We start from the raw sequence: 57,671 nt of genomic DNA, 5'->3' as shown, positions 1-57,671 counted from the left end.
TGGAGATCCATTGGGGTTCGTGGACCGGCGACCCTACGGACGACGCCTTCACGAGGCCAGGAACTCCACCGGGCGCTTCGAGGCGGCCGTGTTCGGCACGGCGGCTCTCGGAGGACAACCGGTCGTACTGCTGGTACTGGACTTCGACTTCCTCGGCGGAACGATGGGGGTGGTCGTGGGGGAGAAATTCGTCCGTGCTGCCGACCTCGCGATCGGGAGGGGGCACCCACTGATTACCGTCTCGGCCTCCGGTGGAGGACGAGTGCAGGAAGGTGGATTCGCCCTCCTCCAGGGCGCGAAGACCGCTGCTACTGTAGCGCGGTTGCGTGAGGTGGGCGTTCCCTACATAAGTGTGCTCACAGATCCGGTCTTCGGCGGTGTGGCCGTCTCCTTCTCCAGTGCCGGAGACGTTGTGCTCGCCGAGCACGGCGCGCGGGCCGGCTTCACCGGCCGTCAGGTCATCGAGGGGACCGTCGGACAGCGACTTCCCGAGGATTTCCAGACAGCCGAGTTCCTACTCGATCACGGTCACGTGGACGCGACCAGCTCCCGCGAACGACTCGCGCCGACACTGCGGAAACTGGTCGCGATGACTTCGGCCGGCCCCCGCCCTCACGAGGAACACGACACGACGGTGGAGGACGGGACGGGGGCAGGGGTACACGAACGGCGGGACCCCTGGGAAGCGGTAGTCGCCGCGCGCAGCCCCCGACGGCCTCGCCCCTGGGATCACGTGGCCCGCATGACGGACGACTTCACCGAACTTCGTGGTGACCGCGTGTCCGGGGACGATTCCGCAGTTCTGACAGGAGTGGGCAGAATCGCCCAGCACCGTGTCGCGCTCATCGCCCACAGACGTGGTGAAAGCGCGCACGAACACAACCGGGGGATGGCTCGCCCTTCGGGATATCGGAAGGCGACTCGCGTCATGCGGCTGGCCGGCAGGTGGAACCTCCCCGTGGTCACGCTCGTGGATACGCCCGGCGCCTACCCCGGGGTGGAGTCCGAGGAGGAAAACCAGTCCGAGGCCATAGCCGAAACCATGATCACCGCCGCACGACTGCCGGTACCCGTGATATGCGTGATCACGGGCGAGGGAGGCAGCGGTGGAGGACTCGCTTTCTGCGTCGGTGACAGGCTGCTCATGCAAAGCAACTCGGTGTTCTCCGTGATCAGCCCGGAAGGTGCCGCGGCTCTGCTACACGGCGACGGCTCGCGCGCCTCCGAAGCCGCCCGCAACCTCGGATTGACGGCGGAAGAGCTAAGCGAGCACGGGCTCATCGACGAAGTGGTTCCGGAACCTCCGGAAGGAGCCGACTCCGCCCCGGAGAAAGCCACGAGGATGCTTCGCTCACGGATCGTGGCACAGCTGACCGCTCATGACTCGATGGCGACCTCCGAACTGGTGCGCGGGCGGACGAGCAGACTCCGAACTCTGGGGGCCGAATGGTGCTTCACCGCCTCCTCCACGGCAGACCGGCAGGAAGAGGCCTCCCGATGACGAACGGGAAACGGAACACCGAGCAAGAGTACGAGCTCAGCAACGACACGAATCACTCGGAGGTAGTAAGCCTGGTGAGGAGCGTGCTGACCACGTTCGAGAACTCCTCTTGCGACGAACTCCATTTGAGGACGGCTCTGTTCGAGTTGGAACTGCACAGAGGATCCGGGGCGGAGCACCCTCGAACGAATCCTGCTCAAATCCCACCCGCGGAGTCCGATCGCGTCGAGGTTCGTGCTCCGCTCGTGGGCGTTTTCCGCAGCCGCCCTTCTCCTGGTGAACGCCCCTTCGTCGAGTGTGAGGATCCGGTGAAGACCGACACCCGGGTCGGATTGATCGAGGCGATGAAAACGTTCACCCCTGTTACGGCGGGTTGCGAAGGACGGATCGACGAGGTTCACGCGACGGACGGGCAGGTGGTCGAGTACGAGGAAAAACTGATGACGGTCGTTCCGGAAGAACTCTCCGGAAAGGAGACCTAGCACATGTTCAGGCGCGTGCTCGTCTGTGATCGCGGAGAGATAGCGGTAAGGCTCGTCAGGGCCTGCCGCACATTGGGAACGCACAGCGTAGTGGCGCACTCGACCGCGGACGCGGGAACTCGGGCCACCCTGCTCGCCGACGACACCTTCTGTTTAGGCCCGCCCGACAGGGCACTGAGCTACGGATCCGTGCCCAACGTGCTGTACGCGTGCGCTCACAGCGGCGCGGACGCGGTCCATCCGGGGTACGGTTCACTCGCCGAGTCCCCGGAACTGGCACGGGCGTGCGAGCAAACCGAACTGACCTTCATCGGACCGAACAGCGAGGTGCTGGCACTGTGCGGGGACAAAATCGCCGCGCGCACGGCGATGGCGAACGCCGACGTCCCGACGTTGCCGGGAAGCGACCACGCCCTGCGGGACCCGGATGACGCCGCCGCGGAGGCGGAGAGGGTCGGCTATCCAGTGCTGCTCAAGGCAGCTGCCGGTGGAGGCGGCAGGGGAATCAGAAAAGTGGACGACAGGAGCCAGCTCGACGAAGCGTTCGACGAGGTCACGGCAACAGCGTGCACCGCCTTCGGCGACGAACGAGTATACCTCGAAAAACACGTTTCCGGGGTACGTCACGTCGAAATACAGTTGATCTCCGACCGATACGGGCACACCGTTCACCTCGGCGAACGCGACTGCTCGATCCAACGTGGGAATCGAAAGCTCATCGAGGAGGCTCCTGCTCCGGCGCTTTCGGAACGGACGCGCTCGGCCCTGAGAAACAGCGGACTACGTCTGGCCGAAACGGTCGGTCTGCGCAACGTCGCCACCGTCGAATTCCTCGTCGACAGGAACGGGACCTGCTACTGCACCGAGGTCAACCCGCGTATTCAGGTCGAACATCCTGTCACCGAAATGTGGACCGGCTACGACCTCGCGGTCTCGATGATCTCCGAAGCGGCCGGTTCGGCGCTACCGTTCGCGCAGCACGAGCTTTCTCCCAGCGGTCATGCCGTGGAAGCTCGAATAACGGCCGAGTCCCCTGAGGACGGGTGGCGTGCCAGTGCAGGTCATATCGAGGAACTCCGTCTCCCCTCCGGTCCCGGTGTGCGGGTTGATACCTGGTTGGAGACCGGAACGCGCGTGTCACCACACTACGATCCGTTGCTCGCGAAGATCATCGCCTGGGGCACCGACAGACTGATGGCCGTCTCCAGGTTGAGGACGGCTCTGGGGGAATTCTCCTGCTCCGGGGTACAGACCAATGTTTCCGCTCTCGAAGCCGTGCTCGACGACTCCTCCTTCCGCGAGGCCGCGCACGACCTGGACTGCCTGCCCCGAATCGAATCGGGAGACAACAACGGCCTGTAAGGAGTCTCCGTGGCGGACACGAACCCACGTGTGCGAACCGAGAACCAAGTTCCCGAATACCTCGCCAGGATCGGCGGAGAGGACCGTCGAGGACGGGAGTGGCGACGCGTCGCGGCGGCACGGCTGTGGATCGACGCTCCGGAAACGGCCACGAAACTCGAACGCGGCGAACTCACCGCGGAGGAAACGCCTTCGGCCGTGTCGGAACCGTTGCTCGGCAAATGCGCGGTCGTCGGCTACGAGGACATGCGTGCGGCGGCACGCTCCGCCGCCACCGCCGCACCATCCTGGGTACGTCGTGATCGGGAAACCTGTTTCCTCCTGGGGCCGACATTCCGCGCCAGGTTGATCCACGCCCGGCAACGACTGCGCAGGCTGCTGATCTCCGAAGGGTGTCCGGGCAGGATCGCGGATTGGCAGTTGAACACGCTCACACGCCTGTTCGACGCGGAATCGTGCTCCTTCTACCGGGAGCTCGGACGCACCGAGATCGCCCTGGAGTCGGGACATGGGTTTCTTCAGTATCAGCCGGACGGGGTCGTGTGCGTCGATCCCCCGGCGAACGCTCCCTGCTTCAGCACGACGATGGCGGTGCTCTACTCGCTCATGGCGGGCAACGGAGTCGTGGTCCGCATCCCTCGCAGCGCTCCACTGAGCACCACGTTACTGCTCAGGGAGATCGTCGTTCCCGCGCTACGCGAACTCGGTGGCCCCGACGAATTGGTCAACTTCTGCTGTGCCTCCCCGGGCGAGGCCCTGCGGGCTTGGCTGGACGAGCCGTGCGTCAACGACATCTTCTACCAGGGCGGCAGCGAAAAGGGGCTCCGTTTACAGGCGGAATGCCTGAAGCGCGGGAAAAAGGCTCTGCTGGAGCTGTCCGGTAACGACACCGTTCTCGTCTGGCACGACGCCGATGTCGAACGAGTCGCCGACACACTGTGCGAAGCCTTCTGGGCTTCAGGGCAACTGTGCATAGCCCCCAACAAAGCAGTGGTCCACCCCCGTGCACTGCCGAGTCTGACCCGCGCGCTCATTCCACGAATGCGTCGGATGCGCCCCGGCTATCCCGAGGACGAGGAAACCGTGTTGACTCCGGTTCCCGCAGAGCACTCGCGGACTGATCGCGCTGAAGCACCTGAAGAGGACGGCGAGGTACTCGTGGGGGGAGAGCGCCTCGACGTCACCGGTGCACCGGACCCGCACGGCACCTTCCTGGAGCCGACAATCACGCGTGTCAACGGGTTGGACCGCGCGAGCTGCTTATCCACGGTGCGCGAGGAGACCTTTCGGCCACTGCTCGTTCTCGCCATTCCCCACGACAACGACGAAGCGGAAATGCTGGAAGAAATGATCGGGTTCGTCAATGACAACAGCTACGGTCTGCGGAACTCGGTGTGGACACGCAGCCGCTCGGTCGCGGAGCGTTTCGTACGTGGGGTGCACAACGGCGCCCTAATAAAAGTGAACCGTTCACACATCAATTTCACCCCCTTCCTCCCCACCCACGGAGGTACCGGACTTTCCTGCGGTGTCTACGGTGAAGCGCACTACCTCGTTCTCAAAACCTGTCACCTTCAAGCGGTGGAGATGGACGAAGAGCTCCGCACCCACACGTGAACACCCACCCGCGACAGGAGTTCAGAACCGCAGGCCTCCGTCGATTCCGATGTTCTGCCCCGTGATGTAACGAGCTCGTTTCGAGACGAGGAACGCTACCAGCTCGGCGACCTCCTCGGGTTCCCCGAAGCGACGCAGTGGAACGCGGTCCCGCCACTGCTCTTCGTAGTCGGCGGTGCGAGCCGTCCGAACGAATCCGGGGGCCACCGAATTCACCCGAATCCGGTGACGTGCCAACTCCTTCGCCAACGAGCGAGTGAACCCCTCCAACCCCGCCTTCGAGGCCGCGTAGTTAGTCTGCCCCACATTGCCCAACGCGGCACAGAGCGAGGAGACGTTCACGATCGCCCCGACCCCCCTTGACACGAGATCGGGCACGAACGCCCTGCACACCCGGAAGACACCGTCCAGATTCGTGGCGAGCACACTCGTCCACTCCTCGTCCGTCATTCGTTCCAGTCGACGGTCCCGTAGGATTCCCGCGTTGTTGACCACCACGGTAACGGGGCCGAGCGCTCGGTGCACGGAATCGCGTAACCAGCCGACGTCCTCTTCCGAGGAGACATCGCAGCGCAGTGCCACCGCCTCCACGCCGTATTCCTCGACGACTCTGGTCGTGTCGACGGCGCACTCCTCGTTGCGGTTGTAGGTGAACGCGACGTCGCAGCCGTCCCGGGCGAGCGTGCCCGCGATCGCGCTCCCGATCCCACCGGAGCCCCCTGTCACCACCGCCAAGGGACGTTTCCCCGTGCCCACTCCTTTTACCGGGGTACCTTCGGAGCTTCCTCCATCGTCGTTCACCGATTCCACCACGACCTCGCAGACACACGGACACGTCCTTGTCTGGACTCCTGGGCACAGGATCGGCTTCCCGGTGCTCCCCAATCTCGCCTCGGGTACGCGCAGTATCCGACCGAACAGGTCCGCACGCAAACGAGCCCACACCGCTCCGTCCAGGCCACGCCCATCACGGACCCCAGCGCACGGACCACCACGACCACGAGGCCTGCGATCGAGACTGATCGGCGCAGCAGCGCGACACGGTGCTACTCGGTTCCCGCGGAGCTACCACGCGCCCGCAGGTCCTCGACGAGCTCGTCGATCAACCCTTCCGTCACGTGCGGAAGCACGTAGAGGTGAGTACGTCGCCGCTCGGAAACCCCGGTATCCGCGAATCCGGGAAGCGCGTACCTGTCCATGACACCACCGCCGGGCCGCCGGAACTGCACACTGAGCGACACCGGCGGCCGGGTGACCTCGAGTCCCCGCCCGTCCCGCAGGAGCATCTCCTCGTCGAGCTCCCGCAGACGACGTTCCGCGTAGTCGGCCACCTCCAGACAGCGCAGCGCCGAGGTCACTCTCTCCTCTTCGGAGGCCCTCGCGAGGGCGTACCAGAGGAAGACCGGGGCCAACGCGTTGCGGGATCCTCCGAGGGTGCTGTCCGGAGATCCCACTATGGTCGGTTCCGAAGCACCGGAACCCCCGTTCCGGGTCAGATAGACACCGCACGGCCAGGGCGCCCCCAGATACTTGTGCCCGCTGCACACGATCGAGGTGACCTCCTCGACGCGGAAGTCGAACAGCGGCCCGCAGCGCTCGGATCGTCCCTGCCGGTACCCCGTCTCCACATACGGCATGAATCCGGCCCCGAAGGCGCCGTCCACGTGGACCCAGTATCCGGCACCGCCGTTTTCGCCCACCGAGGTCGTGCTCCCGGACAACGAGGGGCGCAACGCACGACAAGCGGCCGCGACGTCGTCGTAGGCTCCGGTGGCCGTGGCGCCGTAGTTGAAAACGAGGATCACCGGGTGTCCGCGTTCGACGAAGAAGCCGACCAGTCGGACGAGCGCGTCGACGTCCACAGCGGAGTCCGGGCCGACCGGCACCGCATCGGGCCATCCCACCTCCGCGTCGTCGCCGCTCCACGGCAGGGGGCACTCTCCGGGATAGTCACGCCTACCCGACTCCGCGAAGGTGCTCAGCTTCAACATCCCCGCGACCTTGGGCAGCGAGTAATGAGCGGCCTCCGAGTAGAACAACACCGGTTCCGGCCCGGAACTGCTCGCACCGAGCCGCTCACGAGCGCTCCACAGCGCCTGGATCGTTCCCTCCGATCCACCCAGCGTGAGCACGTACCCCCAGTAGGAGTCCGCGCTCCACAGGCGGGCGAAGTAGTCGAGCACGGCCCGCTCCACCGGTTTCGTGTTGATGCCGTAGTCACCCTCCACGAACGGGTCCCCGGCGTTGTTGGCGTGAACCCCGAGAAACTCGTGCAGTACCCGTGAGCGGGGGAGGTCCTGGTTCGTCTGGAACCCGAGCATGTACCGCGCTCGCGCCTTCAGAGCCCCGGACAGGTCGCTCATGACCTCGTCCGGATCACCGACCGCGCCTCCGGTGAGGGAGAAGTCGGATGAACAGCTCCGACACTCCTTCGCGTCGTGGTCCTCCGAAACAGCGCGAGCGACTTTTCCGTCCGTCATAAGTCCACCAAACGAGCGATCGCGGGAAAGCGACTCCTCGGTCCCGTCCTCCTCCCGACGAACCGGAGCCCGGCGACGAGGTGTCACGTCCACCGGTGTCCTCCGGGGTAACCACTCGGGCTGACTCACTTCTTGCACCACGCTGACGCGCTCCCCGACCACGAGCTCCCGGGACCGTCGCCTCCGCGACGCCCCGAACCACCGCTCGACGCCAGCACGGCACACCGAACGACGAACCGACGGGTCGCCACAGGCCGCGAGGGCGTGTCAGCCAGCTATAAGCGATGCGTCAGCGCTCCGTGAAATCACGGTGCTGAAGGACCCGAGGAGGTCACGAGTCCGGGCAGGCGGCTTCCGACCGTGTCGTACCGCCGAACCGGCTCGACAGCGCCGCCATCGTGAACGAGGAGGCGAGGAGTTGACGATCGAAGCGTCGAGCACGCTCGAGAACCGTGTCGCGGAGTGGAACACGACCGCGACCGACTACCCGCGAGAAGCGCTGATTCACCACCTGTTCGAGGAACAGGCCCGCGCTCGTCCGCAGGCCACCGCCGTGGGCAGCGGGGAGGACGCGCTGACCTACGGCGGTCTGGACACCGCGGCGAACGCGCTCGCCGCGAAGCTGGTCTCCGCCGGGGTCCGCCCGGGCGACCTGGTCGGTGTGCTGATCAAGTCCTCCGCCGAGGCCGTCGCCGGCATCATGGCGGTCCTGAAGGCCGGTGCCGCGTACGTACCACTGGATCCGGACCACCCCGACGAGCGGCTGCGGAGCATGTGCGAGCAGGTCGGGATCCGTGTGGTGCTGACGACGCGGGCAACCCACCCCAGGATCGGTCCCGACCGGATCGCCGCACCGGTGCGGCTCGACGACACCGCTCCCGAACCTCCGGACACGCCCGAACGGTCGGCCACGGACCTCGCCTACGTGATCTTCACCTCCGGATCTTCGGGACAGCCCAAGGCCGTGGCGGTCCCCCACCGGGGAGCGGTACGGCTGGTACGCGGAACCGACCACGTCGGATTCGGGACCGAGGACACGGTGTTGTCGACCATCAACCTGTGCTTCGACATCTCGTGCTGGGAGATCTTCGGAGCCTTGCTCAACGGCTCCCGGCTGGTGTTCGTCAGCACCGAGACCCTGCTCTCCCCCGATGCCCTGGCCGCGCTCGTCGAGTCCGAACGCGCCACCGTGACGTTCCTGAGCACGGGGGTTTTCCACGAAGTGGCACCACGACGCCCCGGGATGTTCGGCCCGTTGCGTTACCTGCTCGTCGGGGGCGAGGCGATGAACCCGAACGTCGCTCGGAAAGTTCTCGATCAGGCCCCTCCGACGCACTTCATCAACGGGTACGGACCCACCGAGAACTCGGTCATCTCCACCTTGTACGAGCTGCGACGGCTCGACGAGGACGCCGAGACCGTGCCGATCGGCCGACCGGTCAGCAATTCGACGGCCTACGTGCTGCGTCCGGACCTCGGACTCGCCGACATCGGCGAGGAGGGGGAGCTGTGCGTCGGCGGTGACGGGGTGGCCACCGGGTACTACGGCGCCCCCGAACTCACCCGGGAGCGGTTCGTTCCCGACCCGTTCTCGGAAGACCCCGGGGCGCTGCTGTACCGCACCGGCGACCGGGCTCGGTGGCGCGCGGACGGCGTGCTCGAGTACCTCGGCCGGAACGACCGGCAGGTGAAGATCCGCGGTTTCCGCGTGGAACTGGGCGAGATCGAGTCCACCCTGGCCGTCCACCCCGCTGTGGACCAGGCCGTGGTCGAAGCACACCGGTCCGGTTCCGGGGACCGACACGTGGTCGCCTGGGTGGCTTCCGCGCGCAACGAGAACAGTGGGCAGGAGGACGAACTCGCCGAACGCGTACGCAGCTACGCGCGTGACCGCCTCCCGCTGTTCATGGTCCCGGACGCGGTGCGCGTGGTGGAGTCCTTCCCGCTCACTCCCAGCGGAAAGGTCGACCGGTCCCGGCTGCCCGACCCCGACCACCGGCACGTGGAGATCCGGACCCCACCCGAAACCGAGACCGAACGGGTCGTGGCCTCGATCTGGTGCGAACTGCTCGAGCTCCCCGCCGTCGACCGCGAGGACGACTTCTTCGCCCTCGGCGGTCGCTCACTGCACACCACCCGGATGGTGGTGCGGCTGGAGGAGCACTGGGACATCCCGGCGGCGCACGGACGCTTCCTGATCCGATGCCTGCTGTCCTCGCCGACTCTGCGCGAATTCGCGCGACACGTGGACGAGCTGCCCGCGGGCACCGCCCCCGTCGCGAACGAGACCGTCGACTTCTGGGCCGAAACGCGACTGGACCCGGCGCTGCGATTCGACGCTCCTCCCGTGGAGAACCGGAACGATCCCGGCACGGTGCTGCTCACCGGCGCGACCGGGTTCCTCGGGGCTTTTCTGGTCGACCGGCTCGTCCGCCACACCCGTGCGACGGTGTTCTGCCTGACGCGCGCCGAGGACGATCAGGACGCCCGCACCCGGATCGCGGCCAACATGCGCCGCTACGGGCTGTCCTTCGACAACGTCCGCCACAGGGTGGTTCCCGTGGTCGGCGACCTGGCCCGGCCCGCACTGGGGGTCGGCGAACGTTTCGACGAGCTCGCCGAGCGGATCGACCTCGTGGTGCACAACGGCTCGCACGTCAACTTCGTCTTCCCGTACTCGAACATGCGTGGCGCCAACGTCGGCGGAAGCCACGAGGTGATCCGGCTGGCCACCACCCGCAGGCTCAAACCGGTCCACTACGTCTCCTCGATCACCACCATCGTCGGCAACGGGGTGGCCGGGGTGCCTCACGTCTCCGAGGACGCGCCACCGGCCCACCCGGAAAAACTCTCCATGGGCTACCAGGAGACCAAGTGGGTCGCCGAGTGGCTGTTCCGGCGGGCCTCCGAACGCGGACTCCCCGTCAGCACGCACCGCCCGTACGAGATAACGGGAACGAGCCACGAGGGCATCTGGAACACGGAGACGATGATGTGCGCGCTGTTCCGGACGATCGCGGAAACCGGTGTGGCTCCGGACGTGGCGCTGCCGCTGGACTTCGTCCCCGTGGACGTCGCCGCGGAGGCGCTGGTGCACCTGATCACCCACGAACCACCGCGCGGACACGTCTACCACCTGACGAATCCGAACGACGCCCGGCTCGGGCTGCTCGTCGAGCGACTCCGGGCACGTGGCTACCCGGTGCGGAAGGTGCCCTACGACCACTGGGTCACCGAGATGGCCGAGCTGGCCGCCACCGAGCCGGACCACCCGCTGGCACCGTTCATCCCGGTGTTCGCGGATTCGGCCAACACCGGGGACATGTCGGTCAAGGAGATGTACTTCGCCGACACCTTCCCCACCTTCGGCCGCGAGAACCTCACACGAGCGCTGGCCGACTCCGAAGTAGCTTTCCCGCCGGTGGACGAACGTCTGCTCGATCTGTACCTCGACCAATTCGAAACCTCCGGTTTTCTCAACCCCGCTCTCAAGCAGCGGTGAAAGGAGAGCCCCGTGCGTGTGGGCATCATCGGTGGCGGCATCGCCGGTCTCACCACAGCGTGGCTGCTCGACGAGTCGGTCGGAGCGGGCATCGACGCGATCACCCTTCTCGAACGGGAGCACCGGCTCGGCGGCCACGCCGAGTCGGTCCCCGTCGACGACGGGTTCGCCGATCTGGGGGCGCAACACCTCGCCCCCGACGCCTTTCCCGTGCACACGCGGCTGCTGCGCCGCCTCGGCCTGGACGAGGGGCTGATCGAGTCCCCGTTGAGCGTCACCGTGACGTCGGGGACGGCCCCGGTGGTCACGACCCCGCATCCGAGGCTGCGACCCCAGCCCACGGGCGCGGCGGGCAACGCCGACCTGGGCCACCTGAACACCTTCCTCGCCAGGGCCGCCGAACTCGAGCAAGACCCCGACGCCTGGTACACCCCGGTGGGCGAGATCGTCGAACCACTCGACATCCCCGACCGGTTCAAGCGTGAGGCCGTCTACCCGCTGCTGGCGTCCTTCGTCGGCTGTTCGCTCGAGGCGACGCGCGATCTGTCCTTCCGGGCCGCGGTGGCGTTCCTGGTTCGCAACTCCCCCGAGTCCCCTGGACAGCCCCCACCGTGGCGCAATCTCGACGGCGGACTCGGCGGACTCGCCGATTCCCTGGCCGAACGGTTGCGGAACACGCGGATCCGGAAGGGAGCCTCCGTCACCCGGATGCGACGTACGGAGCACGGACACGAGATCACGGACAGCACCGGCGGAACCGAAACCGTCGACCACGTGGTGTTCGCCACCCCACCTGACACGGCACGACGACTGGCGGCGGACTCGGCCGACCCGGAACTCGACGGGGTACTGCGGCGTTTCGACTTCGTCCGTTCCGTGGTGGGAGTGCACCGTGACCCGACCTACGTGCCCTCCGAACCGGGACTCCGGTCGACGAACAACATCACGGTCTCCGAACGGCACCGCGGCACGAGGTGGGCGGAGACGTCGACGTGGTACGGGCCGATCACCGGCGCCCAAGTGTTCAAGAGCTGGCTCACCCACCGGGACCGGTTGCCCACGGAACTCGTCACCGCACGCGAGTACCATCACCCGGTTCCCACGGTCCGGAACATGCGGGCCCAGGCCGTTTTGGAAGAGATCCAGGGAAACGACGGCCTGCACTGCGCGGGTAGCTGGACCGTGGACGTGGACAGCCAGGAAAGCGCGGTGCGTTCCGCAGTCGCCACGGCCAGGCGAATTCTGCCGTCGGCGCAACGGATCAAGGCACTGGACGACGAACGATGACTCCCGGAAAGCCACACGCGCACGGCGCGCGCGGCAGGCACCCCGGCGAGAACGGGCCGGGACCACCTCCCGGAGCGCGCCGCTGCCGTCTCAGCCGGTCAGCACGATCTTTCCACCGGGCTGCCCCCACCCGGCACGATCGACCGCCCGGTCGACCTCGGCCAGGTCGAACCGTTCGGCCACATCCGGACGACAACGTGGATCGCACAGCAGCTCGACGGCGCGCTCGTTCAGCCGCTGCCGCTCCGATTCGGCCAGACCGCTCAGTCGAAGCGGCAACCAGAACCCCGTCAGCCGGACGTCGTCGAAGACCAGACTGCTCGGTTCGACTCGAAGCGGCCGGCCGGACAGCAGGCCGTACGAGACGAACACTCCTCCACCGCGCAGGGACTTCAGGACTTCTGTGCCCACATCGCCGCCAACGGCGTCCAGAGCCGCGTCGGCTCCCCCACCGGTGTGTTCGCGAACGGCCTCCTCGATGTGCTCCTCCGAACTGTCGACCACGGCGTCCGCCCCGAGCCGCAGGAGCTCGTCGACGTGCTCGCCTCCTCGGACCACACAAACGCAACGAATTCCGGACCGCCCGGCCAACGACAGCACCATCCTGCCCACCGCGGAGGCGGCGGCGGTGTGCACCAACCACTTTCCCGGCCCCAGCGCCAGCATGTCCGTCAGCAGCAGCGCGGTGGCCGGATTGACCGTGGCCTGGCAGGCCACGGTGTGCGGAAGGTGATCCGGAACTCTCATCAGGTCCTCGGGCCCGGCCAGCACGTACTCCCTCCACGTACCGTCGACGGCCACCGCGACCTTCGTCCCGGTGGCCACGGACAAGCCGTCACCGACGGAGTCGACCGTGCCGGAGGCCTCGAAACCGGCCGCTGCCGGGAACTGCCCGGCTCTCCGGCCGTAACGTCCCTCGACGTAGAGCAGATCGGACGGGTTGACGGGACGCGCGTGCAGCCGGACCCGCACCTGTCCCGGCCCCGGAAGGGGCGCGGGGACCTCGGAGACGGTCTCCAACACCTCTTCCGGAGCGCCGTGCTGGTGGAAAACAACGGCACGCAAGACGTTCACCTCGACGGGTTCTCTCGCTCGGCCGATCGTCCGAGCAGTTCGTGCAACGGCAGATCACCACGGTGCAGTGCCTTGTTCGCCAGCACGTAGTCGGCCGTGCCGGACTCCAGCGCCTCGACGAGATGGTCGACGCGGCCGCAGCCACCGGAGGCGATCACCGGTACCCCGGAGGCTCCTGCCACGGCACGGGTGAGCGCGTGATCGTATCCCAGCCCCGTGCCCTCGCGGTCCGCGCTGTTGGCCAGAATCAGCCTCGCTCCCAGCTCCGCCAACCTGCGCGCGAAAGCGGGCGCCTCCTCACCGGCCGCGGTGCGACCGCCGTGGACATACGCCGACCACGGACCGAGCGGCCCCTCTCCGGCGTTGACCGCTCCCATGATCCGCCCCTCCTCCACGGTCCGCGCGAGCCGCTCGACCACGGAGGGGTTCTCCACGGCATCGGTGCTGACCGACAGCGCCGAAACGCCCTCGTCCAGCAGCCGCTCCGCGGCGGAGACCGATCGCAACCTACCGTTCCCGACGGACATCAGCACCGAAACACCGGAGCCGCGCAGCGAGGAGACGAGGGGAGAAACCGTGTGGATACCGTCCCAGTCGTCGAGGACGTCGAAGAAGATCCGGCTGACGCCGTGGGCCGCGTACCAACGAGCGATCTCGGCGGGATCGTGCGGATCCCGGATTCCGGAGAACCGCACTGGATCGACCGCCCTCCCGTCCGTGACATCCACGCACGGGACCAAGACTTCCACCACGCTGCCGTCATCGGACATCGGCGGGTTCCTCCTCCGTGTCGAGCAGTGCGGTCACCCGCGGGCTTCGCGGAGCGAGCATCCGCGCGACCCGGGAGGCCGACTCCACCGTCGTCTCCTGCGAATCGATGCCGGCCGTGTAGTGCCCGGCGAAGTACAGCCCCCCGCATCCCTGGAACTCGGAGAGGCGCGCCTGCGCCCGGAAAACCTCCGGAGTGGGAATCAGCTGCTCGAAGGTTTCCCGCGCCAGCACTCGTCGCGGCCGCACCGTCCGCCTGGTCACCTGGCTCTTGAAGACGTCCATCCCGTGCACCGCCCCGTACCAGGTGGTGCTCTCGCTCCACCCCTGGCCGATGGTGACGTTGTTCGTCGACCAGTGTTCGAGCTTCTCGGGCATGTAGGAGGGATCCCGGTGCAGTGCGTAGGAGACCTCACGGTACGGAAAGGCCCCCAACGTTCGGCGCAGTTCGGAACTGTCGTCGAGCGCGGCCACGATCCCGGCCGCCACCGGGGGCGGGACGGCGAGGACGACGGCGTCGACCTCCGTGACCTCTCCGGCGGTGTCGACCAGTTCGTATCCGGAACCACGTGCGCGGACACCGATGATCCCTGTCCCCGGACGGATCTCGGCGAGACGCAGATCGGTGGCCAGTGCCCAGGCCAGGCTTTCCAATCCACCACGGAGGTTCTCCGTCGCGGGAGCCCGCTCGCGGTCGTCCCCACCCAGGAAGGGAGCCGTGGCCGCCCGGGCGGACAAGCGCCCGGCCTCCCTCAGGTCGCATCCGAACAGCGCGGCGGGCAGCGCGCACAGCAGGTCCCTCGGTTCTCCCTCCGGCACCTCGAGGGAGTCCATCATGTCGACGAGCGGAATCTCCCAGTCGAGCTCCTCCTCGTCCCATCGCCACGCGTGCCGGAGGAACGCGGCCAGTCGTTCCCAGTGCTCACCCAGCACTTCGCTTCTCGTCCATCCCGCGTTCGGCCCGTGAGGGCCGACCAGCAGCGGGTCCTCCCCGTCCTCGCGAAGCACGGTACGGGACCCGGGCACCTCCACCAGGTCCCGTTTCCGGAACCCGTGGAAGCGCATCAGACGCGAATTGAGCGGATACTCCTCTTCGGAGATCTCCTGGGTCCCCAGATCGAACCAGACCGGCTCACCCCCGAGGTGGACGGAAACCGAACGAGCGTTACCCCCGATTCGTTCCCGGGCCTCGAACACGACCGCTTCGTGGGTGCCGTCGATCAACCAGGCGGTCACCAGACCCGCCATTCCTCCACCCACTATTCCTATTCTCAACGGCGAACTCCTCACGGACGACACGAAAATTCCTGTTGCTCCGGACCCGCACGGGTCCGATTCGATTCATTCGGCGCGAGTGTTCGCGGCAGCGCGCCAGAACCCGCCTATGCTCTCCTCGAGGAGACGCGCGCGGAACACCGCTTCGTCCGGATCGTCCCCTCTGTTCAGGCCGTCCTGGACGGTTTCGAGGGCCTGACGCATGAGTTCGTCGGAGTGGCCCCCGTCGTAGTAGGTGAAGAACTCCTCGGGGACCGGTATCCCCTTCTGCCGCACACCGGCAGCGATGTCGGCGCACCCCGAGAAGTAGATCGTCATGTCGGTGTGCAGAGCCAGCGCACCACTCGCCTGACTCCCGGTGAGGGCGATCCACGACAACGTGCTGTTGAAGGCGTAGGTCTCCGCCTGCGGCGGCCAGCGGAGCATGTCTCCCTCGTCCATCCCCAGAGCGCCGGCGCACTCGAGCAGCTTCGGCTGCGCTCCGGCTATGAGTTCGCTCAGCTTCGCGTAGAAGTCCACCGCCGGCCGGTACGGGAAACGAGTCATGAACAACCCGTAAACCGCGAGTTCGGCGTGGTGGGCCTTCTCCTCCACCGCGACGAAGCGCTTGAGGTGCTCAACGGTGAGCGTGTCGTCGCGCAACCGGTCCAGCAGGGCGTTGCCCACCGGTTGTTCCGTCCTCAGCGTCCGCACGCGCTCCACGAGCCTCTCCGCGTCGGTTGTCGTGTTCCCGGCCATGGGATCCTCCCGGTCCGAACCGTGTCGAGACGTTCCTGCTAGGTTGACCACTTTCTCCCTCCGAACCGGCGCGGGGAATCGAACGAATCAAATCCGCCCTCTCGGAGGGAATTTCCACACCCTTTTGTCCCGCACGGCGCTGACACGGCGCTGACACGGCGCTGACCCGATCCGGTTTCGACCCGGAAAGCGCGGTTCTCCTCGGAAATCCTCTCCGGGAACATCCACGGGGACGATCCACACCGAAGTTCGCACCAAAATCAATAACACTCGTTCGGACTATTTATTCACCGCGAACCGGGAGCAACAATGCGCCCCTGTAACCATCACATCATGCCGACCGTCCGGAACGAGAGGTTCCGCGGCACGGCTCCGCACCTCTGATCACGACCGCGACACTCGTTTTCCGTTCTCACCGCAGCGGACCGCTGTCGCACACAGCTACGATCCACGGAATCTGGAGGACCCATGTCCACAGCGGAGGAAAAGATCGAACCCGTCGTCGTCCGGGGTTCGACGGAAGACCCTCAACAGGACGGACTCGTCGCCGCCTACGAGTACGACCTGCAAACGTGGCGCAAGGTGCTCGGGGAGTACCTCTTGTTCGAATGGGGGGTCTTCGACCATCCGGAGTCGCCGCGCCCGGTATCGCTGGACGAAGCGGGAACCCGCTTCTTCGACCGCCAGCTCGAACTGGCCGAATCGACCGCGTCGCATGTGGTGGCTCCACGACGGATTCTCGATCTCGGCTGTGGCTGGGGTTTCCTGCTGCAACGCCTGGCCCGGTGGTTCCCGGAGTGCCCCCGCCTCGACGGAGCGAACATCAGCCGCAGCCAGCTGGACCACTGTGGAACCTACCTGGGCGAACGAGGCCTGAAGGACCGCACGAACCTCTACCTGTGCAACGCGCGTGACGTGCGCCTGCTCCCGGATCCGGACGATCCCTACGACCTGGTGGTGATTCGCGGGGTCACCACCCACTTCTCCTACGAGCTCTACGAGGCCTCCGTCTCCGCTTTGGCCGATCGAGTGGCCCCCGGAGGGCTGCTCGTCATATCGGACACCCTCTACGAGAACGCCGACGCTTCCGCGGCAGCCATCACCGACGACACGAGCGATCCCTTCGAACTGAGGTACCAGAAGAGCCCCGAGTACTTCACCCGCGTGTTGAACGACAACGGATTCACCGTACGCGACCAGCGGATCCTACCGTCCAACACCGACGTCGCGCATTGGCTCCTGGAGCTGCGCTCCAACATAGAAACCCATTTCCCGGAAGGAGTCACGGGGACTCTGGAGGAACTCAGATCGGCCGCCGTCCACCTGTCGATCATGATGCTACGCGGCCAAGCGGCGGCTCACAGCATAGTCGCGGAGCGGAACGACTGAGTTCTCCCGCCCGTCACGCGGTATTGCCCTGCAAGCGCACCGTATCCTCACGGCCGTGGTGTGAGCACCGGGTGGCACCTCCTCGCTTCCGGCCCCCTCTCCGATTTCCCGCTCTCGCTCCGGTCGCCCCCGCTCGGCGAACGGAACCACCGTGACCGTTCGGACTCCGCGTTCGGAGATCGGTACTGACCGGACGGGGGCAACGGCTCATCAACCGCGCAAGCATCGCTCGTCGACGAGCGAACCACCGCGTCGCCTCAGGAGCTCGCCACCGCGTCGGCTCATCCCCAGCAACGCCTGTCTGGCGAGCACGTCCCTGAAACTCGACCGATCCGACACGAGCGACAACGCAGCGGCCGGAGACGCCGAGTCGCCCCAGACCGGTACGGCCGCAGAACGCACTGCCGGTGACGGTGACTCGCTGAAGGCGATCATCTCTCGCCGCACCTCGTCGAACTCCCGCAACAGGCGTACGGAGGAGATCCCCGAATCCGGTTCCGTCGCGTGAAAATACCCGGTCCTGATGTAGCGCTCGGACGTATCGCGGTCATGGGCCAACAGGACTTTTCCGGACGCGGTGGTGTGCGCGGGCGCCCGGTCGAAGCGAACCGGAACGCGCCAGACCCGGCCGGGCGCTCCGACACGGCACAGCACCACGTTCTCCGCACCGATCATCACCGAGAGCTCCGCCGTGTAGCCGGTTGTCTCGCACAGCCACGCGACGCACCGGGAAAGGTGTGCTCGTAAAACGTCTACGCGGCCGTCAGCTCCCCCGAATCCGACCACACCGTGATCGGCCTGGTAGGCGTCACCGATGCGCTGGACCAACGACTTGCCCACCAGTGCGTTGAGCAGCCTGTGCGTACTCGATTTGGGTATTCCGGAATAGTCGGAAAGCTCCTTGAGGGTCAACGGAAAACTCTCGCTGTTCAGGATGCGCAGAAGCTCGAAAGTCCTGTCGATGACACGCAACTCCGAGCACGCGGACGAATCGCTTGTCCGTTCACCCGTTTCACCGGTCATCTCCCACCCACTTCAATCCGCTGGAGGACACGCGGGGCGCACTCCGAAACCACGTTTCGAAACTCCCGGAGTTTCGCGGCCCAGGTGATCCGAGCACCTTTCCCGCACGGTCTCACCCCCGGCTGACACGACGCTGACATCGGATTGACACCCCCGGACTCCACGTCCGCGGTGCCTCCGGAGGTTCGAACCAGGCCCCAGCCGGATTTCGGCGGCTCCGCACCTGTTGCCCGCACCAGGTCGGCAGCCGGGGACGACAACACGACTTCGCCCCCGGCCTGTCCCACACCGCCCTACTCCGCGGGAGGTTCCACCGACGGGGGATCCCCCCAGGGGGTTTCCAGGGCGTCCCGCAACGCGTCGACGCTTCGGCGACCGATCCGCTCGGCGAGTCGCTCCTCCAGCTCCGCGAGGATCGAGCTCGCCCTGCGGTGCACGCGTTCCCCCTCCCGGGTACGGCGGATCAGCCGCTGCCGGGCTGAACTCGGGTGCGGGCACTGCTCCAGCAGCCCGGCGTCCACCAGCCCGTGCACCGCCTGGTGCGCCGTCTGCCTGGTAACCCCCGTCCGCTGTGCCAGTTCGGAGACCGTGGCGCCCTGCTCGTCGAGCACGGCGAAGAGCTGGACCTGGGGTGGCGAGACGGGCACCTCCCCGCTCTTCTCCAGAGCTCGCAGCAGCGCCTCCTCGAACCAGCGCCGGGCTTCGCCGAGCAGCCCGGGGAGATTGCGGCCGGTGGTGTGCATCCGTTCCTCACGACGAGCCGACGAAAGCGGTGTCCGGGTATTTGCCGGACCACCATGACTTATGTCAGGCTACCTGACAAATACCTTCGTTCCCGAGGAGGACCATGACCATCGAGTACGCCACCCGCCACCGGCATGCCTCGGGCATCCCACCCGAACCGGGCAAGCCCTACTTCCTGGAAAAGGGCGAAGGCGACCGCGCGCACCTGTTCGGCGACCTGTTCACCATCTACGCGGGCGGCGAGCAGACCGAGAACACCTTCAACTTCTTCACCTGCGAAGGTCCCAGAGGGGACATCATCCCGGCTCACGTGCACCCCGACACCTACGAGGTCTTCTACGTCACGGCGGGAGCCGTGCGCCTGTTCGTCGAGGACACCGAGGGCGACCAGCAGGAGAAACTGCTGACACCGGGCGACTTCGGGTTCGTTCCCAAGAACTGCCCGCACGCCTACCGCATGGAGCGGCACCACAGCCAGGTCGTCGGCGTCGCCGCGGGCCCCGCGGGAACCTTCGAGAGGTTCTTCGAGAACCTCGGCGCACCCACCGAACAGCGCGGGCTTCCCCACGACCCCGTCGTTCCCCCCGCGGAACGACTCGACGAGGTGGGCCACCGCTACGACGTGCGCTTCCTGCCCGACCACCGCTGGGACACGCGTTGAACGGGACCGAGCCGGCACCGCGGAACTCGATCGCCGCTCCGCACCCGGACGAGGCCGCCCTGCCCCCGCAGGCCTTCCCGGAGCCGGATGTACGCCTGCTGCGCGCCGTGCCCTACGCCGAGCCGGAAGGCACACGGCCACCGGAACTCGACCTGTGGCTGCCCCGCCGCCCGGACGAGCCACTGCCGCTGGTGTTGTTCGTCCACGGAGGCGGATGGCAGCGCGGACGGCGCGACGACATGGGAGTGCGCACGCGCGACTGGTCGCCCACGCCGTTCGCCCGCATCGCGGCGGCGGGGTTCGCCGTCGCCTGCGTGGATTACCGGCTCAGCGGCGAAGCCGTCTTCCCCGCCCAGCTGGACGACCTGCGTTCCGCGCTGCGGTGGCTCGGACTCCGCTCCGGGGAGCTCGGCATCGACACCGCGCGGACCGTGGCGTGGGGCGAGTCGGCCGGTGGGCACCTGGCCGCGCTGCTGACCCTCACACACGCTGATCCGCCGCTGACCGGAGCCGTCGTGTGGTACGGGCCCAGTGACCTGGGCGCTGCCCGCCCGGGCTACTCACCGCACGACCCGAACACCCCCGAAGCCCGGCTGCTCGGCTCCGCCCCCGCGTCCGCTCCCGCACGGGCCCGCGCGGCCAGCCCCGTCGCACACACCCACGCGAGCGCTCCACCTTTCCTGCTCGTCCACGGCGAGCAGGACACCGTGGTGGCGTGCTCACACAGCACGGACCTGGCCGCCTCCCTGGAGTCGACCGGGGCACGAGTCGAACTGTGGACGGTTCCGGAAACCGATCACGTCTGGCGCGGAGCGTCCGATTCGCTGGTGGAGAACATCTTCGAACACTCGCTGCGCTTCGCCGAACGTCTCGTGCCCCGCACGGACTCCCGGACGACGGCGCATCGTCCCCCCGGCTCGACGGCCGAACCGTGAACAACCCCTCCGGCCGGTCCGGAAAGCGCCTCCACAGCGGAGCGCGTCGTGAGCACCACGGGAGAAACGCCTCGGCCCCGGGGAAACCGCGGGAATTTTCCCGTTCATCCCAAAAACCCGGCTCCCCACGAAAGCGCGGCGAACTCCTCTCCACCGGAAATCACGCCGATCACCCCGGCACGAATCGTCCGGCCCCATCGGAAGAACAACGCCGGAATCGTCGACAACACCGCCGAACGGTTCACCGAATACGGGAAAACAGCGGAATGCTTGATCGGTCAGGTCGCCACCAGACTGGTCTGGACCCCTTCGGGTCGTACCCGACACACGGCCCCCAAAGGAGACACCGTGTTCAACAGGAGATCCTTCCTCGGAGGACTGTCGACCGCCGCGCTCGCCGTACCGGCTCTCGGGGCGGCCGCGTCCGCGACCCCCCGCTCCAGCGGCCTGCGCCCCGCCGCCGCGTCACTGCCGCTGACGGTGGTCAACAACACCGGCGACTTCGCCAACACGTCGATCACGCTCTACATCGTCGGAGTCAACTCGGCGAATCAGCAGTGCCACGTCACCGCGGACGGTGAGCTGGTCCCCGTCTCCATGTCCGACAACGGGTCGGACGGCTACGCCCACTACGGCATCCCGCTCAACAGCAACGGGAACACCAACCTCTCAATACCCCCCATGTCCGGCCGGATCTACTTCGCCCTGGACGGTGAGCTGAAGTTCAAGGTCGTCGAGAGCGGCACGGGAGAACCCGCGCTGCAGTACCCCGCGGGCTGGGTTCCCAGCGACGCGAGCAACGGGGTACTGCACGACACCTTCGAATTCACCCTCAACGACAGAGGCATGCACTGCAACACCACCATGGTGGACATGTTCAGCGTGCCCTCGGCCATCCACCTGGTCGGTGCGCGGGACCAGACGACGGGGACGATCCCCTCCGGCGGAAGGCAGCGAATCTTCTCCGAGATCACCTCCGTTCCCGGTTTCGAGAACCTGCAACAGGGCGACCGCCGCATAGTCGCCCCCGGACACGCGCTCGACCTGGGCAACTTCTCCGAGACCTACTTCGATTCCTACGTCGACCGGGTGTGGGAGCAGTACCGCTCGACGAGCATGAGCGTGGACATCGGAACCGGGGTCTACACCGGCAGCGTCTCCGGCGACAAGTTCGTCTTCGACGGGGACGTCGGGGAGTTCGGCCGTCCCAGCACCCGCGACGTGCTGTTCTGCGACGGCGCGCTGGCAGCCGGAGCCTCCCCCAGAGGACCGGTCGCCGCCATCCTCGGTGCGGGCCTCAACCGTTCCGCCCTGCACAACGTCACCGATCAGCCCGCGAGCAACGCGGGGGACTTCTACGGGACCGACATCACCAACCACTACGCGAAGGTGATGCACGCCAACACCGTCGACGGCAAGGCTTACGGCTTCGCGTTCGACGACGTCGCCGGTTTCGCCCCCTACGTCGAGGACACCGCTCCCACCTCGGTGACGCTCACCCTCACTCCCTGGTAACCCCTCGGCCGCCCCTCGGACGGGCCGCGTCGGGCCCCGTCCGAGGGGCGGTCCCCTGACGGGAAGATGGTGCGGAACCCGCCCATCACCCTTCGTGCCCGCAGACACCACGCCGACTCGGGCAGCACCCGTTCGACCGACGAGGCCCCCGCCAGGCCGAGCGCAGCAGCACAACCACCGAACCGGACGAACCCGGCACCGAAATCCGCGGCCCCCACCCACCGATACGGCATGAGACTCTCTTTCGGAATCAGGGCCGATCGGGAGGAGCAGCATGGCCGGGCTCGGGTGGAAACGATTCGTGGTGGCCTGTGCGGTCGTGACGACATCGGCGAGCGGGTGTGGTGTCGTCGGAGGAGCGCAGGCGGGCACGGCCGAGGGGGCACTGGGGGACCTGTCCACCTACGACCCGTGCGGCATGACCGACCCCGGAGCACTGTCCGAATCCGGAGAGCCGACGAAATCCCCCGAGAACCGAAGCTTTTTCTCGTTCGGGCAGTGCGCGATCGAACTCGAGCTCGACGAGGGCGCGGACCTGGGAGTCGACATCGGGCTGCTCGAACGGCTCGAGGACCGTCCCGAGACGAACTCACGCTGACCGTCAGCGTCGACTCCCGGGGTGAGCACACCGGAAAGACGGATCCGTGCACCGTGGCCGAGGCGGCCATGGAAACGGTCGTGCAAACGGTACGCGAAGGAGCCGTCGAACACCGGGAACCGGAAGCGAACTCACTGCAGTCGATGGAGACCTGCCCACTCGTCCCCCGGGAGGAGGTGACCGCGATCCCCGCGCTCGAGTCGAGCGGGAAAACGGAGTACCCCGACGGGCAACTGTGCCAGTGGAGCACACCTCCCGACGTGTGGGAGGGCGCGTACCTGTCGGTCCGAACCGGATTCGGCCCGGGTCCGGAGGCCGAGGGATACGGGAGACGGAAAACCACCATCGCGGGCAGGCAGTCGGCGATCCTGCCCGTCTTCCGGGTCGGGGGGACGACGGGCTCGCATACTGCACGGCCCGGACCTCCCACCTCGAGTTCGACGGGACCAGCACACCACGGCGAACGGTGGAGATCGCCGAAATACAGCTGGCCCTGCCCGAAACCGACGACGAGGACGTCGTCTGCGGATACGCCGAACGGCTCGCCGAAGTCGCCTGGCCGAAACCGCCCACCCCGTGAGCACCGCGAACACGCCCGAGCACCGTCGGGGACCGAGCGCCCCGCCGCCGGGGAAGCCCCGGAGCGCGGGGCGAGAACGGCACCGCTTCCGCGGGAACCGCGAACCGTGGGGCTCACTGACGTTCTCCGGTCGAGTCGTTCGTCGGTTCAGGGGTCTTCTTCGGCACGGCAGCGCCGCAACGCACCAACCACCGAGCAGCGCGCACCACCGCGGGCTCTCCCGTGGTGCTCTCGCGGCCACGGCCCCGACGTCGTGCAGGGCCCCGCTACCCGACGGCGGAGCACCCGCTCACGAGACCGCGAGGGGTCCGCCAGGCGTCCCCTGCGACGCGAGCGAGCGGAAAACCTCGATCAGCCGTGCAGCGCCCGATCGGCCGAACCGAAACGATCCACCGCCAGGCTGGCCTGGTGCCAGTGGGGGTAGATCAACCACGGCGCGCTGATCTCGTCGAGCCTGTCGAACTCCTCGTCCGAGAGGCTTATCTCGGCGGCACCCAGGTTGTCCCGCAGCTGCTCGTCCTTGCGCGCCCCGATGACCAGCGAGGACACGGCGGGCTTGCGCAGCAGGTAGGCCAGCGCGATCTGCGCGGGTGAGGCGCCGTGCGCCTGCGCGATGTCCACGACTTCCTCGATCGTGTCGTAGAGCTTGTTCTCGTCCCGCACGGGCGGTTCGCTCCACTCGGTGAGGTGCCTGCCCTCCGAGCTCCGCTGCCCGCGCCGGTACTTTCCGGAGAGCAGACCACCGGCCAGCGGGCTCCACACCAGGATCCCCAGCCCCTGGTCCACCGAGGCCGGGACCAGCTCGTACTCGGCGTCGCGGCTTTCCAGGGAGTAGTAGATCTGGTTGGCCACGAAACGCTGGTAACCGTGCCGGTCCGCGGTGGCCAACGCCTTCATCAGCTGCCAACCCGCGTAGTTCGACACCCCCAGGTACCGGACCTTGCCGGAACGCACCAGTGTGTCCAGCGCTTCGAGCGTCTCCTCCAGCGGTGTCTGCCCGTCCCACTCGTGCACGTGGTACAGGTCGATGTGATCGGTCCCCAGCCTGCGCAGGCTCGCCTCCGCCTGGCGGACGATGTGCTGCCGGGACAGCCCCGCGTCGTTCGGCCCGTCCCCCATCGCCATGCGCACCTTGGTCGAGATCAGCACGTCGTCCCTCCTGTCCCCGAGGGCTGCCCCGACGATCTCCTCGGCCGTTCCCGTGGAGTACATGTTCGCCGTGTCGATGAGGTTCACCCCGGCCTCCAGGCACATGTCGATCTGCCGCCTGGCCCCCGAGAGATCGGTGTCCCCCAGGTTGCCGAAGATGCCCTCCCCGCCGAAGGTCATGGTGCCCAGCGTCAACGTCGACACCCGAAGTCCGGAACGTCCCAGCTGACGGTATTCCACGTTCGGCTCCTCCTCCCGCTGCGTTCGGCGTGCTCGGCAGCGACCGAGCAACACACGGTCACGTTGCCACACTCCCCACCGCCCGGAGCACCTTCCCACGGGGATCGGCTTGGCGCTGTGGCGAACACTCGGCAAGGATGGAGAGGAACACCCTCGCCGGGAGTGATGCCGTGGCCGAGAAACGCACCCTGGGGGTGGAAGAGGAGTTCCATCTCGTCGATTCCACCACCGGAAAACCGTCCGACTCGGGACCGCAGATGGCCCACGAGCGGTCGGGAGTCACCGGTCCGGGGCAGGTGGACCCGGAACTGCTGTCCTCCCAGGTCGAGCTTTCCACCCCGGTCTGCTCCGATCTCGGAGAGCTGCGCGCGGCGCTGACCCGGCTGCGAAACGACCTCGTCGACACCGCGGACAGGCGCGGGGAACGCCTGGTGGCCAGCGGCACCTACCCCGATTCGTACCGCTCCCTGATCACCCCGAAACAACGTTACGAGGAAATGGTCGCCCGCTTCGGTGTGGTGGCCCGCGAACAGGTGGTGTGCGGCTGTCACATCCACGTGGGGGTGAACGATCCCGACCTCGCCGTGGCCGTGATGAACCGGGCGCGGCCGTGGATGGCGACGTTGCTGGCGCTCTCGGCGAACTCGCCGTTCTGGCGGGGCGAGGACACCAACTACGACAGCTACCGCGCACAGATCTGGTGGCAGTGGCCCAGCTCGGGAATGCCGGGGGTGTGCGGATCCTACGAGGAGTACGTGGAGTCGACGCAGCACCTGGTCGACGTCGGGGTGTTGCAGGACCGCGGGATGCTCTACTGGGACATCCGCCCCTCCGAGCACCTCTCCACCGTGGAGTTCCGGATATGTGACGTGGTTCCGCGGGCGGAGCAGACCGTGATGCTGGCGGGGCTGGCGCGGGCGTTGACCGCCCGCTGCGTGGCCGAGGAACGCGACGGGATCCCCTTGCCGCGGACCACGCCGGAGCTGGAGTGCGCCGCCCGCTGGCGAGCGGCCCGCTCCGGACTTTCCGGCGACCTGGTCGACCCGGTCGCGGCACGGGCGCACCCGGCCGCGAAGCAGGTGCACCGCATGCTGGACTACCTCGATCCGACGCTGCGCGAGCACGGCGACCGCGAAGCGGTGCGTGAGCAGGTCACGCACCTGCTTCACACGGGGACGAACGCGAGCATGCAACGCGCGGCCTTCCAAAGCCGGAACAGCCTGCGCGACGTGCTGGAGGCCGCCACGGTGACGACCACCGAGGGGTGAGCGCCAGCTCCCCGGAGCCCGGCGCTCCGGAGGCGGAGCACCCCGGCCACCACGCGTGGTCCACCGCTTCCCTCAGCACTCATCCCGACCGCGCCCGCCGGGCCACCGCCAGACGGAGCGCCCGCCCAACACGGTGCGCAGAACCCGTGTTCGCAGCAGCTCCTCCGGGTCCTCCGCGGTGCACGGGTTCCGATCGAGCACGACGAAGTCGGCCAGAAAACCCGAACGAAGGCGCCCCCGCTCGGTGTCCGCGTGGCAGGACCACGCGGCATCCGCCGTGGCGTGCTCGATGGCCCGCGCCACGGGCACGGCCAGATGCGGTTGCAGCGCGGGCAGCTCGGGGCTCATGGCGGAACGTCGGGTACTCGCGACGAACATGTTCGGCAACGGCGGGTGCGGCGCGGTGGGCGCGTCGGTGCCGAAGACGAGTCGAGCCCCGTTGCCGGTCATCGCTGGCCAGGCGAATCCGCGTTCGGCACGCACGTCACCGAGCACGGCGGCCCAGTTGCCCCTGATGGCCGGGTCGGAGTGGACCGGTTGCATCGAGGCGACAACCCCGAGTTCGGCCAACCTGGCGACGTCCTCCGGAGCCACGCATTCGAGGTGTTCGATCCTGTGACGCCGCGGACGTGCTCCGTTGACCCGCGCGGCGTGCTCGAAGGCGTCGAGGGCGATCCGTACCGCGGCGTCCCCGATCGCGTGCACGGCTACCTGGAGTCCGGCCGCGTCGGCTGCCGCCACCGCCGGAGCCAGCACTTCGAAGTCCCAGATGGGGTCGGCGTTTCCTCCGTCGGCGTACGGTTCGAGCATGGCGGCGGTACAACCGTCTATGACCCCGTCGACGAGGAACTTCACCCCGACCACGCGCAGTCTGCCCGAACAGTGGGTCTCGGCGAGCTCGGCGGCCCGCTCGATCTGGGAGAAGTGCTCCCGCGGATCATCACTGCGGCGCACGAGCCAATGCCCCGCGATCCGCAGCGGGAGACGGTTCGTTCGCTCGGCCCGGACCATGGCCGCGAGAGCGGGCTCGTCCACGGCCATGTCCACCACGCCGGTGACCCCGGCGGACAGGTACTCCCCAACGGCGGTGTCCAGCGCGCGGTCCCGGTCGGCGTCGGCGGTGACCCCGTCGAGGAAGGGACGCACGAGGTTGTGCAGCGCGGTCTCCTCGAGATGCCCCGTCGGCTCACCGGTCTCCGGATCACGAGCGATCCTGCCCCCGGTCGGATCGGGAGTGTCCCCGGTGATGCCGAGCTCGGCCAGCGCGGAGCTGTTGACCCACACCGAGTGGTTGTCGTTGGCCTCGAGGTAGACGGGACGATCCGGGACCACTTCGTCGAGCATCCACCGGGTGGGTTTGCCGTCGGGAACGGATCCGAACAACCAACCGTGCCCCAGCACGCGTTCCGCCTCGGGGTGCTCACCCACCCAACCGCTCACCCGCCGCCGGATCTCGTGCAGATCCGCCGCGTCGGTGAGCAGCACCCCCATCCGGGTCTCCCCGGTGGCCAGCACGTGGGTGTGCCCGTCCACGAATCCGGGCAGCACCGCACTGCCCTCCAGATCGACTTCGAGCGCCTCCGGACCCGCGTGGGCGCGCGCCTCGGCCTCGGTACCGACGTGCGCGAAGTGCTCGCCCCGAACGACCAGGGCACTCGCCCACGGTTGTTCGGGATCGGCGGTGAACAACTGTCCGTTCCTGTAGAGCACCGGGCGATCCACCATCGTCACTACCTCCTGTTCTTCGCCGGGAACGATCGGGACGAACCGACCGGCCCGATCTTCGGGGAACGAGCTCACCTCGGCGGGCGGACGAGAACTCCGGGGCCCGTGCGGTGAGAGCGATGCGTTCCCCGCGGAACCGTCGTTCCGAACTCGTCGCACGAAGGGCGCCCCCCGCTGTCAACCGCCCTCGCGGGATGCGACGGCCTGTCCGGCCTGTTGCCGCGCCGCACGGCGGGCGATCACGCACAACACGATCAGGACCGCAACGCAGCAGGCGCTCACGAAGCCGCCCAACGCGACGAACCCCAGCCGTTCGGCCAGGACGCGCCCGACCACGGGAGCCAGGGAGGTCCCGAGCATCCAACCGCTCGTCACCATCACGACCCACCTTCCGGCCACGTCCAGGCTCGCCCCCAGGGCGAAGACGTAGATCAGACCGACCGTGTAGGCGACGTTCCAGCACACCAAAGACACCGCGAACCACAGCGGCGAGCCGGTGGTGAACACCACCAGCTGCATCGCCGCGTCCACGAGGAACACCGCGACCAACGCGGGTACCCGCCGCACCCGACTACCGGCCAGGGCCGCGAGCACGATCCCGACGATCGAGGCCACCCGGGCGACGCTCAGCACGACCTCGAAGGTGTTGCCGCCGATGCCGGTCCGCCCGATCCCGATGTCCCCGGACAGCGACAGGAGCACGTCCTGCGTGACTCCCCAGAGAAAGGCACAGCAGGTCAGCACCACCCCGGATGCCCGCAACCCGCTCGAGGCGAGTCCGCCCCGCCGCACCGAAGTCCGCGCGCCGTCGTCCTCAGCCGTCCCCGGGGCGTCCGGCAACCACCACGTCAGCAGGGCACAGCACCCGTTGAAAACCGCCAACGCGCCGAAGACGGGCAGCAGACCGCTGTCGAGGAAGGTGAGCACCCCCAGCAGCACAGCGGCCAGCAGATTCGCTCCCGCCGAGACCACTCCGGCAGCGCGTTCACCGTCGTCGAACGCGGCCACAGCGGCCGAGCCCGCCGCGTTCGTCGCTCCGGCGCAGACAGCTGCCAGCACGGTCGCGATCACGACCGTGACGAAGTTCGGGGCGAACGCGGCGCTGCCGAAACCGACGCACGCGAGTGCCAGACCGCTCCCGGCCAGCCTGTAACGCCGCGGGCGGGCAGCGCGTCCGACGAACAGGGTGGGAGTCACCGCGCTGCACAGCAGCATCGCGGTCACCAGCGTGCTGGCGGCGACGGGCGAGACCCCCAGCTCCTCCCGCAGGGAGGACATGATCACCGGGCTCACGAACGGCACCAGCTGGACGGCAGCCGTGGCGACCAGCGAGACCGTCGTCAGCGAGGCGAAGCGCGCCGTGACCCGTCCTTTCTCGACGGCCGTGAACGACTCGGTGCGCGCGGTCACCGGAACCACTCCCCGAATCGTCGGAGGCGCAGGGACTCGCTGGGCCGGACCGTCGCGGGGGCGCGGGGAGCGCTCCGTCGTTCGGGCGGGAACACGGGATCGCCGAACCGGATCCCGACTCCGCGGGACGAGACGGAACGAGCACCCGGCGATCCGCTTCGGAGAGTTGCGCTGACATCGAGCCGCACCACGAGCCTCCGTTCGCCGCGTGCCGGGCACGCTTCGACTACGAGAACTCCGAGCAGTGTGGTCCAGAGCACTCCAGAGGATAATTGGCCGATCGCACCACGACAGCGACGACAGCGGTACGAACGCACAACGGGCACGGTGGAGGCCGGACGGCGGGGAGGAGGCGGAGAGTCCCGTCGGACGGGTTCCCGACGCGGCGGACAGCACACCACCGCGCGGATCCGTCAGGACCCGAGCATTCCCGGCTCCGAACCCCGACTCGTCCGACCGGGGAAGAGTCCCGTGCCGGTACGGTCCGTCCGGGGTGGAAACGTGCTCTCACTCCTCAAGCACGAGGAGCGGTGTCAGCGTCGGTGCGGGCTCGCGGTTTGCCCACTTTTCGACGCAGAAGTCCGAACATCCCGCAACGGAACGCACGACTCCCGCCCGGAACGGCCGGTTCGTGCGGTCGGCTGCGGCCGAGCGAGACGGTGAGCGCACTCCCGTTGGATCCGCGGAACCGAACGGCACGCCTAACGACCTTCCGCGTCTCCCCCGAGCTCTCGCTCGTAGCAGAGCATCCGCGTGCCGGGACGCCCCGGTTTCTCAAGGTCGGTGTACCCGAGGCTCTCGTAGAACCCGCGTGCCGCGGTGTCGCCGACCGCGGTGCCCAACTCCATCGTGCCCGCCCCGCGCTCACGTGCCAGCTCCAGGGCCGCCTCCAGCACCGCACGACCGAGGCCCAGTCCCCGGGACTCCGGGACCACGTAGAGCTCCTCCAACGTGCACAGCGGTTTCCCGGTGTACAAACCGGCACGGAAGCGCAGCTGAGCGACGCCGGTCCGCGGCGGACCGGTCAGCACGAAAACGCTGAGCCCACAGGTGATGTGCTCACGCGCCCGCTCGGCCAGCACCTCGGCTCCGGGAGTGTACTCGTCGAGCTCACGCCGAGAACGGTCCAGCAGTCCGGCCGTCTCCGCGGCGTCCGTGCTCGAGCAGACACGGCTCTTCACATGGGGAACGGACATACACGAGGACGGTACCCTCCGGCCCGGACGACAACCCGGTGAAGACCGGGGAACCACCGCCGTCCGGTGCCGCGGTGCCCGGTGTCGTGGACAGCGCGGGCTAGATATAGTGCTCCCGAAAGGTCCGGACAACTCGGGAGGCCGAATGCGCAGGCAACATGCCGACGAGCACGGCTCCTCCGTGTTCGTGTCCCGACTCCGCAGACTCTTCGACGAAGTCACCTATGTGGACGACTCGGGGCGTCGTCGTCGATTCTCGAACCTCTACGTCGGCGAGCGGACGGGGCTGTCCCGAAGCTACATCGACGGTCTGCGCAACGGACGCAACACCAACCCCGGACTGAACGTCCTGACCGCGCTGGCCGGTTTTTTCAACGATCACCGGGAGTCGGACACCGCGCCGGTCACCGTGAGCTTCCTGGCGGGAGACGACAGCGAGACCCACGGGACCGGCGACGAAACACTACGCGAAAGGCTCATCGACCAGGACGTTCGCGCGATCGCGCTGCGCGCGGGGGACGCCAGCCCCCTGACACGGCGTCAGATCCTGGCGATGCTCGACGTTCTGGAGGACAACGCCCCGACACGGGGTCAGCCCGACTCCACGACCTGACCCCTGCGCAGCGCAGTGGACAGCTCGGCCAACCACCTGATGTCGGCGTCCATCCCACCGCCGAGTCCGTTCCGGGGCGCGGGGGTGGTTATCGTCCCTCCCACGGGTTCACTGCCGTCCGCACCGGCTTCGGCACGAGCTCGCAGCGCCTCGCGCAGTCGTGCGGCGTACCGCTCGGTGGTGGCCGTTCCCTCCGCGTCCTCCCGCTCCTCCGCGGGATAGTACGGAGCGAGCATCACCAGACCGTCCCTGATCTCGCAGGCCCGTCGATACCTGCGGGCGTGGATGCTCCACGGGCGCACCGCTCCGATCGTCCGACGCAGCGTGAGCGCGGGGAAGGCCCGGTTCATCTCGAGCCACAGCGGACGCAGCGCACGGTGTTGCCTCCAGTGCCGCCACCACACGGGCGTGGCGGCGGCCATTCCCGCCACGATGGGATAAGCGAGTCCGAAGGCCACCCCCGGGATCCCGAAGAGGATCACGACCACGTACGCCAGCTGCGCGGCCGTCATGGCCGGGGCCTCCGGCGGCAGCACGAGCCCCATCAGCGTCATGGCCACCGACAGCAGGTTCGCCAGCAGAGCGCCCACCAGCCCGACCACCAGGACGGACAGTCCGATCCGCAGGTGCCTGCGCCGTGCTCGGCGAGCACGGCGCACTCCGTATCGAAGCGCGTGGAAGACGCTGTACAGCGTGGCCAGCGCGGCCAGCGCCTGGAACACCGTCGCGTACCCGAACCCCTCGTAGGAGGCGGCACGCGGATCGGCGCGAACGGCAGCGGGGGCCAGTGCCCACGTGAGCACGGCGAACGCGAGCAGCCCACCCACGATCGCGCGGTGGCGGAACATCTCCCCGGCCGCTTGCCGGTGCTGTTTCGTGCTGTAGACGAAGAACGCGAGCACGAGGTAGAAGGCCGCGGTCATTCCGAGGTTGCGCACGAGACTGGGAATACCCGGGTACAAGCCGTCGAGCCACGCCTCCACGGGATGCCGCCCGACGGTGAAGGCGATGGCCGCCGTCGCGAGACCACTCGCGACCGTGCGCAGCAACCGGTCGTCGGGTGCCCGCAGGAGCTGGACCCCCTTGAGCGCGGTGCCGGCCCATAACAGCAGGGTGAAGGTGAAAAGCACTAACGCCATCCCTGGTGGTGAGTCAAACTCCGGCTGATCCGCCGTTCCGCCGGGTCGTCTGCCGGCGCGGGATCCGCCGTGAGCACGGAACCCCATTCCTGGATGATCGTGGCACAGAGTTCCGCTTCGCGTTCGTATCGGTCGTCGTAACAGGTGCGCCGTCGCCGGCTCACACCGCCCTCGTCTCCTTCCTCCCAGTCCAGTTCGGTGGGAGGATCGTTACGGATCACCTCCGTGTTCGTGTCCAGCACCCCCGCATCGCTCGGATGCTCCCCGAGGAGGTGGCCGAGCTCGTGCAGAATGATGTGGTCCTGGTGCCAGCGCACACTTTCCCGCTGGTAGAAGATGGCGTCGCGGTCCCGCAGCCGGAACCAGAGCCCGAACGGGCCGGGAACCTTGATCGGGTACTCGTAGAGCTCGATGGGGCGTCCGCGCTGCTCCCCCAGCCTACGGCAGAGATCGCCGACGTCGAGCGGAACAGGAACGTCCAGATCGCGCAACAGAGCTCGGCATCTCCGCCGGAGCAACCATTCCCGCGGTCCTCCGATTCGTGGGAACATAACACCTCCGCGCGAAAGTCTAATGGCGTGATCATTCCGCGCAAGAACATCGTCCGGCGGACCGTTCCGACGGTATCGTGCCGTTGTGCAGCAAGTATTGAGCGCTCATCAGCTGTTGGCCGGACCGCGTGGACAGCGGTTCTCCCCCGGTGCCCTGCTGATCGACGACGACAGGATCACCGCGGTCGGAACAGTCGCCGAGATCGAGGAACGGGCCTCTCCCGACGCCCGCCGTCTGGACTATCCGCGGGGGACGGTATTTCCCGGTTTGGTCAATTGCCACGTGCATCTCGGATTCGACTCCGGCGAGGACCCCGTCACCGCGCTACGTGAATCCGCCGACGACGAACTGGTCGCGGCCATGGGGCAACGGGCGCGCCTGCACCTCGCTGCCGGAGTGACCACCATACGCGACCTGGGAGACCGGGACGGGCTGATCACCGAGCTCCGCCGCTCCGTCGAGCGCGGCGAGGCCTCCGGCCCGCGGATCCGGGCAGCCTGCGCTCCCCTGACCCCGCCCGGAGGGCACTGTTCCTTCCTCGGCGGCGAGGTCTCCGGCCCCGAACGGATCCGGGCCCGTATTCACGACAACGCGCGCCGCGGCGCCGACGTGATCAAGGTGATGGGCAACGGGGGACAGACGACTCCCGACGGACCACGAATGACCGACTCCCAGTTCGCACCGCACGAGTTCGCCCTGATCGTGGACGAGGCACACGCCCTGGGGCTCCCGGTCGCGGTGCACGCCTACACTTCCGAGGTCATCGCCGCGACGGTCGAGGCCGGGGTCGACACCGTGGAACACTGCACCTTCATGGCCCCCGACGGCGCGGTCGACCTGCGTGACTCCGTGGCCGAGACCATGGCCGCGCGCGACATCGCCGCGTCCCCGGCGCTGCCCTCCGAGTGGCGAACCATGTGGGACGCGCTCGGTCCCGAGCGCTCCCGGCGCATCGCCGAGCGGCTGCGGTGGTTGAGGGGCCACGGAGTCCCGTTGTTGTTCGGCAGCGATGCGGGGGTGCCGGTCTCCCGGCACGGGGATCCGGTCAGCACGCTGGAACTCTACGAGCACATCGGCGTTCCGCCCGAGGAGATCCTGGAACTGGCCACGACGACCAGTGCCCGGTACCTCGGGCTCTCCGCCGAAACCGGCGCGCTGCGGCCGGGGCTGGCCGCGGACGTGGTCGTCGTCGACGGCGATCCGCTGCTCGACCTCCAGAAGTTGCGCGATCCCGCGCTGGTGCTCAGCGCGGGGCGTGCGTTCCCGGACGGGCACACGAGTCACCCGTGACCCGAATGCGGGAGCGACTACAGGTTGTACAGCCTACTATGCTGATCATAGTATGACTTCGGCCTAGTATGATGACTTCAAAACACCGGTGACTTCAAAACACCTGGGAGCGCGAACCGACCATGCCGCACGGAAGGACGCACACCCCGCGCCGAGGAAGCGGGGAATCGAGCCGGGCGGTCAGCACCGCGAGGTGTTCGTCCCGCCCGGAACCACGTGGCCGCGGGCAGTTCGAGGCCCCGTTTCCTCCCGCCCGTACCGTCTCGGCACTCACGCCGGCAACGCGTTCCGGGAGGGCGACGTGAGAAACGTCCTCCCGGCCGCGGCGACGGCGGCGGTGCTCGGTTGCTGGCTCGTGGACCGCGTCCGGAGCGAACGCGCGCTGGTCCGTGAACGCAGAAGTCACCGCATCGCGCTCGCGGACCAGCGGGAACGCCACCGGCGCGAACTCGGCGAAGTCGAACAACGTCACCGCTCCGACATCGCCGAAGCGCTGACCGACCCCGTCACCGGACTCCCCACCCGGCGCGCGTGGGAACCGACGGTCTCCGCGCGGCTGCACGCGCCGTGCGAAATCGCTCTGCTCGACCTCGACGGCTTCAAGCGGATCAACGACACCCACGGGCACGCGGTCGGCGACCAGTTGCTGAACCTCGTCGCCAAACGACTGCGGCGAGCGCTGGGCCCCGACGCCGCACTGGGCAGAGTGGGCGGTGACGAGATCGTGATGGCAGTCCGCCCCGGCGTCGACTGGGAACGAGTGACCGCGGCGGTCACGACGGAGGCAGGGATCGCCGGTGCGGCCGCGGTGCGCGTAGGAGTTTCGATCGGGGTGTACCGCACCGACGGGAAGAACGGTCCGGGGTTGACACACGCCCTGCGCTCGGCGGACACAGCCATGTACCGGGCCAAACGACTCGGCGGGGGCTGGCAGCCCGCCGTCGAGCCGCGCTCCGAGATGGCCTCGCTCCCCCGAGTCGCCTGACTGAGGCCTTCTCGTCGTGCCGGCGACCGGTGCGGTGTTTCGGTGCCCCAGCCCCGCAGCGACCGCACGAGCGGCACCCGACCGACTACGCAAAAGTTCCGCTGTGAGTTCTTACCGGTCCGGGCCTCCCGTTCGTTCTGACCACCACAGCGCGGCCGCGGGTCACCGCTGCCGCGAGCCCGCCAGCACCGGCCTGTTGTCGGTGCCCTGGCCACGGCGGGAAACGCTGCTCTCGAACTCCACCTCCACCGAATCCTCCCCGAACCCGAGGGTCACGGTGTCGGCGTGCGGGGTTTCGACGAACCGCCAGACCATGCGCAGCGTGTCGGCTGACGGCCAAGCGGCGGATGCGGCGACGCGGGTCTCCGGAGGAGCCCGGTAGAGCTTCGCGACCGTCGAACCGGGCAGCAGCACCGAGGAGGCGGACAGGGTGCTCGTCGACTCGATCCAACGCCCCAGTCCACACACGACGGAGTGACTGCCCCGCGCGTCCACGATCTCCACCGTGCACCGGTCCCGGGTGATGTCGAGCGTGATCCTTTCGAGGCCGAGCTCGTTCGCGGCGAACACGTAGCTGCCGCAGTACTGCCCGCACGAGCGCGGTGAGGTGTCTCCCCTCGCCACCGGCAGCCGAAGCGCTGCGAGCTTCCTGTCCAACCGCCGCACCGGAACCGAGGGCGCGGCGCCCATGGCCGGAAGCAGGGTCCGCCAGGCCAGATCGAGCACCGTCCCGTGGCGCTCCGCCGTGGTCGCGAGCACGGCGTCCTGGTCCGGCATGACGATCGAGCACTGGTCCAGAGCTCCGTGGCCCCGAAAGGTGTTGTGCCTGCCGCGCCAGAACAAGTAGCCGTACCCCGCGGACTCGTCCGGGCCCCTCGCGGGAGTGTCGATCCGCTTGCCCGTGGCCTGCTCGGCCCAGAACCGCGGTACGACCTGTTCGCCGTTCCACACTCCCCGACGCAGGTACGTCTGACCGAACTTGGCGATGTCGCCCGTCCGCAGAGCCAGGCCGCTGCTGCCGACGCTGACTCCGTCCGGGAACTCCTCCCAGTAGCCGACGCGGATGCCGAGCGGGGCGAACAGCCTCGGTTCGAGGTAGTTCCGGGCGCTCCGCCCGACAGCCCGGTGCAACATCGCCGCGGCCAGGATCGCGGCACCGTTGCTGTAGGTGAAGTGCGTTCCGGGAGCGTGCTCGACCGGCACGCTCAGCAGGGCACGCACCCACTCCGTGCTCGGTTCCGAACGGGGCAGTCGCGTCTCCGCCATGGGATCCGCGGCGTGCCCGGCCGTCATGGTCAGCAGGTGTCTCAGCCGCATCGCGGCGAGATTCGCCGACACCCGCGCGGGAAGCAGGTCGTGCAACGCGTCGACGATCCGGTCCTCGAGCCGGATCCTGCCCTCGTCCACGGCGAACCCGACGGCAGTTCCCAGCACGCTCTTCGTCAACGAGTAGGTGAGCTGCTCGGCGTCGGGGGTGTAGGGCTCCCACCAGCCTTCCGCGGCGACCCTGCCGTGACGTAGCAGCACGAAACCGTGTCCGGCGAACCCCGCTCTCTCGAGCCCCTCCGCGAAATCCAGAATCCCACCGGGATCCACGCCCAGCTCTTCCGGGCTCCCGCGCACCAGACCGTCGTGCGAACGTGGTCGCGCCTCCGCCGCGGAAGCAGTACTCCCGCCCATCGTCATCCCCGCGATCCCGGTGCCGAGCCGGCCCAGGAACCCACGGCGCGTCAACGCACTCATCCCCTCGTCAGAACCTCCAGCAAAAGGCTTCGTCCGGCTCGGGTGCTTTCAGCCCACGCAGAGCACGCACCCCGGCGCGCGAGTCGGACGCACGGCGGGGCGGCAGGGCACGTGGCCACAGGCCGCTGCTCGAGGAGCACTCCAACGCTGTCGAGGCACCGACTCCCGTGACGGCCGACCGGCCAACCACGCAAAGCTCCGTTACGAGTTATTGGTACTCCAGCAGCCGGTGCGCCGGCCACCGGACACTCCGAGCGGACCCCGAGTCGCGGGGGCGAACACGCGCCGAACAACCGGAACCGCCCCGCCGAGTGATTTCCCGTCGCTGGGCGGGGTGAAGCTCCGTCCGGATAATGGAGCGCCGCACGATCACTATATTAATTTAAAGCTCGCCGCGCACCTGCCGCGACCGGTCGTGCGGCCACGAGAAGACACCGACGACGGGAGAAGGAGAGCTGTGAGCACTTCGGACGAGAACGGACCGGAACCCCCGCACGACGCGGACGGCACCGCACGCAGGGATTTCCTCAAGAAAGCGGCCACGGGGGCCGCGGCCGCAGCTGGCGGGCTCGCCTTCGTCGGTGGACAGGCCTCAGCGGCACAACCGCCCACGCCCCCGTCGGTGGGTGCCGAGATCCCGTGCAGCTGCCTGGCGCCGGGAGTGCCGCTGACCATCCAGGCGGCCACCGTCCAGATCGACTTCAGCGGCCAGATCAAGGTGCGCGTGGAGTCGGCGAACCCGCTCAACCCCTGGAGCCTGAAGCTCAAGGTCATCGGGCACGAGGTCACCGGCACTGACAACGGCGACTCCGGGGAGGAGGCGAAAAGCGCTCAACGCGAGGGGCTCGGCCGGGTCCACATCAAGCAGAGCGACGCGGAGGTCACCCCGGAGAGCCTGCTGGAGATGACCCAGCAGTCCCCGCCGAAGTTCGAACAGACCATGTTCCTGAACTTCACGATGACCATCGAGAACCCGCCCCAGCAGTTGATGGAGCGGTCTCTCGGCGTGTCGCTGACCAAGAGGCCGGAACCCCTCGTGCTGACCACCAAGAATCCCGGCAAGCTCGTCGGACATCTCAACAACTTCCCGCCCCAGGGCGAGGTCTACCAGTTGCAGAACCCCATCGAGCTGGTGGTTCCGAACCACGACGAAACGATCGCCACGATCGACAGGTTCCCCGTCCAGGTCGGCGGCCTCGACGACTCCTGACGGTTCCGCGAGCACTCCGGTTCGTGCGTTGCACGGGCCGGAGTGTCCCCGCCTGCGCGGAGGTCACGAGCCCGGGCTCAGCCCCAGAACGGTGGAACACCGCAGCACGGCCTCCGGAGCCCCGGACAACGACAGCTTGCCCGCTTCGACCGCCTCCAGCGGAGTGCAGCCTCCGGAACCGATACGCACGAACGTCGCCGCGTCGGTCGTGGCGACCAGAGCGGGGTCCGCACAGGCCCCGCGGGCCGCTTCCGTCACGCCGTGATCGACCCGCAGGTGGAACACCTCGTCGTCCACCCGGAACTCGTACTCCTCCCGAACGCTCGGACACCGCGTGGCATCGGCCATCGCCTCGACCGCGAGAAACCCCCAGTGCGGACGGACCACCGAGTCGTCGGGCACCTCGTCCAACAGGGCCATTCCCCAACGCGCCAGCCCCTTGACCGGTTCCCGCAGCGACTCCCCCATGCCGGTCAGCTCGTAGACGTACCCCCGGTCGGTGCTCTCCTCGTGCGACAGGACCCCGAGCGCACAGAGCTTCTTCAACCGCTCGGAGAGCAGGTTGGTTCCGATCCCCGGAAGGTCGGCGAGCAACTCCTTGTACCGGCGGGGCCCCAGCATGCACTCCCGCACGATCAGCAGAGTCCACCGCTCGCCCACCGCGTCCAGCGCCGCGGCCAACCCGCAGTACTGGCGGTAGTTGCGCTCACGTCGCTTCGGGGAAGCTCGGGTCACAACGACTCCTTACCCGCACCGCGACGAAGCCACTCAGGAGGCCCCCACTCTACCGTGCCGCGGCCGTCGCGCACCCATGACGATCCCGGCCACCACCGAACCACTGCCCACCAAAAGCGACACCACGAAGAACCCCGCGGGAGCCCCGACCAGGGTGGCCAGGGCCAACGGCCCCACCAGCCCCCCGAGCTTGCTCGCCCCGGCGATCCGGCCGAGCCCGCGCCCCCGGATGCTGCTCGCGTAGTGGATCGACGACATCGGCACCACGCTGGCCACCATCGCGTTGCTGAACAGCACCGTCGCGGTCAACGACACCGTGAGCGCCCAGCCCTGCTGGCCCGTCAGGATCACCAGACCGAACAGCACCAACGCGATCCCGCCTCCGAGGGCGAGCACACGCGCACAGTACTGCGGCGCGCTGTGCCGCAACGCCAGGGCCAGTACCACGGCCACCGGCAGGGCCACCCAGGACTGCCCGGCCAGCAAACCCTCCCAGGCCCCACCGGCGGCCCCGGAGGAGCGCAGCACGGTGGGGACCCAGGTCAACACCCCCAGCGCCATCAATCCGGCCATGAAACCGTAGAAGGTGTGCAGTCTGTGCTGCCGGTGACCGGCCAACGAGGACAGCGCCGTGTCCGGGGCGCCGCGTACGGCGGTGTCGCACGTGCCGGGGACCAGCGGAAGCACGAGCAGCAGCAATCCGCCGGTGAACGCTCCGACGAGCCAGAGTGAGCGCCAGCCGTGGTCGGGGGCGAGCAGCGCGGCGGACTGGCTGGCCAGCAGGTATCCGCCCGCTGTGGCGATCCCGGCGATGAGTGAGCCCACGGCCGGCACCTGGGATGGCCGCACCAGGGCGGTGAGCGCGCTGAAGACCACCGGCATCAACCCGCCCACGGCCAGCCCCATGAGCCAGCACATCACCAGGTTCCCCTCGAAGGTCGGCATGGATCCGCATATCGAGGTGGAGATGAAGCCGAGCGTGGACAGCAGCAGTGTGCGCCGCACACCGAGCCGATCCACCAGCGACCCCCACAGCAACGAACCGAGCACGGTTCCGGCCAGTCCGGCCACGGGCAGCATCCCCGCGTACTGGTTGCTCAGGCCGTACTCCTCCCGCATACCGGGCAGCACGAAACCGAGCGTGGCCGTTTTGGACACGTCGACCACCAGAGCCGAGGTCAGCACGACCAGCGCGACGACGGCCGCGGGCCGCGAGGGCGCGGGCGGACGGGGAGCGGAAGGCGCGCCGGGAAGCAGCAGCCCCGCCAGCGCGACCACCACGCCCACGGTAATGAGCACCATGTCCCTGTGGTGTCCCTGGTGCGGCCACACCTCGGTACCGACCCCACCGGTGAAGAACACGACGGCGTGACGCACGGAGACCGCCACGACCACCACGGTGCCCAACGTCGTGGCAACCGCCGTGAAGACACGCCGCCCGCGTCCACCGGTGTGGTGGCGTGGCGGGAGCACGGTCTCCGTTCGCATCACACGACCTTCTCGTAGGGCTCAAGCGCCGCGCGGAGCTCCTCCGGCACGGGCACCGTCCGCTGGTTCCCGGCGGACCGGCTCGTGCACCCGATGGTCTGCGTTCCGCGCGCCACCAGCTCGGCCGAACCGGCGAGGCGGTAGTAGTCGAACCCCATCGACACGGTGGTCTCGTCCATCCCCTCCAGAGTCATCCGCAGTTCCACGGTGTCGGCGGCGTAGAGCTCGCTGAAGAAGTCGCAGTGGCAGGAGAGCGTGACCATGGCCAGATCCGCGCGCAACGCGCGCAGCACACCGGGCGCGTGGTCGACGAGGAAGTGCTCCCGGCACTGCCCCTGCCAGCGCAGGTAGTTCACGAAGTACACGTTGCCGACGAGGTTGGTTTCCTCCAGAGTCACCAAATGGCGATAGTCGTAGCTGCGCGAGTTCCACATCACTGGTCCTCCGTCAGGATCGCTACGGCCACAGGGTCCGGGACGTCGAGCACGGGAACAACCACCGAAGTGATGACGAGCGGCCCGGCACGGAAGAGCACCACCCCGCCCTCGTAGACCCCGTCGAACTCCAGCGGAAAGGTTCGGTCCCGGCCCGCTTCGCCCAGGGTTCGCCGAACCGTGCGCACACGTGCCGCCAGCGAACCGAACGGCTCCGGACACGGCCGCCCCAGTCGCGCGGCCAAGGTCCGGTCCTCCTCGGGAAGCCCCGGCATCCCCTCGTCCGCGCCGACCGGTTCGGCGGCACATCCGACCCGCTCGGTTCCGGCCACCTCGAACACGAGCCCCGCGGCGCTGTCCCGGGACCGCGCGGAGTCCCGCGGAACCGCGTGCTCGGCCCTCCGGACGGAAACGCGAAGCCGCGGGTCCTTGCCCAGGGTCGTGCCCGTACGTTCCAGGTAGACGGCCAACAGGGACTCCGGCCACGGCCGGTCCCCGGACAACGGTCCGACGTCCCGCAGCGTCAGCCCGTACCAGGCGAGCACGAGCACGCCGTCGGGGTCGCGCACCACCACGTCCCAGAGGTAGCGCCCTCCCTCGGCACGACGTTCGGAACCGTGCACCCACAGCTCGGAGCTGTCGCTCGGCGCGACCACCAGACGCTCACAGCTGACCGGCAACAACCGGCGGTGGGGAACGCAGGCCTGCAACGCGTGCACGGTGGCGTCGTTGACCGCGGGCGAGCCCAGCAGCGGTTCCACGTCGAACCAGTCCGGCAGGTCCTTGGCCAACACCCGGGCCCGGCACCGGCGCGCCCCCTCGGGAACGAGCTCCCGCACACGCCGGAACTGTCCGCTGTGGAAGTAGAGGGACCCGTAGAGCTGCTCGGGTCCGAGCGGATCCGTTTCCCACCCGCCGGGTGGATGCGCACTCCGCGGGGCTTCTCCCCGGCAGGGCTCGCCCGTCGTCAGCGGGAAGGAAGCACGCGCGTGCTCCACCCGGAAGTCGGTCTCCGCGCTACGCAGCACGGCTTCGACGGCCCCGGCTCGTCGCAGCACGCACACCCTGATGTCCCGGGATCCCGTCTCGGGAAGGACCACCGGCCGGTCCAGCCGGAGATCGACGACCTCCCGCAACGTCCGCCCCGCCAGCTGGGAGGCCGCCTGTGTCATCGCCTCGACGAGCACCACCCCCGGCAACACCGCCGTACCGTCGAGGCGGTGTTCGGCCCCGTACGGGTCGCTGCTCAGGTCGAGGCTCGCCTCGGTGATCAGTTCGACTCCGGGACAGTGCAGTCGAATCCGCTCCAGGAACCTTCCCAGGGCCGTCCCCGCCGTGTGCTGCCCGGTTCCGGACAACGTGCCCAGACGTCCGTGCACGGCCACCGAGGACGGTGTCCGTTCGTCAGCCAGCAAACGCAGGAAGGTCTCCGTTCCCTCGGCCAGCGGGATCGCCGTGACCCCGGCGCGGGTGAGCGCGTCGAGCGCTCCCAGCCGCTCCCCCATGCCCGCACCGGACCACACCGACCAGTCCACATTGAGCACCCGGCAGCCGGGCAGCGCTCCCGCCAACCGCTGCGCCTCGGCACGCAGGGCCGCATTGGCCAGCGCGTAATGGCTTTCGCCCCGCAGGCCCCAGGTGGAGATCACCGAACCGAAGGTCACCAGCACGCGCAGCTTCCGCGAGTCCACCTCGTCCAGCAGGTGACGCAGCCCGGTGACCTTGGGAGCCACGTGATCGTGGACCTCTGCCGCGTCGAGCTGTGCGAAACGGACCGGTTCGTTGCCTCCGGAGGCGTGCAGCACACCGTCGATGCCACCGAGACGGTCCCGCAGACGTCGCACCGCGCGACGCACCTGCGCGGCATCGGTCACGTCGGCGGACTCGTAGTCGACCGCGAGGCCCTCCTCACGGAGCAACCGCAGGTTCTCGGCGAGTCGTTCGTCGTCCTCGGGAGCGGAACGCCCGAGCAGGGCGAGCCGTACCCCGCTCGCCCGCGCGAGGGCGGCGGCGCACTCGTGTCCGATCCCCTTTCCACCCCCGCTGACCAGCAGAACATCCGCGTCCCCCAGTGGAAGGTCCCCGGCCCGATCCAGCTCCAGCGGAGCTTCGACCGGCTCGGCGAAACCCTGCTCGGTGAGCACGTACTCGCACCAGCGCCCCGGTTCGGCGCGGACGTGTCGCCGAGCCGAGCGGAGTCCCTCCACCGTCGTCGGCACACGCAGCACGGTGATCCCGAGTTCGGTGTGCTCGTGGTGCAGACCGCGCAGGAAACCGGTCAGCTCCGCACCGTGGGTGACCGCGACGAGTCCGCCCGCCTCGACCCCGGCCCTGCCCGCCCGGAGCGCGGCCTCGACGTTCTCGGGAGAAGTCGGCTCGGGCGCGTACAGCACGGGAGTGTCCTGTCCGGACAGCAGGTCCGCGGCGACCGCGCTCAGACCGCGGCCGCCGGGGACGTGCGCCCGCCACCGCCCCGGCTCGGCCACCGGGAGCTCCGCGGGCCGACACGGGTGGTGTTGTTCGGTGAAACACCGCACCCACGGTTCCACCCCGGTGGGCACGGCCTCGTCCACGGTCTCCTCGACCTCCGGAAGGGCCTCGACCGTCTCCACCAGCTCCGCGATCGTGGCGTGTGCCGGACTCAACGGTTCCTCGGGGCGCTTCCTGCCGAGGGAGTCGGCGATCTCCGCCACGAGCTGGATCACCCGCAACGAGGTCAGGTGCAGATCCGCGAGCAGCCGGGTGTCCGACTCCATCGTCTCGGGACCGAGGTCCGTGGCCTCGGCGAGCACGTGCCGCGTCACCGCCGCGGCATCGCGGCTTCCCGCCTCCGGCTCCGACAACCGCTGTGGCGCCGGTGCGGAGCCGTCCCGCGGTGGCCCCTCCCCGTCGTTCTCGGGGCGAGGTCGGTCCCGCCCCGGGATGTCCGGGGCCGACGAGCAGGGGTTGGACACGAACACCGGATCGCGCCACAGGTCAAAGGGGCGCGCGGCACGCCCCTCGAAGACCGGTGCCAGGTCGGGCACGGCCCGGGCCGCGAACAGGGCCGCCGCCGTCTCGGCCAACGGCCGGTCCCGATCGCTGCCCGCGTCCACACTCGCCACCGGGATCGAGGTGCTGTCGGGCAGCAACGCGCTCAGGGTGTGACCGGGCCCCGTCTCGCAGAACAGATCGACCTCGTCGCGGACTCCCGCCACGGCACCGCGGAAACGTACCGGCTCGGTGAGCTGCCGGGCCAGCAGTTCGGCGACGTCGTCGTCCCCCGTGAGCACCTCGCCGGACACTGTGGACAGCACCCGACGCCGTGGAGGGGCGATCTTCGCCGCGTACGGCAGTGGAGCGAAACCGCGCGCGCTCTCGCTCATGGCCGTGGAGTGGAAGGCGTGCGAGACCCGCAGCATCCTGGCGGCGAGCCCGCGGGCCGCCGCGTGCTCGGCCACCGCGCGCACCTCCCCCAGCGGGCCCGCCAGAACGTGGGAACGGGGACCGTTGAACGCGGCCACGACCAGTCCGGTCCCGGTGCACAGCTCCCGTGCCTGTTCCTCGTCGGCACCGATGCTGATCATTCCCGTGCCCGGAGCACCGTCCCGGTGCATCACACGGCCGCGTTCCCGCACCAGTCCGACCGCCTCCTCCTCGGACAGACATCCGGCCCACACCAGGGAGGCGAATTCGCCGAGACTGTGCCCCACCGCCGCGACCGGGCGCACACCGAGCTCGTCCAGCCAGCGCAGCGCGTTCATCGAAGCGCGGTGAATGCGCTGCTGGGCTCCGGCCGTTCCCGGTTCCCGTTCACCGGAACGCGGCTGCGAGCACACCCCCGGCCAGTGTTCGGCCAGCGCACCACCCCCGTACGGAGCGGGAGCCCCCTGACCGGGAAACAGCAGACCGACCCGTCCCGCCACCCCGGCACCGACATACGCGCCGTCGCCGCCCCGCAGGCGGGGCTCGGAGGCGGCATCGTCGAGCAGCGCGCAGGCACTGTCCGCCCGTTTGCCCAGCTCCTCGGCCGTGGCAGCCACCAGGCCCGCCCGCACCGGCCCCTGGAACTCACGGCCGAACCGGCAGGCCAGATCGCGCAGTTCGGCCTCGGACAGCCTCGGGGCCAGCACGGAGATCCGCCGCAGGATCGCGCGCAGTCCCGGCGCGTCCTCGGCTCCCACCGCGACCACTTCGGCCTCCGGGGGCGGAGGGCGCCGCACCACCGGGGAAACGGCGCTTCCCGGGCTCTCCCCGCGCACCACGAGATGCGTGTTGATGCCGCCGAAACCCAGGGCGCTCACCCCGGCGACACGCGGCCCCCGCGGCCACGGCTCGGGCTGGTCCGGAGCACGCAGCACCCCACTCGCCTCCCGCAGGCGGCGGTGCGGGACCTCGCAACCGGTGATCGGGGGCAGCACTCCGGTCTCCACACTGCGCACCGCCTTGATCAGCGAAGCGACACCGGCGGCGGCCTTGGTGTGGCCGATGTTGGCCTTGATCGAGCCGAGCGCGGCGGCCGTGGGAGCCGACTCCCGCAGTCGCGCCAACGCGTCCAGTTCGACCTCGTCCCCGACCGCCGTGCCGGTGCCGTGCCCCTCGTGCAGCAGCACCTCGCCCGGGTCCGTTCCTGCCGCGGCATAGGCGCGCCGCAGCGCCGACAGCTGACCGCGCAGCTCCGGGCGAGTGATGCCACCGTGTCCGTCGGAGGAGACTCCCCACCCGGAGATCTCGGCCCGCACCGGCAGCCCGGCCCGGCGGGCGTCGGTCGCCCGCATCAACGTCACCATGCCGCAGCCCTCGCCCGGCCAGAACCCGCCGGAGTTCTCGTCGTAGACACGCATCCGGTCCGCGGCCAGGGCCCCCGCCTTGGCGAAACCGACCAGTTCGAACGGGTCCAGGCTCAGGTCCACACCCCCGGCCAGGGCGACGTCGGCACTGCCATCGCTCAACTGCCGGCACGCGTCGATCAGCGCCAGCAGCGAGGAGGAACACGCGCCGTCGACCGTGTACCCGCCTCCACCGAAGTCGAAGTGGTTGCAGATCCTGCCCGCGATCGTATTGGACAGCCCTCCGGCCAGGGTTTCGTCGTCGGACTCCGGGAACGGGCTCCGATAGAGCTCGGCGGCACGATCCAGCGCCACCCGCTGCTGCTCCGGGGGCACGCCCGCCTCGTCCAGCGCCGCGCTCAGCACCCGGCGGGTGTAGGGCCAGCGCAACCGCAGGGACCGTGCCCGGGTCACTTCGCCGGTGAGGGTGTTTCCCACCACCACGGCCACCCGCTGCCGGTCGATTCCGCCGCCTGCCGACAGCCCGGCGTCGTCGAGGGCCCGGGCCGCCGTTTCCAGTGCCAACCAGTGGGCGGGATCGGCGGCCCGGTACACCGACCGCGGAACGCGGAATCCCGACCGGTCGAACTCCCAACCGTCCAGCACGGCGGCGCGGGCGCTGTAGGTGCGGTCCACCGCAGCGGGGTCCGGGTCGAAGTAGTCGTCCACATCGAGTCTCTCCCGGGGCAGCGCGCGAAACGCGCGCCGCCGGTCGAGCACGTTCTCCCACAACTGCCCCGGATCGTCCGCGTCCGGATACCGGCAGGCCATTCCGACCAGAGCGACCGGTTCGACGATTGCTGAACCCGACTCGTTCACCGCGCGTTCCCCTCCGAAACAGTCGATGCCACCGGAACCGGGTCGGAAGTGACGAGCTCACGCCGAACGGCCGGACGCGCACGCCGCCGACCGAGCACGTCACCGACGACCAGGCACGCGGCACGCAGCACACAAGTGATCACCAGTGCGAAAAAGAGCCCGAAAACGATGTGCAGCTGCACCAGAACCCCGTAGACGGCCGCCGTGGAGGCCCCGAACACGAGCTGTCCGCGGCGTGCGGACGGCGTCGTCCCCGGATCGGTGATCATGTAGTTGGTGAACAGCAGGAACGCCACCCCGGTGACCGGGAGCAGCGCGCTGATCAGCGACACCTCGGTGAGCGCTCCCCGGATCACGGCCTGCGCCAGGAAACCGGCCACCCATCCCAGGATCAACGGCATCTTGCCGGTCAGCTTGGCGTTGAGCATCGTCCCCGCCGCCAACAGCAGCAGCGGCACCGCCGCGTCCAGCCATCCCGAGAACCACTCGGTGAACTGGTAGGGCGGGGCGATGCCCACCCACGGGAACATCAGCAGCACGACCACGATGCCCGCGTTGCTCGGGTTCAGGACGTGCCGTGAACGTCCCCCGACCGGTAGGCGCACGATGTACTTGCTGGCCACGGCGACAACGGCCGCGAACACGATCGGGAGGGCCCGTCCGTTCCCGTACAGCAGCATCGCGCACGCCAGACCGGCGATGTAGGCGGGCAGCAGAAAGTCGAGGGCCTGTCCCGGAGGGGACCGGTAACGAGGACGGCGCCCTCCGGTCAAGGCCTCCACCGACTCCAGCAGCAGCTCGGTGCCCACTGCCGCCAGCACGGCCACCACCGGAGTGCGGTAGGCCTGTTCGAACCCGAGCACCGTGTGCCCGAGCACGGTCAACGCCGTGATCGAGAGCCCGAAGCGGCGCAGGGCCGCGCTTCTGGGGTCGAACTGCTGCCGCTCCGGAGCCCGCGACCTCATCGTTCCTCCTCGGACGAGCCGTCGGCCCCCAGGACGATCTCGTGCCAGCCCGGCGACACCCGCACCGTCGTGGAGTGGCGCCGCCCGCACGAGTCCCTCCAGGAGAGCTCGACGGGGAGTTCCTCGGCCGTGCGCTCACCGAGCCCGAACAGCATCTCCGGCGCGTCGGTTCCGCCGTGGCCGTTGGCGGGGTAGAGCTGCCGGGACCGCTGCGTCCCGTCGGGGAGGCGCACCCGCGCCCGAGCCCCGATGGCCGGGCGGTCCGCTCCCGAGCCGTCCGGTCCGCACCGCGAGGTTCCCGGCTGCCTGAGCCGGAGCCCGAGGAACTCGCCCCGCTCGGACTCGTTGCGGTACAACGTGGAGCGATCCCACTGGTTGGCCACCGCGAAGTCCTGGCGTCCGTCCGAGTCCACATCGCCCACGGCCAGACTGCGACTGACGGCTTCGGTGCCCACCCCCACGTCCCCGGCCACGTCGACGTAACGGCCGCCGGGCTCCCTGGTGAAGAACGTGTTGGCATCGTTCCCGGACAGATCGTCGCCGGGGGTGAAATTCGGCCACAGCGCGGGATGGGACAGGATCAGGTCGTTGGACATGGCCGCTTCCTGCAGCTGGGCCCACCGGTCGGTCCTTCCCGCGACGAAGCCGGTGGCGTGCAGGACCTCGGCCGTGCCGTCGGCGTCGAAGTCGCCCGTGTCGACGTCCCAGCTCCACCCCGTCCGGGCCAGCCCGAGCCGTTCGCTGCGGTCGTCGTAGGGCGCGTGACCGTCGTGCAGCCCCTCGTCCCCTCCCTCACCGGTACTGAGATAGGCGAAGTTGCTCTCGTGCAGGGCGTAGGGTTCGGTGATGTTGCTGACCAGCACGTCCGAGGTTTCGTCGCGGTTGAGGTCCCGGAAGGCCACTCCCATGCCCTTGAAGGAGTCGTTTCCGACCACACGGGACTTGGGCGTGTTCACGTGCCGGGTCCCGGTCGCCTCACCGAATCGGACACGTCCCGGCACGGACTCGTTGACCAGCATGTGGTCGGGCCCGAAGTCGTTGGCCACGTACAGATCGGCCCGCCCGTCCCGGTCCAGGTCCTGGGTCCCCAGCGCCAGGGTCCACTGCCGTGCCCGGCGGGAGGAGAACGCCTCCGGGTCCTCCTCGAAACGCACGTCGGGGCGGTCTCCGGCCTCGGCCCCCGCGAAGCGGAACAGGTGGTTGCGCCCGCCGTTGTGCGCGTTGGACAGCGAGGAGTTCATCACCAGGTCGTCGTGGCCCGCCGCCGGATCCAGCACCCGGGACCCGTCGGGGAAGTAGTTCCCGACGACCAGATCCAGATGGCCGTCCCCGTCGTAGTCGCCGACCGTGGCCGTGTTGGTGTTCCACACCCGGGAGGGGGTGACGAGCTCGCGCGCCCGGAAGGCTCCCTCCGCGGGAGAGCTGCCCGGCTCGCGCAGGAAGATCACCGGGGACCTGCCCCAGTAGTACACCAGCACGTCCTGCCGACCGTCCTCGTTGTAGTCGGCGGGCACGCATCCCATCGGCGCGGCGGGGGCCGGCGGCGGTGTGTCCGGTTCCAGGGCGAACGGTCGGTACCGCTCCCCCGTTCCCGGAGCCGGGCGGATGCTCACGGTGTCGGTACGCGGATCGACCAGGCAGAGATCACGCGCTTCGGCCTCCCCGTCGAGGGAGAACATGCCGACGTCGGCGCCCACGGAGGATATCCAGGACCGAATGTCCCGGTAGGCCGGAGCCACGGTCCGCAGGTCACGGGAGCCCGGACCGTCCGCGGCGTTGATCGGCTGCGCGGTGAACCGGAACGGAGCGGCCAGCCGGGCGTGCTCCTCGGACGAGGCCGCGGGCAGTCGAGCCGCGTCCCACACCAGCACGCAGCACAGCAGAGCCGTGATCGCGGCCAGATGCCTGCGCAGGAAAAGTATCATCGGAGAGCTTTCTCCTCGTCGGAACGGGGAGCACCACGTGACTCGCTCCGCTTGGCTCGGTGGTGCCGGCTCCAGAGCGCACGGATCTCCGCACGCCACCGCTCGTAGTGCTGAACGCTGTGTGGCTCGTCCCCCAGAGCGGCCAGGGCCAGCTCCGCCCACCCGGCGGCCTCGGCCGCGGAGACACCGGTGAGAGCGGTGGCGGCCTGTTCGGTGTGTTCGACACCGATGCCGCAGGCCCACCGTGCCGCGCAGGCGAAAACGCTGCCCTGCGCCAGATCCGCCGCGTACCTGCCCGCGGACCCGGCCAGGCGTTCGAGTTCCGCGCTGCCCGCTCCGCCCGCGTAAGTCGCGGCCAGCCCGACTCCGCTCCACAGGTCGGCGCGCCGGTGGACCGGGAAGTGCGCGACGCGCCGGGCGACACCGTCCGGGTCGGCGCACTCGTGAAACCACAAGGCCCGTCCGAGCCCCTGGTCCCGGACCGCTCTGTGCCCGGCGGACAGACCGCGTTCGAGGCGGCACGCGCCGATGACCGCATCGGAGCGGAAGAACCCCTGGTGGAAGCCGAAACCGTCCCAGCCGAGCCAGCGCAGCAGCGGATCGCCGACCGGAAGCCCCCACCAGGGACGCAACCGCAGCCGCGCGTGCGCCCACCCCATCCCCGTGTGCACCAGGTGGGGATAGGAGTTTCCGACCCCTTCCAGCAGTGCGGCGCTACGCCGCCCCCGGGACAACGTCACCAGGTCGAGAAGCGCGCATCCCATGCCCGCGCCCTCGTAGGCGAAACCGCGCCATTGGGGTTCGAACCGCTCGATGCTGTCGACGGTCGCTTCGACTCCCGGGTTCTCGACGACCGCGTTCACACCCTCCAGGAATGCCCGTGCGGAGTCCTCCAGGCGTTGCCGTGCCTGTCCGGTGCCGAGACGGAATCGGCGCAGCCCGAAGTCGACCTGCCCGTGACTCTGCCGCAGCAACGACTTCGCCAAAGTGTTCTTCGGGGCGGTTCCGCCACCCGTTGTGCGCAAGTTTCCTCCTGAGTGTGCCGGAAGTGCTTCGTGGAACGCGCTGTCCGCGGGAACGGACGCGATTCAGACCGGATCCGGGGCGAGGGCCCGGTGCATCAGTGCCTTGGTCAGGAACGGCTTCGCCTCGTGCTGGAAGTCCACTTCGGGGTGCAGTTCGCGCACCGCTCCTTCCAGGACGAGCAGGGACAGGATCGGGAAGACGAACTGCGGGTCCGCGGCCAGCCCGTAGCGCCGTTGCAGGTCGAAAAGGCGCGTCGCGAAAGTCACCAGGTCGAAATCGGCCGCGCGCAGCCCGCTGTTCTCCTCGACCAGCCCGGCCAGTTCACCGCGGAAACCGTGGGTGTCGGCTCCCGGCCGGGCCACGGCGGTCGACAGCACCACATCGGCGCAGGCGGGCCCGTCCCCGAGGCTCATGCAGTAGAAGAAGGCGGTGAATTTCGTGCGGGCGTGCTCGCTCAGGCGGACGGTGAATCCGGCGTCGACCATCACCGCCGAGCCGTCCCTCCGGAAGTAGAGGTTCCCCGGGTGCAGGTCACAGTGCACGAATCCGTCCACGAAAAGCATCCGGTAGACCGAACGCAGCACCGCCAGCACCGCGCTTTCGCACTCCTCGCCATCGGCCCGCCGGAGCCGCCGGTCGTTCAGCCCGGCGACGTAGTCCATCACCAGCACGCTGCTCGTGGACAGCTCGGCGATCGCCCGGGGAACGTGGACCCGCTCCTCGGGGGAACTGCTCGTTCGCAGCTGCTCCAGTCCGGCCGCCTCCCGCTCGAAGTCCAGTTGCGACTCCGCCGATTCGGCCAGTTGATCCACGATCCCGCGCACGGGCACGCCGCGACACATCGGCGTTCGTTCCAGCACCCGCGCCACGGTCCGCATGAGTTCCAGGTCCCGACGCAGCACGTGTCCGACACCGGGACGCCGCACCTTGACGGCGACTTCCCGCCCGTCCGGCGCCGTGGACCGGTAGACGCAGGCGATGCTGCCGGAACCGGCCAGAACCGCGTTCCGAGCGAGCGCTCTCCCGGCCTCGCCGAGCGAGCTCCCGAGCAGACCGGGCAAACCGGTGATCGGCGGCGTCACCACATCGTCGTGCAACCGCCCCAGGGCTCGGCACACGTGTGGCGGCAGCAGGTCCACCCGCGAGCTGAGCAGTTGCGCGGCCTTGACGAATGCCGGACCGAGTTCGGAAACCGTCCGGACGAGCCATTCGTGTCCGCTGCCACTCCCACGCACGTTCACCGGCCGCCGACCGAGCAGCCGGGAGACGGCGACGCCGCACCCCGCGACGGCGCCACGCCGCACGACGACGAGCAGCACCCGAACGAGCCGGTGCAGGAGCGCCACGGTGCTCGTCCCGGAAGCCGGGTGCCGCGAAGGAACTCGCTCGTCTCCGCCCTCTTCCGAACACGTTTCGTGGGAATTCGCCTGTGCTCGATCACCGTGCGCCATCAACCGGGCACTCTAAGGCACGGAACCGCCGATCGTTAAGCAAGATCACCACAATCAGTGACGAACGGCGTCGACGGATCATCCCGTGTCGAACACCGCGGACGTCCTCCTGCCCTCCGCAACAGCACCTCCCCCGGATCGGACGATCCGGCACGTCCCCGAAACGCTCGGTGCGGTCACGCAGAACGGGCACCCCGGCCCGCGGGCACCGGGAGTCGAGCGCCGAGCGAAGGACCTTCCGGCCACACGCACCACCCATCGGGAACAGCACTCCCGGCGCTGCGGGCCCACACCGAGCTCTCGACCGGTGGGCGCCCCGGCGAACCGGGTCGTCTCCGGAGCTCGTCCACGAACGGTGGTTCCTCGGGGAGCGAGGAAGTCGAACGCGGCGGCTCACGCCGCGAGCATCTCGGCCGTCACCTCGCGCAGCAGGCCAACGTCGTGAACGGCCCTTCCCAGCGCCGCCCCGTCCCACACACCGCGCTCGCGCAGGGCCGTGTAGGTTCCGGCCACGACGGCGCCGCCGTACAGAAAACGCGCTCTCGCCCGGGTTTCGACCCGGTGCAGCTCCTCCAGGACCTCCGCGGCGTGCTCGGGTGAGGCTCCCCGCTCCGCTCCGATCGCCCAGCCCGGCTCGTAGAGAACCAGCACCGGCGCGTCCTCGGCGAAGTTCTCCAGAGCCGCCCGCGCCTGCCGGGCGGTGTGCCGCGCGGCCGCCGAGGTGCTCACGCGCTGCTGCTCCCCCACGCACACCACGGGAACCAGTCCCGCCTCGGACGCGGCGGCCGCCTTGCGGGCCACCAGAGAGTCGTCCTCACCGAACAGATTCCGACGTTCCGCGTGACCCACCATCACGTGTCCGCAACCGAGCTCCGCGAGCAGGCACGGCGAGACCTCACCCGTGACGTTTCCACCTCCGGTCCAGGTGTTCTGCGCACCGACGCCGACGCCACTGCCCGAGAGGAGCTCGCGCGCCGTGCTCAGCAGGGGGTACGGCAGGCACACGAAGAACGACAGACGAGCCAGCCGCGGAGCGCAGGGCAGAATCACCCGCTCCATCCATTCGACCGTCCCGGCGCGTCCCAGGTTCATCTTGGTGCTGGTAAAGCTCAGCGGAGCCGCGAGCTCGGTCATGCCTCCTCCGGTCATTCCAAGTTGGTGTGACGGGCGAACATCTCCTCGGAAGCGACCCCCAGGGTCTGTTCGAGGACCAGGACCAGACAGTCGAAGAAGACCAGGCACGCCTGTTCGAAGAGCGTTCCGACGAACTGCTCCGAATCGGTGTCGCCACCACCGCAGTCCAGCCGAACCAGGTGATGAGCGCGCTGCCCCAGACGCGACCGCGGCTCCGCCGTCACGACCGCCACCCGGGTTCCCGCGGACACCGCCTCGTCGGTCAGAGTCACCACCACCGGTGTTTCCCCGGAACCGCTGCAGGCGACGAGCAGGTCGCCTTTCCCCGTGGAGGGCGTCGTCATGTCGGCCGCCACATGAGCGTTCAGTCCGAGGTGGACGAGCCGCATGGCGAACGCGTCAGCGACCAGCTTCGATCTCCCCATGCCGAGCAGGAAGACGCGGTCGGCCCGCAGTATCTCCTCCTGAAGACCGACCGCCTCCCGCTCGCGCACCCGCCCGGCGACCATGTTGATCTCTCCGAGCACCACTCCCCTCGCCGCGCCGAACGGAGTGTCCCGCTCGGGCGCGGCAGGGGGCCCGGAAGCCACGACAGCACTGTTCTTGTCGACCATGAGCTTTCCCGATCGATCACGGCGCCACCTCGCGCGGCGACGCCTCGACGTTCGAGGGGCCCTGACGAACACGCGGTCGACCGGGGAGGGGACCAAGCGCGCGGAGACGTCGAGCCCGCCCCCTCCTCCGACCTCCGTGCTCCGTTCGGACCTGTGGCAGCCAACCAACCGATGCTGACGCGACACTGACACGAGGCTGACGGCCTCCGGCCACGCTCCGGCGCTTCCGGAACGTTCCCCTTCGAACCAGCGGCGGGGGCCTCCCGCACCCATGCCGCCGGACCGGTCGTCGCGGACCGCTACGACCACAGAAGCGAATCAAATTCATATGATCGGACTTCGATCCGCTCGCACGCGCCCGCACCGACGGGCTCCACGGCAACACCGCGGACCACGCCGTGCCGGCAGCCGCGGACGGGAACGGGTCCACCCCTCCGACGTCGCCGTGCACCACCCGCGTTCCGGTGGTGTGCTGGGCACCGGCGTGCTTTCCCCTACTGCCTACCTCGGGAGGCCGGGATGCCGGGCGAAGAAGTCGATGCCGTGGTGGTCGGGATGGGCCCGGGTGGCGAGGACGTGGCGGGACGACTCGCCACGGCGGGTCTGAACGTGGTCGGCGTGGACAACCTCCTCCTCGGCGGGGAGTGCCCCTACTACGCCTGCATCCCCACCAAGATGATGGTCCGCGGGGCGGAGGTCCTCGCCGAGGCGCGCCGGGTTCCCCGGCTGGCCGGGGACGCGCGGGTCAGCCCGGACTGGACCCCGGTGGCGGACCGCATCCGCGACGAGGCCACCACCGACTGGGACGACCGGGCCGCCGTGGAGCGTTTCGAGGGCACCGGGGGCCGTTTCGTCCGCGGCTTCGGGCGCGTCACCTCCCCGGGCGAGGTGACCGTCTCCACTTCCGCGGGCGAGCATGTCTTCCGCGCTCGCCGCGCTCTCGTGCTCAACCCCGGCACCGAACCGGCCGTCCCACCGATCGAGGGGCTGTCGGGCACGCCGTTCTGGACCAACCGCGAAGCCGTGCGGACCCGGACGCTGCCCTCCTCGCTGGTGGTGCTCGGCTGCGGCCCGGTCGGGATGGAGTTCGCCCAGGTCTTCGCGCGCTTCGGTGTCGCAACCACCGCGGTGGAGTCCTCTCCGCGGCTGCTGCCCGGCGCCGAGCCCGAGGCCTCGGCGAGCATCACCGAGGTGTTCACCGGAGAGGGGATCACCGTGCGCACCGGAACCTCGGCCACCCGGGTTCATCACGACGGGAACCGCTTCACCCTGGAGCTCGACTCGGGGGAAACGCTGACCGCCGAGCAACTGCTGGTCACCACGGGGCGCCACGCGGACCTCGCCGCGCTGGGGGTGGGGAACCTCGGGCTCCGGGAGGACGCGGAGACCATCGACGTCGACGGACGTATGCGCGCCGCCGAGGGGACGTGGGCCGTCGGGGACGTCACCGGCCACGGCGCGTTCACCCACACCTCGATCTACCAGGCACGGATAGCCGCCGCCGACGTTCTCGGGAGCGGTGAGGAAACCGCCGACTACCGCGCCGAACCCGCGGTCACCTTCACCGACCCCGAGGTGGCCTCGGTGGGGATGAGCGAGTCCCGGGCACGCGCGCAGGGACTGCCCGTCCGGACGGCGGTGGCCGCCATCCCGTCCTCACCTCGCGGCTGGATCCACAAGGCGGGCAACGACGGGTTGATCAAAGTGGTGGCCGACACCGAGCGCGACATCCCGGTCGGGGCCACCGTGGTCGCCCCGCTCGGCGGGGAGGTCCTGGGCGCGCTCGCGGTCGCCGTGCACACCCAGGTGCATCTCGCCCAGCTGCGTCGGATGATCCTGGCCTACCCCACTTTCCACCGCACCATCGAAACCGTGCTGGACCAGCTGGCCGAGTAGTTCTCGCGGTTCAGGTTCGCGCGGGTGTCCGGAGCTCGGTCCGTGAGCACGTCGCGGTGCACCGCTCTCAGCGGAACATCCTCGGTCAACGGTGCACCACGAGCCGTCTACCCGAAAATCTCCATTAACGTAAGTGTTATTTTCGCCTGCGGGGAATCGCGCTACGCAGGAAGCCGAACCGCGGCATTCCGGCCTTCCGGAGCACCGTGTCGTCCTCCGGTGCCCGTGACGCGAGACCATTTCTCCGTGAGCGCCGGACGTGATCACGACACGCTCCGGACCCGACCCCGCCAGCTTCCCGCACCGGGAGAGAAGATGAGTCAGACACGGCAACTTCCCGAAACCGACCGAGTCGCCGATCCGGTCAAGGAGGCCGGGCGCCGGCGCACGTTCGCGGTGATCAGCCATCCCGATGCGGGCAAGTCCACGCTCACCGAGGCGCTGGCGCTGCACGCCAAGGTGATTTCCGAAGCAGGAGCGGTCCACGGCAAGGCTGGCAGACGGGGCGTGGTTTCGGACTGGCTGTCCATGGAACGCAGCCGCGGGATCTCCATCACCTCGGCGGCCCTGCAGTTCGAGTACCGCGAGCACGTGATCAACCTGCTGGACACCCCGGGCCACGCGGACTTCTCCGAGGACACCTACCGGGTCCTTTCCGCAGTGGACTGCGCCGTGATGCTGCTGGACTCCGCCAAGGGACTGGAACCCCAGACGGTGAAGCTGTTCGACGTGTGCCGCCACCGGGGGATACCGGTGATCACTTTCGTCAACAAGTGGGACCGCCCCGGCCGGGAGGCCCTCGAGCTGTGCGACGAGCTGCGCGACCGCATCGGACTGCGCCCGATGCCGCTTACCTGGCCGGTCGGCATCGCCGGGGACTTCCGCGGGGTGCTCGACCGCCGTGACGGCGAGTTCGTGGGCTTCGAGCGCACCTCGGGCGGGGCCACCATCGCCCCCGAGCACCACATGTCGGCGGACGAGGCCGTCGAGCGGGTCGGTGACGAGTGGCAGCGTGCCGCCGAGGAGTCCGAACTGCTGACGGAGTCAGGGGACGACATGGACCCGGACGCGTTCGCACGCGCCGAGGCCAGCCCCGTGCTGTTCGGCTCCGCCGTGCAGAACTTCGGTGTCCGGCACCTGCTCGACGTGCTGCTCGAGCACGCCCCGGCCCCCTCCGCCCGGCCCGACGAGCGCGGAGAGCCCCGGCAGCTGGACGAGCCGTTCTCCGCGTTCGTGTTCAAGGTCCAGACCGGCATGGACCCGGCCCACCGGGACCGGGTGGCCTTCGCACGGGTGTGCTCGGGCGAGTTCGAACGCGGCATCGTCGCCACCCACGCCGACACCCAGCGCTCCTTCTCCACCAAGTACGCCCAGCAGATGTTCGGGCAACAACGCGACACGGTCGAACGGGCCTACCCCGGAGACGTCATCGGGCTGGTCAACGCCTCCGCGCTCGGGGTCGGTGACACCCTCCACACCGGCAAACCCGCCGTGCGGTTCCCCGGCATGCCCCAGTTCACCCCGGAGCACTTCGCCGTCGCCCGCACCACCGATCCCGGACGGTCCAAGCAGTTCCGCCGGGGACTGGAACAACTCGTCCAGGAGGGCGTGATCCAGCTGCTGCACTCCGAAACGCGCGGAGAGGGAGCTCCCGTGCTCGCCGCCGTCGGACCGATGCAGTTCGACGTGGTCAACCAGCGCATGGAATCGGAGTTCCGCTCCCCCCTGAAGCTGGAGCAGCTCCCCTACACCGTGGTGCGGCTGGTCGGCGATCCCGGCCAACGCTCCATGCTGCACACCCACAGCAGCGAGGTGCTCGACCGTGCCGACGGAACCACGCTGGCCGTGTTCACCGACGACATCTCGATGCGGTCCCTGCAACGCCTCAAACCCGAACTGGACCTACGACACGTCGTCGCCGACACGGAGTGAGTACCGCCCCCGCCGCAACACGACACATCGAGAGGGATCCCGTTCGTGTCCATCCCCTCCGGCACCCGATCCCCGGCCCGACAACACCGGCACACCATCCGACGACCGGGTGTCCACCTGGGACGCGTGATCACCGCCGCCTCGGCGGCACTGGCGCTGACGGCTCCCGGGCAGACCGCCGCGATGTCGGTCTTCGTCGATCCGCTGATCGACTCGCTCGGGCTGTCCCGCACCGCGGTGTCCACGGCTTACATGTTCGGTTCGCTGTCCGGGGCACTGCTCATGCCGTTCCTGGGCCGCCTGATCGACCGCTTCGGACCGCGGCGGATCATGGCAGGCATCGGCGTGTGCTTCGGACTCGTGCTGCTCGCCGCCAGCGCCGTCACCGGGATC

The 57,671-nt window shown here is 68.8% G+C and carries 43 protein-coding genes and 1 pseudogene (2 of these 44 cut by a window edge); 19 read left to right on the top strand and 25 right to left on the bottom strand.

Going from position 1 to position 57,671, the window contains the following annotated elements:
• The 4 genes in view from FHR84_RS04955 to FHR84_RS04940 are tightly spaced (at most 9 nt apart) and all read left to right on the top strand, a layout consistent with a single transcriptional unit that may run on beyond the window.
• Positions 1-1,501: the 3' portion of an acetyl-CoA carboxylase carboxyltransferase subunit alpha/beta gene (locus tag FHR84_RS04955; protein ID WP_179534195.1), read on the top strand. Its footprint begins 50 nt before the window's first position; the window shows 1,501 of its 1,551 coding nt (coding positions 51-1,551); its start codon lies off the left edge, out of view; the stop codon is at positions 1,499-1,501.
• Complete coding sequence (locus FHR84_RS04950) at positions 1,498-1,983, top strand: acetyl-CoA carboxylase biotin carboxyl carrier protein (RefSeq protein ID WP_179534194.1); 486 nt, start codon at positions 1,498-1,500, stop codon at positions 1,981-1,983. Before FHR84_RS04955 ends, FHR84_RS04950 begins: the two co-directional genes overlap by 4 nt.
• Before the next feature lie 3 nt (positions 1,984-1,986).
• Positions 1,987-3,345 (top strand): acetyl-CoA carboxylase biotin carboxylase subunit, encoded by a 1,359-nt coding sequence (locus tag FHR84_RS04945; RefSeq protein WP_179534193.1) that lies wholly within the window; start codon positions 1,987-1,989, stop codon positions 3,343-3,345.
• 9 nt (positions 3,346-3,354) lie between these two features.
• Positions 3,355-4,962, top strand: a complete 1,608-nt coding sequence (locus FHR84_RS04940) for an aldehyde dehydrogenase family protein (protein ID WP_179534192.1) — start codon at positions 3,355-3,357, stop codon at positions 4,960-4,962.
• Between the two features lie 21 nt (positions 4,963-4,983).
• Here the strand turns inward: FHR84_RS04940 and fabG are convergent, their stop codons facing one another.
• Complete coding sequence (gene fabG, locus FHR84_RS04935; RefSeq protein ID WP_343075166.1) at positions 4,984-5,691, bottom strand: 3-oxoacyl-ACP reductase FabG; 708 nt, start codon at positions 5,689-5,691, stop codon at positions 4,984-4,986.
• A gap of 317 nt (positions 5,692-6,008) precedes the next feature.
• The gene (locus FHR84_RS04930) at positions 6,009-7,325 is read right to left on the bottom strand and encodes a pyridoxal-dependent decarboxylase (RefSeq protein WP_179534191.1); all 1,317 of its coding nucleotides are present in this window, start codon (positions 7,323-7,325) and stop codon (positions 6,009-6,011) included.
• 535 nt (positions 7,326-7,860) lie between these two features.
• Here FHR84_RS04930 and FHR84_RS04925 point away from each other — a divergent pair.
• Together FHR84_RS04925 and FHR84_RS04920 are read left to right on the top strand one after the other, a co-directional pair.
• Positions 7,861-10,944 (top strand): non-ribosomal peptide synthetase family protein, encoded by a 3,084-nt coding sequence (locus tag FHR84_RS04925; RefSeq protein ID WP_179534190.1) that lies wholly within the window; start codon positions 7,861-7,863, stop codon positions 10,942-10,944.
• Between the two features lie 12 nt (positions 10,945-10,956).
• Positions 10,957-12,231: an FAD-dependent oxidoreductase gene (locus FHR84_RS04920; protein ID WP_179534189.1), complete on the top strand. Its 1,275-nt coding sequence runs from the start codon at positions 10,957-10,959 to the stop codon at positions 12,229-12,231.
• A 90-nt stretch (positions 12,232-12,321) separates the two neighbouring features.
• On the opposite strand, the gene FHR84_RS04915 is transcribed toward FHR84_RS04920, so the two are convergent.
• From FHR84_RS04915 to FHR84_RS04900, 4 genes are all read right to left on the bottom strand, one after another.
• Entirely contained in the window at positions 12,322-13,296 is a 975-nt protein-coding gene (locus FHR84_RS04915) for a zinc-dependent alcohol dehydrogenase family protein (protein WP_179534188.1), read from the bottom strand.
• Between the two features lie 5 nt (positions 13,297-13,301).
• A complete protein-coding gene (locus FHR84_RS04910) occupies positions 13,302-14,075 on the bottom strand; it encodes a HisA/HisF-related TIM barrel protein (protein ID WP_179534187.1) in 774 nt (257 codons plus the stop codon).
• On the bottom strand, positions 14,065-15,348 hold the full coding sequence (locus FHR84_RS04905) for an FAD-dependent oxidoreductase (protein ID WP_179534186.1): 1,284 nt from the start codon (positions 15,346-15,348) through the stop codon (positions 14,065-14,067). Before FHR84_RS04905 ends, FHR84_RS04910 begins: the two co-directional genes overlap by 11 nt.
• 66 nt (positions 15,349-15,414) lie before the next feature.
• A complete protein-coding gene (locus tag FHR84_RS04900; protein ID WP_179534185.1) occupies positions 15,415-16,086 on the bottom strand; it encodes a hypothetical protein in 672 nt (223 codons plus the stop codon).
• A 468-nt stretch (positions 16,087-16,554) separates the two neighbouring features.
• On the opposite strand from FHR84_RS04900, the gene FHR84_RS04895 reads away from it, so the two are divergent.
• Positions 16,555-17,475: an SAM-dependent methyltransferase gene (locus tag FHR84_RS04895; protein ID WP_179534184.1), complete on the top strand. Its 921-nt coding sequence runs from the start codon at positions 16,555-16,557 to the stop codon at positions 17,473-17,475.
• A 210-nt stretch (positions 17,476-17,685) separates the two neighbouring features.
• On the opposite strand, the gene FHR84_RS04890 is transcribed toward FHR84_RS04895, so the two are convergent.
• Complete coding sequence (locus FHR84_RS04890; RefSeq protein ID WP_179534183.1) at positions 17,686-18,498, bottom strand: IclR family transcriptional regulator; 813 nt, start codon at positions 18,496-18,498, stop codon at positions 17,686-17,688.
• Positions 18,499-18,791: 293 nt separating this feature from the next.
• A complete protein-coding gene (locus FHR84_RS04885) occupies positions 18,792-19,241 on the bottom strand; it encodes a MarR family winged helix-turn-helix transcriptional regulator (RefSeq protein WP_179534182.1) in 450 nt (149 codons plus the stop codon).
• 104 nt (positions 19,242-19,345) lie between these two features.
• Here FHR84_RS04885 and FHR84_RS04880 point away from each other — a divergent pair, with 104 nt between their 5' ends.
• From FHR84_RS04880 to FHR84_RS04865, 4 genes are all read left to right on the top strand, one after another.
• Entirely contained in the window at positions 19,346-19,903 is a 558-nt protein-coding gene (locus FHR84_RS04880; RefSeq protein WP_179534181.1) for a quercetin 2,3-dioxygenase, read from the top strand.
• Positions 19,900-20,838 (top strand): alpha/beta hydrolase, encoded by a 939-nt coding sequence (locus FHR84_RS04875; protein ID WP_179534180.1) that lies wholly within the window; start codon positions 19,900-19,902, stop codon positions 20,836-20,838. Before FHR84_RS04880 ends, FHR84_RS04875 begins: the two co-directional genes overlap by 4 nt.
• Positions 20,839-21,186: 348 nt before the next feature.
• On the top strand, positions 21,187-22,353 hold the full coding sequence (locus FHR84_RS04870; protein ID WP_179534179.1) for a beta-1,3-glucanase family protein: 1,167 nt from the start codon (positions 21,187-21,189) through the stop codon (positions 22,351-22,353).
• A gap of 274 nt (positions 22,354-22,627) precedes the next feature.
• Entirely contained in the window at positions 22,628-22,951 is a 324-nt protein-coding gene (locus FHR84_RS04865) for a hypothetical protein (RefSeq protein ID WP_179534178.1), read from the top strand.
• Positions 22,952-23,882: 931 nt separating this feature from the next.
• Here the strand turns inward: FHR84_RS04865 and FHR84_RS04860 are convergent.
• Positions 23,883-24,920, bottom strand: coding sequence for an aldo/keto reductase (locus FHR84_RS04860; protein WP_179534177.1), 1,038 nt, complete (start codon positions 24,918-24,920; stop codon positions 23,883-23,885).
• Positions 24,921-25,057: 137 nt separating this feature from the next.
• On the opposite strand from FHR84_RS04860, the gene FHR84_RS04855 reads away from it, so the two are divergent.
• A complete protein-coding gene (locus FHR84_RS04855; RefSeq protein ID WP_218861968.1) occupies positions 25,058-26,188 on the top strand; it encodes a carboxylate-amine ligase in 1,131 nt (376 codons plus the stop codon).
• A gap of 72 nt (positions 26,189-26,260) precedes the next feature.
• Here FHR84_RS04855 and FHR84_RS04850 read toward each other — a convergent pair whose 3' ends face one another.
• From FHR84_RS04850 to FHR84_RS04840, 3 genes are all read right to left on the bottom strand, one after another.
• Positions 26,261-27,913 (bottom strand): amidohydrolase, encoded by a 1,653-nt coding sequence (locus tag FHR84_RS04850; protein WP_179534423.1) that lies wholly within the window; start codon positions 27,911-27,913, stop codon positions 26,261-26,263.
• 177 nt (positions 27,914-28,090) lie between these two features.
• On the bottom strand, positions 28,091-29,323 hold the full coding sequence (locus FHR84_RS04845; RefSeq protein ID WP_179534176.1) for an MFS transporter: 1,233 nt from the start codon (positions 29,321-29,323) through the stop codon (positions 28,091-28,093).
• A gap of 701 nt (positions 29,324-30,024) precedes the next feature.
• Positions 30,025-30,519: a GNAT family N-acetyltransferase gene (locus tag FHR84_RS04840; RefSeq protein ID WP_179534175.1), complete on the bottom strand. Its 495-nt coding sequence runs from the start codon at positions 30,517-30,519 to the stop codon at positions 30,025-30,027.
• 145 nt (positions 30,520-30,664) lie between these two features.
• On the opposite strand from FHR84_RS04840, the gene FHR84_RS04835 reads away from it, so the two are divergent.
• Positions 30,665-31,132, top strand: a complete 468-nt coding sequence (locus FHR84_RS04835) for a helix-turn-helix domain-containing protein (RefSeq protein ID WP_179534174.1) — start codon at positions 30,665-30,667, stop codon at positions 31,130-31,132.
• Here the strand turns inward: FHR84_RS04835 and FHR84_RS04830 are convergent.
• Together FHR84_RS04830 and FHR84_RS04825 are read right to left on the bottom strand one after the other, a co-directional pair.
• Positions 31,111-32,271, bottom strand: a complete 1,161-nt coding sequence (locus FHR84_RS04830) for an MAB_1171c family putative transporter (RefSeq protein ID WP_218861963.1) — start codon at positions 32,269-32,271, stop codon at positions 31,111-31,113. The genes FHR84_RS04835 and FHR84_RS04830 overlap by 22 nt on opposite strands.
• Positions 32,262-32,822, bottom strand: a complete 561-nt coding sequence (locus FHR84_RS04825) for a hypothetical protein (RefSeq protein ID WP_179534173.1) — start codon at positions 32,820-32,822, stop codon at positions 32,262-32,264. Before FHR84_RS04825 ends, FHR84_RS04830 begins: the two co-directional genes overlap by 10 nt.
• An 85-nt stretch (positions 32,823-32,907) precedes the next feature.
• Here FHR84_RS04825 and FHR84_RS04820 point away from each other — a divergent pair, with 85 nt between their 5' ends.
• A complete protein-coding gene (locus tag FHR84_RS04820; protein ID WP_179534172.1) occupies positions 32,908-34,113 on the top strand; it encodes an amidohydrolase family protein in 1,206 nt (401 codons plus the stop codon).
• A 301-nt stretch (positions 34,114-34,414) separates the two neighbouring features.
• Positions 34,415-35,098 (top strand): diguanylate cyclase domain-containing protein, encoded by a 684-nt coding sequence (locus FHR84_RS04815; RefSeq protein ID WP_179534171.1) that lies wholly within the window; start codon positions 34,415-34,417, stop codon positions 35,096-35,098.
• Between the two features lie 162 nt (positions 35,099-35,260).
• Here FHR84_RS04815 and FHR84_RS04810 read toward each other — a convergent pair whose 3' ends face one another.
• Positions 35,261-36,841: a serine hydrolase domain-containing protein gene (locus FHR84_RS04810; RefSeq protein WP_179534170.1), complete on the bottom strand. Its 1,581-nt coding sequence runs from the start codon at positions 36,839-36,841 to the stop codon at positions 35,261-35,263.
• Between the two features lie 457 nt (positions 36,842-37,298).
• Here FHR84_RS04810 and FHR84_RS04805 point away from each other — a divergent pair, with 457 nt between their 5' ends.
• Positions 37,299-38,051, top strand: coding sequence for a twin-arginine translocation signal domain-containing protein (locus tag FHR84_RS04805; protein ID WP_179534169.1), 753 nt, complete (start codon positions 37,299-37,301; stop codon positions 38,049-38,051).
• A 63-nt stretch (positions 38,052-38,114) separates the two neighbouring features.
• On the opposite strand, the gene FHR84_RS04800 is transcribed toward FHR84_RS04805, so the two are convergent.
• The 10 genes from FHR84_RS04800 to hxlB form a co-directional block, all read right to left on the bottom strand.
• On the bottom strand, positions 38,115-38,786 hold the full coding sequence (locus tag FHR84_RS04800) for a winged helix-turn-helix transcriptional regulator (protein ID WP_343075149.1): 672 nt from the start codon (positions 38,784-38,786) through the stop codon (positions 38,115-38,117).
• 33 nt (positions 38,787-38,819) lie between these two features.
• Positions 38,820-40,274 carry an MFS transporter gene (locus tag FHR84_RS04795; RefSeq protein WP_179534168.1) on the bottom strand — a complete coding sequence of 485 codons (1,455 nt, stop codon included), beginning with the start codon at positions 40,272-40,274 and terminating at the stop codon, positions 38,820-38,822.
• Complete coding sequence (locus tag FHR84_RS04790) at positions 40,274-40,672, bottom strand: thioesterase family protein (protein ID WP_179534167.1); 399 nt, start codon at positions 40,670-40,672, stop codon at positions 40,274-40,276. Before FHR84_RS04790 ends, FHR84_RS04795 begins: the two co-directional genes overlap by 1 nt.
• Positions 40,673-40,707: 35 nt before the next feature.
• A complete protein-coding gene (locus FHR84_RS04785) occupies positions 40,708-46,335 on the bottom strand; it encodes a type I polyketide synthase (protein WP_179534166.1) in 5,628 nt (1,875 codons plus the stop codon).
• Complete coding sequence (locus tag FHR84_RS04780) at positions 46,332-47,300, bottom strand: RnfABCDGE type electron transport complex subunit D (RefSeq protein WP_179534165.1); 969 nt, start codon at positions 47,298-47,300, stop codon at positions 46,332-46,334. Before FHR84_RS04780 ends, FHR84_RS04785 begins: the two co-directional genes overlap by 4 nt.
• A complete protein-coding gene (locus FHR84_RS04775; RefSeq protein ID WP_179534164.1) occupies positions 47,297-49,225 on the bottom strand; it encodes an FG-GAP repeat domain-containing protein in 1,929 nt (642 codons plus the stop codon). The genes FHR84_RS04780 and FHR84_RS04775 overlap by 4 nt, the downstream gene beginning before the upstream one ends.
• The gene (locus FHR84_RS04770) at positions 49,222-50,250 is read right to left on the bottom strand and encodes a DUF1702 family protein (protein ID WP_179534163.1); all 1,029 of its coding nucleotides are present in this window, start codon (positions 50,248-50,250) and stop codon (positions 49,222-49,224) included. Before FHR84_RS04770 ends, FHR84_RS04775 begins: the two co-directional genes overlap by 4 nt.
• A gap of 63 nt (positions 50,251-50,313) precedes the next feature.
• Positions 50,314-51,597 (bottom strand): AarF/UbiB family protein, encoded by a 1,284-nt coding sequence (locus FHR84_RS04765; protein WP_179534162.1) that lies wholly within the window; start codon positions 51,595-51,597, stop codon positions 50,314-50,316.
• A 498-nt stretch (positions 51,598-52,095) separates the two neighbouring features.
• Positions 52,096-52,836 (bottom strand): triose-phosphate isomerase, encoded by a 741-nt coding sequence (locus tag FHR84_RS04760; RefSeq protein WP_179534161.1) that lies wholly within the window; start codon positions 52,834-52,836, stop codon positions 52,096-52,098.
• A gap of 11 nt (positions 52,837-52,847) precedes the next feature.
• Positions 52,848-53,450: a 6-phospho-3-hexuloisomerase gene (gene hxlB, locus FHR84_RS04755; RefSeq protein ID WP_179534160.1), complete on the bottom strand. Its 603-nt coding sequence runs from the start codon at positions 53,448-53,450 to the stop codon at positions 52,848-52,850.
• 519 nt (positions 53,451-53,969) lie between these two features.
• Between hxlB and FHR84_RS04750 the strand changes: the two genes are divergently transcribed.
• The 3 genes and pseudogenes from FHR84_RS04750 to FHR84_RS04740 form a co-directional block, all read left to right on the top strand.
• A complete protein-coding gene (locus FHR84_RS04750) occupies positions 53,970-55,346 on the top strand; it encodes a dihydrolipoyl dehydrogenase family protein (protein WP_179534159.1) in 1,377 nt (458 codons plus the stop codon).
• 315 nt (positions 55,347-55,661) lie between these two features.
• A complete protein-coding gene (locus tag FHR84_RS04745; RefSeq protein WP_179534158.1) occupies positions 55,662-57,278 on the top strand; it encodes a peptide chain release factor 3 in 1,617 nt (538 codons plus the stop codon).
• A 183-nt stretch (positions 57,279-57,461) separates the two neighbouring features.
• Positions 57,462-57,671 (top strand): annotated as a pseudogene (locus FHR84_RS04740) (MFS transporter); its annotated part runs 765 nt beyond the window's last position; the annotation flags it as partial.

The organism is Actinopolyspora biskrensis (genome assembly GCF_013408175.1).
In the GTDB taxonomy this organism is placed as follows: Bacteria; Actinomycetota; Actinomycetes; order Mycobacteriales; family Pseudonocardiaceae; genus Actinopolyspora; species Actinopolyspora biskrensis.
This window is presented reverse-complemented; position numbering and strand designations above follow the sequence as displayed.

Excerpts from the sequence above, each read along its gene's own strand:
- FHR84_RS04950 (WP_179534194.1), top strand. The coding sequence starts at position 1,498 with ATGACGAACGGGAAACGGAACACCGAGCAAGAGTACGAGCTCAGCAAC.
- FHR84_RS04945 (WP_179534193.1), top strand. The coding sequence starts at position 1,987 with ATGTTCAGGCGCGTGCTCGTCTGTGATCGCGGAGAGATAGCGGTAAGG.
- FHR84_RS04930 (WP_179534191.1), bottom strand. The coding sequence starts at position 7,325 with ATGAGCGACCTGTCCGGGGCTCTGAAGGCGCGAGCGCGGTACATGCTC.
- FHR84_RS04910 (WP_179534187.1), bottom strand. The coding sequence starts at position 14,075 with ATGTCCGATGACGGCAGCGTGGTGGAAGTCTTGGTCCCGTGCGTGGAT.
- FHR84_RS04900 (WP_179534185.1), bottom strand. The coding sequence starts at position 16,086 with ATGGCCGGGAACACGACAACCGACGCGGAGAGGCTCGTGGAGCGCGTG.
- FHR84_RS04895 (WP_179534184.1), top strand. The coding sequence starts at position 16,555 with ATGTCCACAGCGGAGGAAAAGATCGAACCCGTCGTCGTCCGGGGTTCG.
- FHR84_RS04890 (WP_179534183.1), bottom strand. The coding sequence starts at position 18,498 with ATGACCGGTGAAACGGGTGAACGGACAAGCGATTCGTCCGCGTGCTCG.
- FHR84_RS04885 (WP_179534182.1), bottom strand. The coding sequence starts at position 19,241 with ATGCACACCACCGGCCGCAATCTCCCCGGGCTGCTCGGCGAAGCCCGG.
- FHR84_RS04880 (WP_179534181.1), top strand. The coding sequence starts at position 19,346 with ATGACCATCGAGTACGCCACCCGCCACCGGCATGCCTCGGGCATCCCA.
- FHR84_RS04865 (WP_179534178.1), top strand. The coding sequence starts at position 22,628 with ATGGCCGGGCTCGGGTGGAAACGATTCGTGGTGGCCTGTGCGGTCGTG.
- FHR84_RS04855 (WP_218861968.1), top strand. The coding sequence starts at position 25,058 with ATGGAGAGGAACACCCTCGCCGGGAGTGATGCCGTGGCCGAGAAACGC.
- FHR84_RS04850 (WP_179534423.1), bottom strand. The coding sequence starts at position 27,913 with ATGGTGGATCGCCCGGTGCTCTACAGGAACGGACAGTTGTTCACCGCC.
- FHR84_RS04840 (WP_179534175.1), bottom strand. The coding sequence starts at position 30,519 with ATGTCCGTTCCCCATGTGAAGAGCCGTGTCTGCTCGAGCACGGACGCC.
- FHR84_RS04835 (WP_179534174.1), top strand. The coding sequence starts at position 30,665 with ATGCGCAGGCAACATGCCGACGAGCACGGCTCCTCCGTGTTCGTGTCC.
- FHR84_RS04830 (WP_218861963.1), bottom strand. The coding sequence starts at position 32,271 with ATGGCGTTAGTGCTTTTCACCTTCACCCTGCTGTTATGGGCCGGCACC.
- FHR84_RS04825 (WP_179534173.1), bottom strand. The coding sequence starts at position 32,822 with ATGTTCCCACGAATCGGAGGACCGCGGGAATGGTTGCTCCGGCGGAGA.
- FHR84_RS04810 (WP_179534170.1), bottom strand. The coding sequence starts at position 36,841 with ATGAGTGCGTTGACGCGCCGTGGGTTCCTGGGCCGGCTCGGCACCGGG.
- FHR84_RS04795 (WP_179534168.1), bottom strand. The coding sequence starts at position 40,274 with ATGCGAACGGAGACCGTGCTCCCGCCACGCCACCACACCGGTGGACGC.
- FHR84_RS04780 (WP_179534165.1), bottom strand. The coding sequence starts at position 47,300 with ATGAGGTCGCGGGCTCCGGAGCGGCAGCAGTTCGACCCCAGAAGCGCG.
- FHR84_RS04775 (WP_179534164.1), bottom strand. The coding sequence starts at position 49,225 with ATGATACTTTTCCTGCGCAGGCATCTGGCCGCGATCACGGCTCTGCTG.
- FHR84_RS04760 (WP_179534161.1), bottom strand. The coding sequence starts at position 52,836 with ATGACCGAGCTCGCGGCTCCGCTGAGCTTTACCAGCACCAAGATGAAC.
- hxlB (WP_179534160.1), bottom strand. The coding sequence starts at position 53,450 with ATGGTCGACAAGAACAGTGCTGTCGTGGCTTCCGGGCCCCCTGCCGCG.
- FHR84_RS04750 (WP_179534159.1), top strand. The coding sequence starts at position 53,970 with ATGCCGGGCGAAGAAGTCGATGCCGTGGTGGTCGGGATGGGCCCGGGT.
- FHR84_RS04745 (WP_179534158.1), top strand. The coding sequence starts at position 55,662 with ATGAGTCAGACACGGCAACTTCCCGAAACCGACCGAGTCGCCGATCCG.